This window comes from Leptospiraceae bacterium (assembly GCA_016708435.1).
Classification (GTDB): domain Bacteria; phylum Spirochaetota; class Leptospiria; order Leptospirales; family Leptospiraceae; genus UBA2033.
The window spans coordinates 346029-402852 of record JADJFV010000002.1 but is presented as its reverse complement, the minus strand read 5'-3'; the positions used below and the strand labels follow the sequence as shown (position 1 = coordinate 402852).

The window sequence follows — 56824 nt, the reverse complement described above, 5'->3', positions numbered from 1 at the left end:
GAAATGGAGAATGCGTCTTCCAAGCACATCGTCAAGTGCGAGTGTGAGTGAGGGCTCCAAAGGCAAAACAAAGAGTAAACGCAAGAAACCCGCATCGAAAGAAGGTGAAATCGTGAGTGCACTCGGTTTCATCTTGACTGAATGGGTGAAGATTCTCGAATCGCGCCGCAGTGGAAGCAGCAGCAGTAGTGCCGCAGCAGCTTCCTCCTCCTCTTCAAATTCCCCTTCTCCTGCCTACTTGAGTCGTCTTAGTGCAATCGCATCTGAGTTGTCATCGAATCCTCTCTGCGAGCCAATCTCAGCAGTTGGAGTGCACGACGCTGGCACTGCCATTCCGTCAGCTGACCTCGACTCCATCATCGCACGCATTCCCAACCCAGTGAAACCTGATTCCGCTGAGTTCACTCCTGGTGAAGAGGAGGATCACACGCTCACGCCACAGCAGAGACAGGAGGAGCAGAGCGCGATGGACACTATTCGACAGAAATACGAACAGGATGCGGCTAATGGAGTCGTGCATCAGAATTTTCTCACAGCTGATCTCCTTGCTGCTGCTCGATTACCATGATTCGTGCGCATGACTCAATTTAAATAACATTCTTTCGCTTCACGCGCCACATTCTCGTGTGATTCGCTTTCGTCGTTTGTCCTATTCTCATCTTTCTAGTAATCTGCATCCGACTTCTCCCATAATTCTATCTCCTTCTATCCCACAAAGTTAAAGCGTAAAGCAAAAGTGGATTGCGTCTCTTTCATCAAGAGATGTTATGAGCTTAACAGGGTAAAATTTTATGGCAATAGCTGAATTGCAACTCATTTCCAAAAACTACGGAATTAAAAAAACTGTGTAGGCAGTTATTTTCATCACAGCACCTTACAAGATAAACCAGAAGACTGGAATTCCCATCAAAGATGAACTTTCGATTTCTAACTTGAATCCCAAAAACATCAAGGGAGATGAATTAAATATTTACGGTCACGGTCTTGTATTTTTAAATCCAAATTATAAAAACACTGAAACTTCTACTCGCATTCGTGATTGGTTAGATTTAGTTTACGAATCCATGCATCATCCCGAAAAAACCAGCATCAATTCGAACAACGACGGAATCAAAAGAGCTTCTCAAATATTAGATTTTGAACATATATCTCCTTCCGAATGGGAACAAAGCAAAATCAGAGAAGGCAGAAAGATGGTGCAGCTAATGGCAAAAGAAGAAGGCGTTGAAGACTTTGGTGTATCGATAGAGTATTTGCCCAAGGGCTTGGATTAACGCACGCCCTTGGGCAAATATGAATAATCCCCCATTCAAAATTCCCAAATATATCCCATCACGGTCCGGAAATACACCGAACAAAATAGCCAGCGTCCTTAATGTTGTTGGTTACGTTACCACCGCCGAAAGACACGTACCACGCGCTGACACTAGAGAAGGCGGACGACGACCAATAATAGCTCACCTGAGTATTCGAAAAAAAAGTATTGATAGAAGGACTTGGAGAGCCTCCACAATTTCCCGCATCGACTGGCATTGTTGTTGTAGTGTTGCATTCGATTAACAATTTCAATTCATTTTTTATAGGAACACGCCAGTTTGTTTTGCCATACGTCCCTGCTCCTGCATTTAAAGCATTGCAAGCTGAATACGCCCCACTTGTCCCGGTCCCATTCAGGATACCAGTTCCTACATCATTGCACGATTGGTCAGTTACACTACAATATGGAACTTGTGTTGCCCCGTAAGCTGTTGCAGTGCCAGTTCCTGTACAATCATTCGTTGCTGATTTCCATGTTTGTCCATAACTGCATTTCATCCATATCAGAGTCTGTGCTGTGTAGGTTTGTCCGCCAAACGTTCCAGCAGTGACATCTAGTTTGACAGTTCCATCATTGCAATCTGTAAAAGTTCCCCAATTTCTTATAACCGTTGAACCAGCACAAGAACTTGCACAGGTAATACTTACATTCGTTACATTTGCAGTTGCCGTTCCTGTGCCACTTGCCACCGAACAGGTTAATCCTGTAGGATGTGTTTTTACCATCACAGCATAAGCTGCCCCACTTGCTATCTTCGTTGTGAATGTGAATATTGCCGCACCGCTTGCCGCTGTCAGATCATCTCCTGCATTGTTTTGCAAAACTAATCCAGATGCAGTAAGTCCTGTAATCGTTCCGCCAATTGTGTAAGTTGCTGCCGTTCCCGTTCCCGTTCCAGTTCCAGTTCCAGTTCCAGTTCCAGTTCCAATTCCAGTTCCAGTTCCAGTTCCAGTTCCAGTTCCAGTTCCAGTTCCAGTTCCAGTTCCAATTCCAGTTCCAATTCCAGTTCCAGTTCCAGTAGCCGACGAACTACCCATTAATCCCAACGCCCAGATGGGAGTTTCTTTTTTCTTTTTCTCACATCCAGCAAGAGCTAGAATTCCCATAAGAACAACAACAAGCAACGAATACGGACTGTTTGCCATTAGACACAACGAACTTTTCTTTCTAGTAATCTGCATCCAACTTCTCCCATAATTCTATCTCCTTCTATCCCACAAAGTTAAAAGCCCGACTATTGTGAAGATATACCTCTGGTATCCAAGAAAAACCTGGCTTTAAAAAATGTCAATAGGATTCAAAATTCAAAAGTAATAATTCGAGATTATTTATGGAGGACGAGCCTTTGGTCGAAAGTAACCGTTCAGATAGGTATGCGTTTCTTTTAATCCTTCCATTGTCTTTCTCGCGGAGTAAGAATAAACGACAGTTAGCTGCATTCGCTTTGCGCAATCTGGACAATGCTGCGGCTTTGCATCGAAACTATTTTCTATCGCTTGTGCCCAAGTTCGTTGTTCGATGAATTCAAGCTTTTCTTTGATGCGGTTTGCATAGATTCCATAATAACGAATCATTTTTCGGTTTGGTTCAGGTAGAAAAAATAACATCCGCGCCATGAATTCATAAACATCAATCGTTTGTTCCTGAAAACTTTTCTCTCGTGTATCTTTCTCTACCCAACTCTTGTATCGAAATGTAACAGTTGCTAGTCCGGTTGGTAGCCTAGGCGAGCTTGCCGAACCATCATCTACTTTTGAATCTGTGAATTGTGAAAACATCCTGATGCAATATACTCCGCTGTTCTAAAAAGTGGTTCTTTCTCTTCTCCTGCAATCGGCTGAAAATAAACATGAAAACCATTCTTGTATTTGTTTTGGATAACAAGAGATTCCGCTTTTGTGATAACTTTTTCTTTTTCGTAATGTTTACAGAATGCCTTCATCCATGAAAATGCAAATTTCTTGTAACGCAAAAAAGAAAGATTTAATACTTCCTTTGTCTCTTTGTGGATAATAGCTGTTGTTCCAACAAGGTGCACGTGTGGATTAAAATTTAAGCTATTGCCGCATTTGTGTAGGGTGGCAATACTTCCGGGTAACCAATCTTTGTCAGTGATTGTAAATTCTTCCTTCTTAAATTTCAGTTTTGCGAATTTGATTAATTCTTTCTTGTATACCTCAGCCGCGATAGAAATCATATCTTCGACTTCGCCTCTTCTCAGGAAAAGAATATTAGATACAGTCCCTGGAATGGTAAAGGTAATATGAATATGCCGCAAGTCTATGTTTAGTATATGAGAAAGATTAACCGACCAACCGAAAAGTTTCTTGCGATAACAGGACAAACAAAGTCTTGATTTACAACTAAATGGAACGATTAAGTTTACGTCGCATTCTTCACAAGAATATCTCTGGAACCCATTCTGAAAATTCCGCAACCTAAAAAGCTTTTCCACCTCTTCTATTTTCCCGTCCGAAAGTTCTCCATACTTCGACAAGAATCTTGTGTTATAAATTCTCCGAAACTCTTCCCAGTGATCCATCCAAATAGATTTGTATAGACTCCATCTTTCGAAGGCGGGAAGGTAAGCTGGTTTAATTTTTTCGGTTGAACAAATATACAAAGTAGTCTGACTCCTACTCTGTATAGGTAAGAAAACGAAAAAGATGTGCAAATTTACTAAAGCCCCAACGGGGCGCAATACTCGTCGCATGGGCGTCCGTTCAACCCATGCATATAATATATTCTAGCTTGCGTATTCAGTTTTGATCTTGAAAAAGTGATTTGTGAAAATGGGGATATATTTTTTTTATAATTATGCGCAATAGTAATCAAAATCGTATTTGTAAATCCTCTGTGCCTCCGTGCCTCTCTGGCAAAAGAATCTTCCTTTTAGCAATCCTAATCCTCTTTGGATTCTCTCTTTTTGGGCAGGAATTTTCTAGCGAAGAAGAATCTAAGCCCCTACTTCGAGTGTTTCCAATTTTTCGACCGGAAGAATGTGAATGGGCAATTCGCTTTGATGTGTGTTTACGATGTATGAAAAAAAGAGAGCGTTATGCGCAAAGAATTCTATTTATGAAAGAAGGCGGACCTTACCGCGAACACGGTTGCTACACGGACGAGAAAGGATTTTATGTGTTGAGGTGACTAGGATTAGCCACAGAGGCACGGAGACACAGAGGTTTTTCGGGAGAGTCCTTTGAAAAATATTGCTTGTTTTCGTAATTAAGGTTAATATAAATCAATTACAATGTGATATTTGTTCCAAACACGGAAACTCAGAACTCAATCTTCTCTGTGTCTCCGTGCCTCTGTGGCAATAATTTTTATTTTTTACAAGTTTGTAAAGCAGCGATGTTGGTTGCAGCTTTTAAGCAATCTAGATTGTATTTTCCAGAGGTGCATTCTTTTACAACGCCTGCTTTGAGAGTTCCTTCCATAGCTTTTACTTTTTCTGCTTCTTCAGGCTTTAACTCTTTTGCTAAATTGGTAAACATTTGGTTTACGATTGGCTCGCATTCAGCAGCGCTTACAGCTTCTTTGCCGCAATTAGAAAACACGATAGATGCTCCGAGTAACATAGCGATAACTAATATTTTTTTCATTCGATTTGATTCCTTCAATGGTTTTTTTACTCAAAATATCCTTGCTAGGCTCAATGAAAACCGTTTTTTTCTTTTTTTTAAACTTCTTCGGGGTTGTCGGCGGGATTTTTGGAAATTCGAACTCGTATTTCATTGCCTAAAAAGTTCCAATTGACCTGAAATAATTTTTTCATGATATGAATTCCTCGACCGGTTGGAACATGAATGCGATCCGGTCTAGCGGGATCAGGAATTAATTCTGGCTCAAAACCTTTGCCACTATCAATCACATAGACATCTAAAAATTTACTGGTTTCAAATACTTGCACAGTCACTTCATCATCAAAACGTCTACCCCCATGCTCGACTGCATTGTCTAAAGTTTCATCTATGATAATGCTAAACCAAAATTCGTTTAGGAACTTCTTCCAATTTTCTAGCTCGTAAATTTTCCAGAGTTCTTCTTTTAGAGATTGTGCACCTGCCAAATTGGATGGGGCAATCGATTGAATCACTAGCCTAGGTAATTCTCCGTATATAAAAATGGAAAGAAAGCCCGGATAAAAAGCGATAAATTTGAATTGAATAAGAGAGAGTAAAACCACAGAGAGAAATAGAATATCAATAAAGAGAACATTGACATTCGCCTTGAGGACATTGTAGTCAAGGGTCAAATAATAATTTAAAGTCAAAATGAAAACTATGAGGATTACAAGATAAGAAAGAGAGCGGTAAAGGAATTTCTTCAGTCGATTGCTCGCATGGGTCAACTTGTAAATTACGATCACTAAAAAAGAAAGAAGCGCAAACACAGAAAAGGCTCTTGTCAAGAAATAGTTAATTTTCTCATAGAATTGACTTTCAAGCGGGAAATGGGCATCGAAATAGGGAATCGAAAAAGTCTGAATGGTAATCAAGTAACCTACTCCACCAACGAAAGCAGTGTAAATGGTTATCAATACTTCTCGCCTTCGATAAAACGGGAAGTGCAATCCAAAAATTACTAACAAATAAACTGTTAAGTTAGAATAAACAATCTGTTGAAGATAAAAGGAAGCAAAGTCTATCACTTGCAATTTATGCAAAATTTCCATAAAATTCCAGAGACTTAAAGTAAGTCCAAACAGACCGAAAGATATCTTTGTAGAAGTAATAGGAACGCGAAATACAGAAACTAAAAACAGCATAAAGACGATTAAAATCGTGAGAATAGAAAATAATATTTCAACAATTAAGTTCATTTCAAAAAAATAATCTTTACTATATAGAATGCGAAAGTTAATTAACTTTCAGCTAGTAAATTATGACACATATTCTAATCTAATGCATTTTTCTAGCAATAACTAATTTAAACCAAATGAGAAAACTTTAAATTTATGAAATACATTCTAACTTTCCTGTTTTTGTTCCTACCAATCGCTTCTATTTTGAGTCAGCAAATCTCTGACTTTGATAAAGTTCGAAAAGGTGTTGTTCAGATTCGCACTTATTCACAGGGGCTCGATGCTTTTTCCCCTTGGCTCACAACGGGTGTGCGTGCAAGTGGTGGAACAGGTTTCATCATTGATAAAAATAAAATCATGACAAACGCTCATGTCATCTCAAATGCAAAATACATTCAAGTCCAACGATACAACCAAACAACTTGGTATGAAGTAGAAATTCTATTTGTTGCCCACGACTGCGATCTAGCTTTATTAAAAGCAAAAGACGAATCCTTCTATGAAGACTCCACTTCTTTTGAACTAGGCGCAATTCCTGATCTAAATTCTTCTATCACAGTAGTTGGCTACCCGATTGGCGGGGACAAAATCTCTGTTAGCCGCGGAATTGTTTCAAGAAAAGAGCAATCTACTTACGCCCACTCGGAAGTTGACAGCCATCTCGTGATTCAAGTCGATGCAGCGATTAATCCCGGTAATTCGGGCGGACCTGCTATACAGGATAACAAAGTTGTCGGAGTTGCCTTTCAAGTTGCGAGCCGAGGGGAAAATATCGGTTATCTGATACCTACTACTGTTATAAAATATTTTTTAAAAGACATTGAAGACGGAAAGTATGACGGCTACGTAGAGTTAGGCGTTCGAACTTTAAATTCGTTTAATAATACCCTGAGAGAATTTCGAAAAATTCCAAAAGATCTAAATGGAGTCTTTGTCACCAAAGTATTAAAAGGAGGAAGTGCAGAAGGATTTTTAAAGAAGAATGATTTGCTTCTTGAAATTGACGGACTCCCGATTGGACGAAATGGAACCATCGTTCTCGATAAAGATGCACGCATTGATTTTGTTGAGATTGTAGACAATAAGCATTCAAACGAACAAATTTCGTTTCGAGTTTTTAGAGACGGGCAGCAAATCACTGTTAACTTCCCTGCAAAACGAATGGATGAATTTACTTATATGCGACACAAATACGATGAGCCCTTCGACTACTTCGTATTAGGCGGACTTGTATTTCAACCAATTTCTAGAGACTTACTCCAAGAGTGGAATAAAAACAATGAAACGCAGGGCGGAAGTCAATTCCTTTACCGCTTCTTTTACTTTATAGATGATGATCTTTGCAAAGATGTGGAATCTGACGTTATTTTGTATCGCAAGCTCGCTCACCCAATCAATACAAACTCGGATTATTTTCTAAACATGGTAGTAGAGTCAGTGAATGATATAAGAATTCAAAACATCAAACACTTCAAAGAAATTGTAGCAAAAAAAGACTATTCCTTCGTGAAAATCAAATTTAGAGATGTAGATGTTCCTCTGATTCTCAAAAAAGAAGACATCGAAAAAGCAGACAAAGAAGTGCAAACTGTTTACAAGGTAGGAAATAAATGAAATCAAAACTGCTCATTACTTTCATCTTTTTTTTGAGCGCATACTCTTCTTTATTCTCTCTTGAGACGATTGAAGATAAATTCAAAAACACAGTAGTGCAGGTCAAAATCACAACGCAGTCGCCTAATTTTTTATTTCCCTGGCAGCCGAAAAAGCCTCAGACTAGCGGAGCCGTCGGAGTCGTTCTGGCAAACAAGCGGATACTTGTGTTTACCTCCTTGATTGATTATTATACTTCTATTGAAGTTAAAAAGTTTTCTTCTTATACCTCGGTGCCAGCAACTGTAATCAAGATGGACTATGAATCTAACCTAAGTGTTTTGGAAGTTTCCGATCCTGATTTTTTTAAAGACTTAGTCCCAATTCAATTCGAAACAAAAATAGAGCCGTTTAAACCTGTTTCGATTTTACAGTTAGATAATTCCGGTTCGATTCAGAATTCAAAGGGACGATTGACCGGGATTGACATGGAAAATTATCCAATGGGTTATACTGAATTACCCTACCTGCATGTAAACTCAAACGAGAAGTTAGATGGAAACGGCGAGTTGATTTTAGATAACGACAAAGCCGTTGGAGTATTATACAGATTTACCGCTTCTAAAAATTCCGGCAAGGCAATTCCTAGTTTTGTAATCAACACCTTTATCAAACAAAAATTTGAAAAAACAAAAGGAACAGTTTTTCCTTTTAAAGGATTTCGTTTTAGACCAATCCCCGATGAAACGACAAAGGAATACTTTGGACTCGACAAAAAAACAGACGGCGTCTTAGTTGCAGAAGTAATCCCCTACTCCTCTGCAGATAAATACTTGCAGTTAAATGACATTATCCTCGAATATGGTGGAATGAAAATTGATTCACAGGGATACTTCAAACATCCAGTCTACGGCAAACAATACATATCCTTTCTCGCTCACTCTGGAGAAGAATTTGGCTTTAAAATGGGAAGCAAAATTCCAGTTAAAATTCTGCGAAACAAAAAAGAAGAAACCATTTCCATTCCCCTAAAAGCATTTCCATACAAATCTGTAAAAATCCCATACATGAACAATGAAGGCAAAGAGCCTGAATACTTAATCAAGGGCGGATTTATCTTTGCAGAACTTTCTGAGTTTTTGATGAAAGAGTTTGGCACAAGTTGGCGCTCTAGAATTGACAAGAAATTGCTATATTTAAACGACTACTACCGTATGAACAAGAAAGGGGATACCGGTCGTTATGTGCTTCTAGTTCAAGTCTTGCCAGATGATTCAAACAATGGCTATCATTCTTTGAGCTTTGAGATAATCAAAACCATCAATGGAAAACCACTCAAATCCATTCGAGAATTAGACGCTGCTCTAAATGAAGGAAGTTCTTTTGAATCAGGCGAAGGAAAGTTTTTGAGTTTACAAACAGAGAATGGCTCTGAGATAGTTTTAGATAAATCGACTTTGAAAGAAATCGATGCAAAAATCCAGAAAAAATTTGGAATTGAAAGGTTAAAGAATTTCTAGGAAATCGCTGCATTTATGAATTACGCACAGACAATGATTGAAAAAGCCTGCGAGCAGTGGATACAAGAACTGACGGATTTATCGCGCCGTAACAATTTACTTTATTACCGCGATTTAAAAGTAGGAACTTTAGAACTTCTAAAATACAACGAACAAGTCTTAATAGATTTTTTTAATGGGGATAAGATTTCGATTAATGATTTGCTGTCTTTAAAAGACAATAACGCTGAAATTTATAGAAAAATAAAAATCATTCATAAACGATCCAAGCAGAATTTAGAAGAAAGAGGTATCGACACATTACTATTAGCCTACGGCTTCGTATCATGGCAAGAGGATGACGGCGGTATTCCGCCCAAGGCTCCCCTACTTTTAATTCCAATCGCAATTGACAATAAAAGCAAAATTTATCTTTCCCATAACGGTGAGTCTATCATTAATCCAGTCTTACTCGCTTACTTAGAGAAAGCGCATAATATCCGACTTGCCCCTGAGCAATTGCTGAACGAAGAAGGCGTAGAAAATTCCGAAGAGACTATTCCTGATATCGAAGCGATTTCTCAAAGACTAAAAACTTTAACAAAGAAAAAAGTTCCTACTCTTAAAGTAGAAAAGCAGCTAATACTCAGTAACTTCTCATTTCAGAAGATGTCAATGGTAGAGGATATTAAATTCCAAAAGGAAAATCCTAACAATAACAATGAGTTAGTTTTTGCGATGGCAGGTAACGAGCTTGCGATTCGAAAGTTAAAAGAAAATACAAGTGACGTTGACCCCAAAAAATTTGATTTAATTCCTCCAGAAGATGACTTCATTGTTTTTGATTGCGACTCCAGCCAGCAAAGTGTAATTCAAGCTGTATTAAGAGGTGAGAACTGCACCATTCAAGGTCCACCGGGCACCGGCAAAAGTCAAACGATTGCAAATCTAATTGTAACACTTGTGGCTAATGGCAAAAAAGTTTTGTTTGTCGCAGAAAAAAAAGCTGCACTAGAAGTTGTAAAGCGACGCTTAGATCAAAAGAAACTTGGTCATCTGCTATTAGATTTACACGGAACGGGAATTTCTCGCAAGATGGTATTAGATCAATTCAAAGAAAGCTTAGATTTGATTCGCAATCCAAGAAACGTAGATGTAGGCGACACGCATAAGCAATTCGCAAAAAAACGCAGAGAGTTAAATGCTCATGCAGAACAATTTCATAAGAAAAGAACTCCTTCAAATAAAAGTGTTTATGAAATCCAATCTTTACTTTTAAATTTTTCCAATGAAGAAAAAAGCCAAACCAAGTTTACAGGAACAGAATTAGAAAAACTAACGCCTGATATTGTAGATAGCCTAAAGGGAAACTTGAAGAGTTGCACAAACCTAGTTTAGCCGCTCTATTTTTGGATTCAAAAGCTTCTCCGTGGCAAACAACGAGTATCTCCACTGTGGAAGATGCGACAGTATTATTTAATTCTGTAAACAAAATATTTAAACAACTCCAATTGCTCGAACAAGAGTTTTCAAAACTTTCCGCTTATGGTCTCAATGAGTCTAAAAATTTCAAAGAAATTGAAGGTATGATTCATTTAATGGAAAGAGTCAACTCAATGTATGATCTATACACTGACAATCCTGAAATATTCAAAGTAGATTTAAAATATTTCTTACAAATCAAAGAGGCATTTAAAGAAGAAAACGATTTTAATTTAGGACTCGGCTATTTAAAACAATTGTATATTTCTAATGAAACAACGCCTATTCTTATAAACAAAAAAATCAATCTATTAACAGACATTAGCCGCACAGTAGATAAGTATTCAGAAAAAATATACGCAGAAGATTTACAAAAATATATTGAAATCTTAGAATCTGCTGAATCTAAAAAATGGTTTTCCAATTTCTTCGACAATGAGTTAAAGAACGCAATGGACTCTTTGAAAAAGTTGCGTATTTCCCATGACGTTTCTCGCGAAGAATTACTCAGTGAAATAAAAAAGATTCTACTTCAAGTAAAACAATGGCAAGAGCTTTTTCCAACGAATCCTTTTCCTGAGAAAAAAACCATTAAGCTTTTGCGGGACAATGAATTTTTTACAAAAATTGCAACGACTGAGTTTTGGAAAAATTATGAGTCCATTCGAAATTCTCGAAGTCCACTCCCCTCTTCTGATTTAGAATTTTTTCAAGAAATAGAAACAATCAGTGGACTGTTGCGAGAATGGAAAGCCCAGCATCGGGCTACTGTATATCCAGAACCAGTAAGAGATTGGCGAAGCATCAATACATATTTTTCTGAACTGCAAAAAGAAATTCAACTCACAAAATCAAAGATCAATCAAAATCAAATCGATAGACTTTCCCTCGATGAGATTTCGGGAATCTTTAGAGACCTCAACCAGGACTCACAGGCAATGTCTTTCGGCAGTGTAAAAGAAATCGAGAAAGAGTTTAACGCGCGTAATGCGATGTCTTTCCTAATAGAAATCAAACAGAGCAAATCCGATCCGAGTGTTTGGGTAAGGCAATTTGAGTATGCATGGCTTCATTCCTGCTTAGAAGATGCGTATAGAGAAGATGCTAAGTTAAAAATATTTCACGGAAAAACACAGAGCGAATTAGTAAGTGAATTCCAGGACTTAGATAAAAAGAGACTGGAGCTAACAAAGGATAGACTCCACTACCGTCATGCGAGATGGGTCATGCAGCAAATGAGCCAGCACGGTGATGAGGAAAATTTAGTCAGAGCAGAAACAAATAAAAAATCAGCAAGACTATCCCTTCGCAAATTACTACCCGAAACTCCAAATGTTTTAACAAGTCTTCGTCCTTGCTGGATGGCGAGTCCGTTATCCATTAGCCAGTTGATAGATGCTAAGAAGCAATACTTTGATGTTGTAATCTTTGACGAAGCAAGTCAGATTATACCTGCAGATTCTATTCCGGCAATTATGAGAAGCAAACAAATCGTTGTCGCAGGGGATACAAAGCAGTTGCCGCCAACTGATTTTTTTAAGGCAAATCTAGAAGAAGATGAAAGCGAAGAAGTGTCTCACACAAAAGGATTCGAAAGTCTACTGAATCGAACAGCTAGCTTTCTAAACGAAAGACAATTGCTATGGCACTATCGCAGTCGCTCGGAAGAGCTGATCGCATTTTCCAATGAAACCATTTATCTAAACAAGTTAATTACATTCCCAAGTCCGAAAAATACCCGTGTGATTTCACATGTATTGGTTCCTTTTACTTTAGGACAGACCTCGGACGAAAGCGAAGACATGGAAGTAGCAAGAGTCATTGAATTGGTATTAAACCACGCAACTACTCGCCCAAAAGAGACGTTAGGCGTAATTACAATGGGTATTTCCCACGCCCAAAAAATTGAGTCAGCGCTAGAGTCCGCACTCAAAGAAAAACCTGATTTAGAACCGTTCTTTAATGAAGAAATTACAGATCATTTTTTTATTAAGAATATTGAGCAAGTTCAGGGAGATGAAAGAGATGCTATCATTTTATCTATAGGCTATGTAAAAGAGGAAAATGGAAATTTGCCGCATAACTTTGGACCCTTAACTCATCAGGGCGGCGAACGACGATTGAACGTAGCTATCACACGCGCAAGACAACGTATGACGATAGTATCTTCTTTTAAAGATACGGATATTGATTTAGAGAGATCAAACTCTGAAGGCGTTCGCTTACTAAAACTCTATTTGAACTATGCGAATTACGGTGGTAAACCGCAAGCATCAAACGAAACAGATGCATTAAACCCATTGGAACAAGAAATATTCGATACGTTGGAGCGAAACGGAATTCCTTTGGTATCTAAATTTGGATTTTCTCAATATAGAATTGATATGGTCGCAAAGCATCCAACAAAAAGCGAATATGTATTGGCCATTGAATGCGATGGAGAATACTATGCATCAAGCCCAACTGCTAAAGAGCGAGACCGTTTGAGAGAACAGCAATTAGCCTCACTTGGTTGGAAGTTTTATAGAATTTGGCTTTTGGATTGGGTTAATAATAAAGAACAAGAAATAGAAAAAATTAAAAGAGCTTACGAAGAGGCAAGTCAATAAGCCTTTATACTTTGATAGCAACGTTGCCTTTTTTGTGCCCCTCTTCTACATAGGCATGCGCTTCGGCTATTTGCTCTAAGTTATAAGTTCTATCTAAGACTGATTTTATTTTTCCTTCTTCCATAAGTTGTTTAATAAAAATCATATCTTCCGTATTTTCACTAATCACTCCAGTGATTACTTTTCTGCTACTAGTCATCGATGTCCATGCGCCTTGTAGCATTTCGGAAATTCCAGCCGATGCTAAGATGAGAATTCCTTTTTCAGTTAGTGCTTTTAAATATTGCGAAAATGAAATTTTATTTACAGTATCAAAAATGACGTCATACGCCATACCATTTCGAGTAAAATCTTCTTTTGTATAATCGATGACTGTATCGGCTCCTAACGATTTCACCAAATCAATATTAGCACCACTACAAACTCCAGTTACGTGTGCACCAAAAACTTTCGCTAATTGAATAGCAGCAGTGCCAACTGCACCAGAGGCTCCGTAAATTAGAACTTTTTGTCCCTTTGTAATCTTTGCTTTTTTAATAAAAAACAGGGCAGTATTTCCTCCAAATGGAATCACTGCCGCCTCTTCATGAGAAAATGAATTTGGCTTAATTGCTATAGTAGCATTTTCAGGCAAACACTTGTATTCCGCGTAAGCACCAAAACTCATTCCAGTCGAGCCGAACACTTCATCTCCAAGTTTAAATCGCTTAACGTCTTTCCCAATGCTTTCTACTTCACCAGACAGAACTCCGCCTAAGATATTTTTAGGCTTCGTTAAACCAAAGAAGAATCTTACTGCAAATGGATCAGCCTTACGAATGCGATAGTCGCCAGAGTTTACGGCTGTGGCTTTAATCTTGATTAGAATTTCATTGTCTTTGGGAATTGGTTTTTCAACTTCTCTGAGTTGAAGCACTTCTGGTGAGCCGTATTTTGTGCATATGATAGCTTTCATTTTTTCCTTTCGCATAAAAAAACCCGATAGATTGAATCTATCGGGTTTTTAAAGATTAATTTTAGTTTGTCAAATCTTCTAGAATTTGGCTTGATCGTTTAAGGAAATTCCCCATGTCTGCTTCATTCATTACTTTAGAAGAAATTAAAGCGAGATCATATACATGCTGTGCTATGAGTTTCGCCTTATCAGGATTAACCCCTTCGTTGAATCGAAGCGCGTTCTTGACAAGTTTGGAATTTGCATTGATAAGAAGTGTATGCATCTTGAGCAGAGCACCTTTATCATGATTCATTCCAAGATTCATTTCGGAAATACGACGCATATGCTCAGGCAGAATGATAACGGCTGGCACATCACCTGATTTCAAAGATTCAACTTTAATTTCAAGCCCATCCCTTCCAATTGCAGATGCAAAGAATTCTTGAATTCGGTTTGCTTCGGTCTTGTTGTTCTCATCTACAATTTCAGTCTTTGTAGTTTTATCAATCACTTGATCTGTGATTTCTGCATCTACTCTCTGAAAACGAACCTCTGCATTTTTTCCTTCTAAGTATTGAATGAAATGGGAGTCAATTCTAGTATCAACTAAAACTGCTTCAAGCCCACTTGATTTGAATAGCTCCATTATAGAAGAAGATGCTTCTACTTCTGGCGCATAATAGACTTTATTCTCATTCTTTTCTTTGTTTCTTTCTAGGTATTCATCTAATGTGGTATAATTACCATTAGACGACTTAAATAAAACGCAAGACTTCGCAGCATCATAGAATTTTTCATCGCTGATGATTCCGTATTTTACAAATAGAGCGATTTCGTCCCAGTTGCCTTCGAAAGTAGTTCGATCCTTGCGGAAATCTTCTGTTAGCCTGTCAGCAATCTTCTTAATAATATGAGCAGAGATTTTTTTAACCAATGGATCTGTTTGTAAATAAGATCTTGATACGTTAAGCGGTAAATCTGGAATATCAATGGTTCCTTTTAAAACTGTTAGGAATTGAGGAACCAGATCATTTGCCTCATCACTTACGAAAACGTGATTGCAATAAAGCTTGATCCCATTTTTGGAAACATCTAGTTCATGTTTTAATTTTGGAAAGTATAAAATTCCCTGTAAGCGGAATGGAAAGTCAACATTGAGATGCACCCAGAAATGTGGCTCGCCCGAAAACGGAAATAGATAATTGTAGAATTCTACATAGTCTTCTTTCTTGAGAGAGGAAGGAGACTCAGACCACAGCGCCTTTCTTTTGTTAGCCTCTTCTGTTTCAACGGTAATTGGAACTTGAAGGAAATCGCAATACTTCTTGATTAATTCTTTTAGTTTCCATTTGTCTAAGTATTCACCAGAATCGGGATCTAAGTGGAGGGTAATCTTTGTTCCCCGCTCAGCTCTGTCAATCGTAGAAAGTTGGAAATCAGTTCCAGATTCACTTTCCCATTTAACTGCTTGTTCGCCGCTCTTGTAAGATTTGGATTCGATTACTACTTTTGTAGAAACCATAAACGAAGAATAAAATCCCAAACCAAAATGTCCAATGATGCCTGCTTTGTTATCCGCAGATTCATATTTCTTAGCAAATTCTTCTGCACCACTGAACGCAATCTGGTTGATGTATTTTTTAATTTCTTCGCCACTCATTCCCAGACCGTTGTCTTCAATGGACAATGTGCGAGCTTCTTTATCGAAGGTTACCGCAATTTTATAATCAGTGCCACCTTCAAACTCCTCTGTCAAAGCAATCTTTTTTAGCTTTGATATTGCGTCTGTCGCATTGGAAACTAGCTCTCTGAGGAAAATATCTTTCTCAGAATAAAGCCACTTCTTAATGATGGGAAAAATATTCTCCGTTTGAACTGATATTTTACCTGACTCACTCATATTAATTTATTCTCCTTTAATATCTCTTTTGTTAAATTTAAAATTAATTCTTTGTGCTGGGCATCTGACTTAGCGTAAATTTCAGCCAGCTTCAGATTGCCAGACTTCGATTTTAACCGGACAAGTTCTTCCACTTTTGTCCTATTAAGACCTTTTTCTTGCAAAAACACTTTTAGTAAAGCACCTTTTTTATTTCCGATTGCTTTATCAAGCTTCACAATTTCCGAATTCATTCCAGTTTTATCGAATGGAATTTTCAAAAGAAGTGTCTTCGAGTAAGCGAAAATTTCTGCTCGTAATAAATAAAAAATAAAACCTACAAATCCAGAAATGACAATGTAAAAAATCCAGAGTTTAAAATTTATACTCGATATAGATGGAATTGCTTTGGGAGAAAAAATCGGCGCATCTTTCACATTGATTTCCGGGAAGGAAGAAGAGCTTGTTTCATATTGTTCGGAGTTTGGATTAAAAAAGACAATTTCTAATTCGCCTAAATTTAATTTGCCTTTCTCTCTAGGAAAAAGACTGTATCTAAAAATTCCTTCCGATTCAAATCCGTATTCTCCATTCTTAAGCTTTGCAAACTTCTTAGTCTTTGCCTCATCTAAGAAAGTAATCTCCGCCTTACATGTATTATCCTTGCAAAAATTTTGAAGTGGGTCTTTAAATAAAACACCTGTCCCCTGCCCAGCGATTTGAACGGAAAAAGATATAGGAGTTCCCACTGATGTTTCTTTTGCATCCATAAGAATTTTTACTTTGTATTCGCCAACTTCTCCTGAAAAATTTTTGGGACGAGGAGAAGGTAAATCTAAAACCTCTACTGTTTTTTTGAAAGACTCCTTCACTAGTGGAGAAAAATACGAAAGCGGATTGCCTTCCACACTAAACTTAGCTGCGCCTAATGCGTATTTACCCTTCTTGAGTGGAGTCAATGCATAAATCTCTCGATTGTAGGGAGTAATATTGTATTCCGTTCCATCAAGTGTTGCCCGCGGAGGCAAAGAAATATTTACGTTGGGTAGGTGCTCAGTTGTAAAGAAAGGAAATTCAAGAGGCTCTTGTTCGTTGCGCTCAAAATTGGGACGTTCTAAATTTCGATAGTATAAAGTAAAACTTCCGACCATCGTTTCCCCTATATATATGCGCGGGCGGTTTGTATAAAATCCAATTTTAATATCATCATCACTTGGATTCACGTAGGCGCGTTCTTGAAATCCCGGAAAATTTCCTGTAAAGAATTGATCAAAGATCGGATCCATTGTGCGAGGCTTCGGGGAATACTTTTCAGGTTTAACTGTAAACGCCAGAGACTCAGCGGTAAATGGCTGTTGGTCGATAGATAAAATGATTTTTGGTGTGGTTAGATTTCCAGATTTGGAACTAACAACTCTGAATTTTACAATCTTCTTATGAGTTACTTTTGAATTAATGATTGTCGTATTATCTTCAAGTCCCACATACTCGGCAGTAACCCCGTTTTCAGAAAAAACATTTTTAGAGAGAGAGACTTCTGGATCAGAGCCACCAATTTCGATCCTGAGTTCGAGAGGCTCCCCTTTTAATATTGTATTCTTGTTTAAATAAACTTTTGGGTTAGCCAAAATGCTACCGGTTAAAAAAAGAAAGACTATTATACTACCAAAATACTTCATTTCTCTCCTGTGGTCGTTCATTCATTTTTTTTCTGTTGATTTTATTTTGTTTTGCTGATTCCAAAATTCGTTCCGCTTCTTCTTTTGTAATTGGCTTATTGGACTCTTTTATTTTGTCCTCTCCATTTTCCTGCTGCTCTTGCTTTTGACTGGACTGATTGTCTTTTTTATCTTTAGACGGAGAATTCTTTTTGTCAGGTTGATTTTCTTTTTTTTCTTCGTTCTCTGAATTATCGTCTTTATTATCCTGTTTCTGATTTTGCTTATCTTTGTTGTCTTTTCTTGTCAGCATTTCTAGATTTTTTCTAGCAGGCAAAAAATCAGGGTTAGCGCTTAACGCATCCATATACGATTTGATTGCGTTTTTTTTGTCGCCTAACTTTGCGTATGTATTTCCCTTATTGTATAGGGAACGGAGCTTTAAGTCTTTGTCCTCTGATGTCGCTGATTTTTCAAAGTATTTCAAGGCAAGTTTGTAATCATTTAACTTGTAATAGCTTGTGCCTTTGTTAAAATAAAGTCTATCTTCTTCTTTTCCTTGGGACTCAGCTTGATTAAAACTATCAAGTGAACCTTGATAATTTTGCGCCTTATATCGCTCTACCCCTTCCTTGACATTCTTACCAACAGGATCTACATCAAAGGCAAAAATTGCTGAAGAGAAAAAACAAAAAAATAAAATCTGAGATTTAAAGACTAGTCGGAATAATATTTTTGATTTCTTCATATTTTTATACAATAATCCAATGCTACAACGACGAGAAAAGCAGAAATCTACTTTCCTACCATTCAACATTTAGAATTCAAAATTCAAAATTATTCTCACTCTCCTGCATAAAAAGCTTCCTCGGCTGCAAGAATAAATCCAGTCTTGGGATCAATGATTCTACAGTTTAGACCATAGCCATTGTTAAAACTGGTAATCATTCCTGTAACAATTGCATGTAATCCTAAAAGTTCGCCAATTTTTTTCATCTCGGACAAATCACTTCCAGAGCTTAGAGTCAACTGATGCGCTTGGATTTGCTTGGCAAACAAAAGTCTATCTAGAACTACAACGCTTTCCCTGCGAACCAGGTCAGTAGTAAGCTTCTCTGCAAATAGGCTCCCTAGCTTATGCTCTTTGCCCTCTGTTGTAGTAAAGGTCAATACAATCAAGCGAGCATTTGGAGTTGTAATTTTCTTAGTAAGAGTCTCGGCAATTTTTTCGAGTGGAGTCTGTGTATTTGCTTCAAGTGTATTGCCTTGCGACGGCTTCTTTGTATTAGCCGTAAGCAGGGAACAGGAAATTCCAAGGTAAAGACTAAGGAAGGCTAAAAAAATTACTACTACTCTATTTTTCAATTTCATTTTTTAAATTCTTTCCTTTTGAATGTTTAATTCCATATACTCATGAGTCAAGCCGTTTCTTATTCCATTCACCATTAAAAACCTGCACTGAGCTTGCCGAACGTGTTTACAATTCATAATTATTCCTAAAGTATGGGCTTATAAATTTTAAATTTTCTTGATTCAGGATAATCATAAGTAACCGATCAAGTCCCATAGCGATACCGGAACAGGAAGGTAATCCACGCTTCAATGAATCAATAAAATCAGTATCTAATTCAAAGGCTTCTTTACCGAGTTCTAATCGCTTGACTTGTTCTTCTTTAAAACGATGAATCTGATCTTCTACAGCGGTTAATTCGAAGAAAGCGTTTCCAAGCTCTACTCCATTCCAATAGATTTCAAAGCGTTTTGCTCTTTCATTTTCTACTTTCGCAAGAGCTGCCAACTCTTGCGGATAATCATAAATAAACACAGGAAAGCCCTTCGGGAGATTGTTTTCAATGAAGTTTAGAAATACCAAAAAAAACAAATCTTCATAATACATAGATTCGTATTCGTAATTTGCGTCTGGAAATTTTTCTTGTAAAGTAGTTATTATATCTTCTAGTGAAAAGGATCGACCAGTTTTTTCGAAAAACAGATCCTCCATTCTAACTTTTAAACAACTTTCTTTTTTAAACCCGAAGTCTTTAAAATGAGTTTGCAAATATTCGAATAAAGAGATACAAACATCCATCAATTCCATCTCTGAAATTCCAGTTTGATAAAACTCTAACATTAAGAATTCTTTTGTGTGGAGAACTCCTTTTTCACCCGATCTGAAACAATGAGCAATTTCATAAATCTTTTCGAGTCCCAAGGAAAGAGTTTGCTTTAAAGAGTATTCAGGCGAGGTAATTAAGAAGCCTTCCGTTTCTTCGTGCGGGGAATGAACGGACATTGGATCTAAATAAGGCTCCATTCCCGGAAGTGGCTTTAGAGTGGGCGTATCAATTTCTAAAAAACCATTCGCCTGAAAAAAAGAACGGATTGCAAATAAGTAGTGGGATCGATATTTTAGTAATTGAGAGGAAAGGAGTTGATTCATTGAATAATCGCTTCAAGCATTTCTTTATAAAACAAAAATCCGATACGGCAGTGATTATACAATGCCTTTTTGAAACTATTGATGAATCTGTAGAAGAAGAAGCCGAGGCAATTTTTAATGTCTTATTTCTTAGCACTAGATTTGATGTGGTTTTGACTTTGGAAAACCCTGCCTATATTACGCCTAAGTTTATCACATTACTCTTGGTTTTCGCGCGCGAGTTAATTACACATGGGAGGCATATGACCATTGCAAATGCTCCCGAAAGTTTAACTCGCTATCTGAGAAGATTTGAATTTGATAGGATTATTAAAATTTCAAATGATTGAGATACCCGCCCCACTCAATTTGTGATTATCCCATTGAGTAACCTCCATATTTACCCCTAAATTCCCAATTAAAGTCAATGATCTAGAACTAAGCTGCAAAGATTTTTTTGATTCATCGGAATACTCAATTGAGCAATAGAGCGTTGCGATATGCTCTTCATTCAGTTCTTTAAACTCGGCGCGCACGGGAGCTATTTTTTTTAACAGTGCAACGATATGTGATTCGATATCATCATCGGGTGAGAGATTAGAGTTTAACTGCCAAATGGTCTTAGATGATCCATTCTCTTCCGTTGTATTGAAAAAATCAGGCTGAATTTTAAGAGTATTGCTGATTTCTGTAGAATTTAAATTTGAACTAGATAGAATTAAGAAGGCGGAGCTTTTTGGGTTCTTTAACATAAGTCGAATAGTTATACAGAAATATTCAAATTCAGCAAGCAATTTTTTGACTAGATGAAAAGTTTTTAATACTCCCCTAATTTCTTAAATATCGTGATGAAGTAGATAGAACACATCTAGTTTAGAAGCAAGTTCAAAGTCCAAAGGTCCAATCCCACCAATAGAATGAGTATGAACCTCAACAATGACTTTTCCCCAAGAAATTTGAATGACTGGATGATGATTGATTGCCTCTGAAACCAACCCTATTGCGTTTACAAATTCAATAGAATTCAAATAGGAATTAAAGCTAAATTCCCGACACAAATCCTTTCCGATAAAATTCCACTTTGGTATTTTATCTTCTATTTGCGATTGAATTTCTAATTCTGTTAAGCCATTCATGCATTTTATTCAAATACCAATTTACGGAAAACAGGTATTTGACGCAAATTAGTTATTCTTAGAACTTACAGTCACATAAACTGCAGTGCTGTCATATAGCATAGACTGAGATGGTCTATTGGAATCTAATTGAGATCCACCTCTTCCTGATTCTCTCACAATAGTAAGACCAAGAGATGCGCGAGAAGTTGACCAAGAGAATCCCAACGAATATCCAATTAAGTTCACATATTCATTTCGAACTGGAGTTCTAAGAGATGATAATTGGTAGTTTACTGTTCCATTTGGCGTTTGTGCAATCACTTCTGAATCGCTCACACTTCGATTCGCTGACTCCACTGCAGTCTTTAGCCAGTTGATATTTTTTGAGTTTGCATTATTAGTAAATACTCCACCGCGAAGAGAAAAATTGTCAGTTAAAAAGTATTCTAAACCAAGAGCAAAATTCCATGTCGTATAACGTTTAAGTTCCTGAACATCAGAATCTTTTATTATATATTGGTTTTTAGATCCACCGAATAAAAAAATATCATTTTGATTAGAGTTGCGACTAAATCCAGATGTATATATCGTGTCAAAAGCTGCCATAAATTTTTTCGTTGGGAAAACTGCAATACCAGTTCTAACTTCAGTTGTCTCCGGTATACGACCATTTAACGCTCCAGAAACAAATGGTGTTGTGCCAATACTTCCAGCATTTTTTCGATCCGTTCCCTCACTAAATATAATTCCTGTCGAATCAATGCCTGAAGATGTAACAAATCCATTTGTCAATCTATTTCCAGCAGTAACAAATTGATGTCTTAACGACAACCCGAGTGAAACTTTATTACTAGGCATATACATGATTCCAAGTATCGGCAAGATACCAGCAGTCTTTCTATTATCCACTCCTGTAATTGCATTGAAGCCTTTATCCACACCTTGCACTAAAGCGGTATTTGTTGCATTGGCTGTATCAAGCGTATAATAAAGCGTAGCCCCTAATGAAAGTTTTTCAGTAATTGATCTAGCTATACTTAATCCAGTTTGGATTTGATTGTATGATTCTATGTTATAAGATCGTAAGCTTCTTACGGACGGGTAATACAAGGGATTAACTACTTGATCGTTTCGATTAAAGGTTTCGTTTAACGTATTGACGATTGAAAAGGCAACTTTGTATTTACCAACCTCTTTGACTATACCAAAGAAATTAGGAATGTAATTTTGGGAATTTCTAGAATAACCTTGACCGGGACCAATTACGTTCTCGTAAGTTTTACTTGTTCGAGTAATATTACTAGCAGAAAGAGAAATCGAATTGTCATAAGCAAAAGTTAAACCAGCAGGATTATAGTAGGCACCGGAAGGATCATCGGATATTGCAGTGTATGCACCACCAAGCCCTGCTGCCTTCTCTCCAAAAAAGCCATTAATATTGTGATAAGAATCTGCACGTAATACGGAAGCTGAAACTAAAAATAGAATGATTGAAATTTTTCTTGTAAACAATGAATTAACCCTTATAGTATTTTTTTTCAAGTCTATGCTTTTGGAATATTTTGACGATAGCGCTTAGCATTTGTTTTTCCTGACTTTGGCAACTTTTGATCAGAAATAAATTTCTGCATTGAATTGATTCGATCATCTACAGGAGGATGTGTCTTTACAAAGACTTGATTATCCTGTGCTGATTTCATTTTTTTAAGATAATCGATATAAGCCCCAATATCATAACCTAACTGTGAAATTAAAATCGTAGCCGAAGAATCTGCTTGTGTTTCGAATTCTTTTTGTCTTCCGTTTTCGAGCATGCTCTCTTCTAATTCTTTCGATGCCGCTTCCATCATTGTCGACACCATATCTCCTCCTGGCGAAAGCATTGATGCGACAAGATCTATCCATATTTCTTCTTTCGCTTCATACTTTCCTGAATGAAATAAAGATACATGAGACACTTCATGCGCAAGAACACCAACTAGTTCTGCTTCATTCTCAATTAAACTAAGAGCACCTTTAGTAATAAATATATAACCACCCGGACAGGCAAATGCATTTACTTCTTGCGTATTTAAAATTCCAAACTTAAAATTTAACTCTTGTCTTGGAGAAAGCTCAGCAATTTTACCGCCGATGAAATTTAAATACTTAGTCTGACCAGCATCTTGGACAAGTCCGTATTTTTTTATAAACTTTGCAGCAAGTGCCCTGCCAATTTTTATTTCTTTATAAACTTGCTTAGGTGGTTCCGGCTTCTCTTCTGTTTTCTGATTCGACTTGCATGACAGATTCAAGAAAAAAGTGACTATTAATGTGAATGTAAAAACTTTATTCATAAAATGTTGCACCAAATTAAGATGCTACCTAAATTATTCTTCTTTATATTTATCAATATCTTCTTGCTTTACTTTAATTTTGTCTAACCAATCTAATGACTCAAAGTCATACTCATCAGCGTTACCACGAGTTCTTAATTTTTTAGATTCAGATAAGCCACGAGCAGAAGCTGTTTCTGTAAAAGTTGATGCTCTTGCTCTAGATTGAATGGCTCCTGATTTGTCCTGATTTCCTGAATTACTTACCTTTGCAGATGGAGGAATTTTGGAAACATATAGCTTCATAACCCAACCTGTATCGTTTCCAGATTTTACTTTTAGAAACATATCCTGCTCACCAATTTGCTGAAGTGCATCCCCTGCTTTTAAAGGTTTGCCAGCACTAGCAACGTTCGGCTCTGCTAATAGCTTAGCAATCGGACTCTGAACATAAACTGAATTGGCGAATAACAAATCAACAAAAAGAAAAGAAAAGAAAAGAAACATGAATTTGAAAGTTTTCATAGTGCCCCCCGAGAATAAACAAGCTGTAGTTCTATTTTATTTTTCAAAAATTTATTGCAAGCAATTAACTTATTTTTTAAATAGAATTCATGGAAGCACAGGAAAAATTAGCAACAGAATTCAAAATATTGAGTAAAGAATCAGAGAATATAAAAAAAAGAGCGAGGGAAAACTACTTGGAACAAGTCTCAGATATTTCAGAAAAGATTAAACACTTCGGCGATGAAGCTGGAGTTAAAGCAAAACAAGTTATTGATAACGTTGGTGAGTATATCACAAAAAATCCTCAAAAAGCAACGTTAATCGGAATAGGTATTGGTGTTGGTGTTGGTGTTCTCGTTGGGCTTTTAGCGCGCAGAAAAGAATAATTTGGCAAGAAAGAAAAAAGCGTCTCAAGCTCAAGTAGAAGAGCAAGAAGAAAAAAAAGATACACTCTTAAATCAAGTGCTCAGTTTAGTTGAGCACTTTGTATCTTACTTCGAATTATTATTTCTCTACATTCAAAAAACAATTCAGAAGAAAATCCAATTTGGTTTTATAATTACAATTGCGATTTTATATGTCCTTTTTTTGAAAATAGTTGGAAGCATTTTAATTGTAATGGCGAGTTATTTTGCATTATTAAAGTATTTTAACGGTGATCATATATCCACTGCCTTGAGTCTTGGTTCTGGTATAATGATATTATCCTTTATTCTACTAGCTGTCCTTATCAAGAAAATCGTCTAAAATGAAATCAAACATTCCCTTTAATCCATTTCATGGAAGCGAAGAATTTCTTTCCAAAGATCCAAAAGACATGAGTTTAGATGAAATAGAACTCTTGCTTCATGCAAAAAGATTAAATCTTCGTCTTGATATCGAAAGACTTCACAAGCATATAAACTACACCAAGTTTTTATTTGATATTGTTAAAGCCTCTGGTCTTGGCGAAATAGTAGAAGATTTGATTACACCGAAAGAAAAATAATTTTTAAAGGCTAATCATCATTAGTCGGAATAGAAAGGTAAAAACTGTATAGCGAACCATTTACCTCCTCCATAAAAACTGCATTTAATATATCTATTCTCTTTCGTATAGTAAGGTGCCCATTTCTTGTTTGATTGAGTAATGAGTTCCAGTTAGTATTGGCTAGCATGTGAAAAGATAAGAATTTCTGATTTGAGTTGATAGACCATTTAGAAACTCCAAAACCATACTTTAAATCATTGTTTACCAACTCGGTAATGACATTTATTAACAAGGGAACCTTTTCTTTTGGGATTGAATTATCACAAAAAAAAGGAGCAAAGGAAAGCTGAATTTTTCTATCTGCAAGAGAATACCTTCTAACTAAGAATAATTCAAGCCCTTCCGAAAAATTCTTTTCGATTTTTTGGATATCATCATAAACAAGTAGCCTATTGCGAAGTCCCTTTAACACTTCCGAGAGTGTCTTGTCAATTTTGGACTTGAATTGTAAGGGTATTTGCATTTCTGTTTCCAGATTATTTAATTGAAGTGACAAATCCAATAGCTTACCTCCAAGACTATCATGAATATCTGCAAATATTGCCTCCCTTTCCTTTATTCTTGAAAGCTCTTTTTCGATCGAAATTCTTTTCTCGTATTCTTCTTTTAAGCGAATATCTGCAAGTGTTCTCTCGTAACGAATTTTGAACCACCAGAAATTAAAAACAGATCCAAACAACCATGCTTCAAAGTGATACATCCAAACATTTATTATTACAGGATTAATTTCTCTATCGACTTTCAAAAATGAGCGTGAACAATAATACAGAATGAGTGTTAACCAATAAAGAGAATACTGCTTTGGAGTTCCCTGAAAATACAGTGCATGAATGAGAATGATCAGTATATCTACAAACCATGTAGAAGAATGAAAAAATGGAACATCTGTGGCTTGCATTTGGGTTTCCATTTCCAAGATTAATATCAAGTAAAGGCATAGATTACTAATATATTTCATCTTTGCAAATCCGAGTTTTTTTAAATAAACTAGAATAGGAAGTATGCAAAGGATAATTATAATTAAGCGAAGAATAAGCAAAAGATAAAAACCCTGCATATAGTCAAAAATGGCATAGGCTGAATAACTGACCACCCCCACCATAAAAAAGACTCTTAGTCCTCTCTGATACTGCTCAAGGAAAAAAGCACTTATATGTGAATCGTAGGAAAAATATTTTTTCAGAAACTTTAGAGTAAGATTTCTTATCCAATGAATATATTTTTCAATATTGGCTTTCATTCGCTTTCTTCAGAAGTTGAATCTGATTATTTACTTCTAACTTTTTATAAATGTTTCGAATGTGAGTTCTAATCGTGGTGAGACTAAGAGATAACCTTTCTGCGATTTCAGCAGGAGAGTATCCGCTAGCAATTTCTCGAAGAATTTCTTCTTCTCTTTCAGTAAGTGCCTTTTGATGTTCAAGTAGATTGCTTTCACTTTTAAAAAAATTGGCAACAATTACAGCAATAGTCGGCGATATATAGGCTCCACCAGAAAGTAAAATTTCTAAAATCTGTCCTAAAGAATAAATATCTTCTTTAAACATATATCCCGTGGCACCATGCTTTAAAGCATCAAATATCTTGGACTCTGCATTGTATCCAGTGAGAATGAGCTTTGGAATTTGTAAGCTCTTAACGCTTTCTTCTCCTAAAAAAGAGATTCCATCCATTCCCTTGCCAAGTCGATAGTCCACAATGAGAAATCCAGAAATTAATAATGATTCCGAATGTAAAGCTTCTTCCGCCGACGAGAACTCTATGATTCGACCCACATCAGGTCTTATTTTCAGTAATCCTGTAAGAGTATTTCTGAAGTTTTCATTATCTTCGACAATAGTAAAATTTTTCTTATTTCCCTTATTTTGAAAGTTCATATTGCTACTATCAATTCCTTTTCTTACAACACATAATTACTTTTTCTATTTTCAGAGATATCCTAACGTCATTCGAAAATTCTAACCCACCTTTTCAAGTAAAATCGCCTGCCTTTCATCAATATTGATGAGATTTTTAAGGAAAAAAGCCCGAAAAAACACTGAATCTCATCAATCTTGACGATTGACAAAGCGATTTTTGTGGTTATACACTGTGAGTATGAGTTTGGAACTACAATGCAACGGGTAATGAAGATTAGCCATTTGTCAATTCACCAAACTAAAGTAAGGTTTTTATATGAGAGAGATTTATAATTGGCTTCAGGAGAAGCGCAATTGGTGGAGAAGTTTACAGTTCAGGGGTTCGTTGAAAGACAGTTCGCTAATTATGTTAAAATTTCATCCAAAAATTTTGGTATTTTGGCTATTTATCCTTCCACTTTTTATCACAAATTGCTCCACTTCTCTTAAAAGCTATGCGAAAGATCGTGCTAGAGATGCAGCAGATGTTTTTTCTGTAAATTTAATTTACCCTGCGATAGGATTTAAAATGGATATAAGCGGATCTTCTTTTGGACTTCATTATACTTCTTATTATTCAGGAAACGAAGCTGGTTCTTTTGGATTAAGAGGAGGAGAATTTAATACCAATACTCGCACAACGGATTATACTATGGGAATTGGGACTGGCACATTCATAAATGGATTTCCCCGCAATAGAGAAGGTAAGATAGAACATTGGTTTGATCCTTCCGAAGAAGATCCTTCTTTTTATCGAAGAAAAAGATTTAAAACTGGGTGGGACTATCCTCCCTATCTTTATGGGAGAATTGGTTTTACAATTTCTTGTTTAATAGGAATCCAATTTCATTATAATTTCGGAGAAGACTTAGACTTAGTCTTGGGATGGCTTGGAATTGACATCTTTGATGATGATATGTATTCCAAACTCGAACGAGATGAAAAAAATGCTAGTGTAGAAGAAGCAAACAAAAGAAGCAATTCCTATACGAAAGTAGATTATGCAAGTGTTCTACGCTCGGCACAAGAAAATTTCGATTCAAAAAACTATCAAAAAGCATCTGAGTTAGCCGCTTATGTTGTGGTTAATAGCAATGATTCGCAACTAAAAGAACAAGCCAAAGTCGTTGCGAGAAAAGCAATTCTTAGACATAGCTATCAAAAAGCGGCAGAGGAAAATTCACTAGGAGAATAATTTTATGAAAAGAAATATCTTTATCTTTCTAACATTCTTAATTGTATTTAGCTTTTTACAAGCTGATACGATTACCAATCATATCTATAATGCTGTCAGGAAAATGAAAACAGGTTTGAGTTGTATTGATGGTTGCTGGGAAGATCGATCCTTTACCAGTCCAATGCAGATTTTAAATTGCGTTACGAAATGTCCGAGAGAGATTGAATGCAGAAATTCTAATGATCTCGAAGATAAAATCATGTGCAATACAGAAAAATCAGTGGATGCTATTTTTAAATGTCATAAAGCAAACATAAAGAATCAAAAGGCAGCAAGAAAATGTTCCAGTGATGTAGTGACTAAGTATCTAACCAAAAATGTAGATGAATTTGAAAAATCATTCTCAAATATAAGTGATGAAATCGATAGCATTATGGGCTATTCCAGTTTTGCGAATAACGCGAGTTATTCTTCCGAGGTAAGAGCGGCATCTAGGGTAATAGAAGAGGATAATTACCGTTCGACGATTCCTAACACTTGGAAGAATAAAACTGTTACTGAGATTAGAAATTATGAAGCTTCGCAAGAAAACAAGGTAGCAGGTATGAACAAAGCATACAATGACATTGTATCTTCTGAACAGGAAACTCGGAGACGTCAGGCGGAAAGACGAAGGAGTCAACCTCAACCAGCTTATAATTCAGATGGAGGCGGAAATCAATCATCCGGACCAAGTGAATGCGAAAATGCACGAACGACCTTATCTTTTTGTCAAGGAAGCGGAGTTGATTGCTCTATGCAACAAGCCTGGGTAGATAATACATGTGGTGGGAGTTCATCGGCTAATACAAATAATGCGCCGAGTTCACCTTCTCAACCATCAAGCCCACCTGTTGATAGATGTCATTGTATTCTATCTAGGAATGGAATAGTTCAAGACCTTGGGATGACAGCTCGTAGTGCCTGCTATTCGTCCGGTGGTGTGACAGCTACATGTAATTAGGATGAAAAAATGAATACATACATGATTAATCAACTGCTTTTATCAATTTCAATATTACTCTTATCCGCAAACTGCTTTCTTGGAGCAGGAGTAAGTAGCATAGACATGGAAGAAAAAAAAGATACAACGAACTGCACACTCATGTTCTTGCTGAATTCTTCTGATCCACTGATTCCACTTTTGGGAAACAATGACTTGTGTAAATACTCCGTGTTATCCTCATTTATAAAGCCACCTACACCCGCAGTTCCTCAATGTGCATCCGCTTCAACTGATACTAAATGCGAATATAAAAGCATTGAACCAAACGACTCAAAAGAAAATGCAAATGTGGTTCCCTACGATTCGAAGTATTCACTTTATGTTATAGATGGACAGACAAAAGATTATGACTATGATTATTATTCGTTTAAACCCGAAAAAACAGAAACGTTTTTTATAAAAATAATTAAATTTTCAATTGCTTCTACAGCTAAATGTTTTGTCGAAGGCATAGAATTGACTGAACAATTTAAAGCTTATACATTGAGTTCATCAACAAACTCGCTTTCTTGTTATACAAGTTCATATTCAACATACTCCTATTATATCGTAATATCAAAAATAAATTTGGATAGAAGAATATTTACAACTCAAACTCTTTACAATGGAAAGATGGGGGGAATTGCAGGTGCAGATGCTAAGTGCAATTCGGATACAAAACGACCGGATTCATCAAAAACATACAAAGCAATATTAAGAGATAGCTATGGAGTTTTTAAAGGCAATTATGACAGCTATGCAAGTTATATAAATTTGGCAGGAGGTCTTATCAATTCAGCTGTTGATGTAAGTCCATATCCGACTCAGTTCACCTTGAGTTCATCGATTGACTCCGCTTCGAATGGAGGTTACACATGGTTTGGCGATAAATTAAACTATGCTATGGAGTGCAATGCCTGGTCTAGCTCAAGTTCTGGAGTAAATGGGATAGCTGGATATTCTAGCTATACAGGAAGTGGATGGATGACATATTCAACGCAATCTTGCTCTACACTTAGTAGAATTTACTGCATTGAACAATAAATTCTGCCAGTTCGATTCTTTGTAAAGCAACCAACCTAATTTCCCTCAAACATGATTCAATCCAATGGCAAGAAGTGTAGGACTTTCTAGATTAGAATTTCGCACTTCCTCGATTGCTTTCGAGAGAATAGTCTTGAGTATCCGCTGACTGGGTCTGCCTAAGTTGCTTGCAGCAATAAAGGAGGTTTCGGGTGATTTGCCGGAGTCGAGGAGAAGTGTGACGATAGCTTCAATTTCCCCTAGTCCCATAAAAATGATATGAGCATCTGTATTAGGTAGACTTACTCGCGGAATTGTTTTATCCCAGTAACCACTATAGTAGGAAATGCTTCGTGTTAGATCACGGTGTGTAAGGGATTCGCCTAACGCTTCGGCTAAGAGCTGTGGACTTGAGATTCCCATCACAAGTTTTATTTGAATTCCATGTTTTTGTAGTATTTGAATTTCTTCTGAACTACGAGCAAAGAAACTAACATCTCCTCCTTTGAGTCGGACAACTCTTTTTTTTTCTAGAGCATATTTTAGTAAAAGTTCATTGATTTCACTTTGCTTTTTCTCATGAAATCCTCTTTTCTTTCCGACAGCTTCCCAAATTGCTTGAGGATAATACTCTTTTAACGAATCAAGCTTTGAATCATAAAGAATAATTTCTGCTTGGGAAAGAATTGCATCAGCCTCAAGGGTAAGATATTTAACATCGCCTGAGCCTGCCCCGATCAGATAAACTGTATTAGCCTCAAATGGTATAGTTACTTGCATTCAATTCTATTTGATTTTCTTTTGATAAACTAGCACATTATTAATTCTTAATTCAAAATTTAGAATTGATTTTCCTCTGCTCTCTTTCTCTTGCCATATCCCCTACTTTTAGATTCAAATTTAGCAAATCTATCTTAGCCTCTAACTCCTGTCGAATCAATTTGGCTCCACCGGGTGCACGACCATACGTTGATATAAAAATACTGAAATTATCCTGTATCAAAGTCGATGCAGAAATAAAAAGAGAGTCTTCCACCTTGTCGATAAAATTAATTAGAACATTTCTCTCTTTAGCTTCTTTTAAAATTTCTAGTTCTACATCTCTATCGTTTACTCCTGAGTAGACCACATCAAATCCTTTTAGGTCTCCGTATTGATACTTGCGGTAAACAAAATCAATCCAATCTAAGGAATGAAACTCCTCAATGAAATCGGGAGAAATGGCTGTTATCCGTTTCCCGAGTTGAGAAAGGGTTCTCAATTTTTCTGCACTTGCCTTCCCGCCGCCTAGCAACAAAATATTTTTATTTGTTACATCGAGCATCATCGGAAGGTATTTTCGACTCAGATTAAATCTCCTTCTATGATCATACAAGCACCTGATGTTTGATTTGTGCCTTCATCAATTAAGATGCAAGCACCTGTCCCTCGGTTGGTAGCATATTCATCATAGAAAATTGGCTTTGCTGTTTTAATTACAACTTTTGCGATGTCATTTAATTCAAGAGCATCTACGCCTTCCATTTTTCCAAGAGTGCTAATGTTTATTTTGTATTTAATTTCTTTGACAACACATTTAACGGAATTGGTTGTGTGCCGCAATTGGTATTTGCCGCCAGTTTGCATTTTTTTTGTATCCATCCAACAAATATATGCTTCAAACTCTTGCGTCTCGACTGGCATTTTTTCTTTTACTAGCATATCGCCTCGGCTTATATCTACTTCATCTTCTAAGCGAATTGCAACGGACATTGGAGGATACGCTTCTGTTACCTCTCCTTCCAGGGTATCAATTGCTTTAATTTTTGATTTCGTGCCAGAGGGTAGAACTGTAATCGTATCTCCTTTTCTGAAGACTCCAGCATTTACCATACCCGCATAGGCACGATAGTCATGGTATTCATTTGCGATTGGTCTAATCACCCATTGAACTGGGAATCGAGGCAAATCATAATTATGCGATTTATCAATGTCTATATTTTCTAAGTATTGAATGAGGGATGAGCCTTTATACCAAGGCATGTGGTTTGATGGCTCAACGACATTATCCCCGTTGAGTGCAGAAATTGGAATAAAATTAATCTCTTTGATTCCCATTTTTTCGATCAATGGCTTTGCGAATTTTAGATAATCCGTTTTGATTTTTTCAAAGACTTCTTCAGAATAATTGACAAGATCTAGTTTATTAACGCAAACAGTAATATAAGGAATGTCTAATAGAGCCACTAGAAAGGTGTGCCTGAATGTTTGTTCAATCACTCCTTTTCTAGCGTCGATTAATATGATAGCAAGATTTGCTGTTGATGCACCAGTCACCATATTGCGGGTATACTGTATATGCCCCGGAGCATCTGCAATGATAAACTTTCGCTTTGGAGTTGCGAAATATTTATAGGCAATGTCTATTGTGATGCCTTGCTCGCGCTCTGCTTTTAGTCCATCTGTAAGTAAGGCTAAGTTAGTGTAACCGTCACCTCGTCTTTCACTTGATTTTTCAATCGCATCCATTTGATCGTCAAATATTTGCTTGCTATCAAAAAGAAGTCTGCCTATTAAAGTGCTCTTCCCATCATCTACGCTTCCTGCTGTGATGAAGCGAAGCATATCCATATTCATATAAGTTTCTGTGTTCATTTGTTTGCCTTTTTAGTCCGGTGAAATGATGCTTATTTTTTTGTTACGATGTATTCGATAGACTTGAAAGTCGCTATCGGTCGTAAGTATGATTCCACCTTTTAACAATTCTAAGAGCCTCACAAGAGATGCGTCGGCTAGGGAAACTTTATTGGATTTATACTTTGCCAAAATTTGCCCAACTTCTTTAGTGTGATCGCTTAAGCTAAATGGAATTTGAATAAAACCATCCTCTATCATTTTTAAAATTGCCTCATCGCCGCCACTTCCTTGTAGGAGATAACAAGATTCTGCCACTACTGCCTCACAAGTTAGTAATGGCGGTGCAACCATATCCAATTCTTTGCATGCCCATTCATGCAAATTATCTCTACGGTTGAGATAGGCAACCAATACGCCTGTGTCTAAAACGTATTTCATTTTCCAAATCCTGCTAAGTGTTGTTTGTTTGTTGATAAGTCAGGGGCAAGGGATACTAGTCCACGATATTTTTTAGTTTTTTCTGCAAAGGATACTTTGCTTTGATTATGAATCCTTGTCATATAGTCGACAATTGCATCTCTAACAAATGAAGATTGGGTAATATCTAAGTCTTTTGTTAAGGTTTGGATATCTTCAAGCATATCCTCACTTACCTTCATGGTGATTGTTTTTAAGTTCATTCGGTTCATAATTTAACATCTCCCAGTATTACTTTATACAAAAAAAGTAATACTGAATTTTGTCAAGTTTCAAAAAAAAAAAAATTTAAAAGTATCCTTCTCTTTTTCTATCTTCCATAGCAGCTTCAGAACGTTTGTCGTCTGCGCGACCGCCACGCTCTGTCACTCGAGCAGAGGCTACTTCTTGTATTATCTCGGCAATATTAGATGCATTGGAAATAACAGCTCCAGTGCAAGTCATATCCCCCACTGTTCTATAACGAACTTGCATTTCTTTTACTTCATCATTTGCATCTGGCCGCACCACATCCGAAACGCTCAAAAGCATATTTTCATGCATGAATAAATTTCTCTTATGAGTAAAATAAATACTAGGAATAGCTAGATTTTCTTTTAAAATATATTGCCACACGTCCATCTCAGTCCAATTGCTGATGGGGAAAACGCGTATATTCTCCCCTTTTTGAATCTTACCATTGTATAAATTCCAAAGCTCTGGTCTTTGTTTTTTGGGCTCCCATTGACCAAACTCATCGCGAAAAGAAAAAATTCTTTCTTTCGCTCGCGCCTTCTCTTCATCTCTTCTTGCTCCACCGAATGCGGCATCAAATTTGAATTCTTCTAATGCATCTAGAAGAGTAATTGTTTGTAATTTATTTCGACTTGGAATTTTTCCAGTTTCTTCTACTGCTTTTCCTTGGTTGATAGAATCTTGCACATAACGAACAATTAACCGCTCGTCAATTCGCCTTACCATTTCATCACGAAAAGTAATTGTTTCTGGGAAGTTATGACCTGTGTCAATATGAAGGAGCGGAAAAGGAAACTTAGCCGGTCGAAATGCCTTTTCAGCAAGTCGAACAAGTGTGATCGAATCTTTTCCACCTGAAAACAAAAGCACCGGCTTCTCAAATTGAGCTGCAACTTCCCTCATAATATAAATAGACTCGGCTTCTAGTTCTTGTAAATGATTCATATGATATTGACTCATAATTTATTCTTCCTTACTATAACTTTAGTTTGTTTCATTTAGAATTTTTTTCTTAGACAAACATTGATTTGTCGCTCTTCTGTTTATTTGGAACTAATTTTCCATCTTTCCAATGAAGTCCACATTCCTTCGTCGCTGGGTCTTCCCACCACCATCTTCCAGCTCGAGAATCTTCTCCTTCTTCAATTGCTCTTGTGCAAGGAGCACAGCCAATGCTAGGATACCCTTTATCATGGAGTTCATTGTAAGGAACATTGTTTTCTTTAATATAGTCCCAAACCTGTTTTTCTGTCCAATTCAAAAGGGGATTTATTTTAAGCACAGAATATTTTTCATCCCACTCTGCGAATTTCATATCAGAGCGTGTAACAGACTGTTCTTTCCTAAGACCAGTAATCCACAAGGACTTATCTTTCATCGCACGTGCGAGCGGTTCTAACTTTCGAACAGAACAACATTCTTTTCGATTTTCAACGCTTTCGTAAAAGAGGTTAATTCCATTACTCCGCACCATTGCTTCTACAGAAATATAATTTGGAAATTGAACTTGAATTTTTATTTGATACTTTTTTTCAGTGTCTTCAATTGTTTTATAAGTTTCATACGGCAAACGACCAGTATCCAATGTAACAATCTGAACTGATTTATCTACTGAAAGAATTAAATCAGTTAAAACTTGGTCTTCTGCCCCAAGGCTAGAGGAAAACAAAACTCCACCCTTGTATTTCGCAAGGGTGAGTTGTAAGACTTCTTTTGTATTCGAAATTTGAAACTTTTGATTGAATTCATCTATATTCTGCATGGCGTTTTGAGTAAAGTCAACTAGTCTCCTTTTGAGATTTCGATTCCTAACAAATCAGCAACTTGTTCTTTTTCATAGTCTTTATAAAAATCGCGAAAGGATTGACCATCCACTTTTTTTGCATAATAGTGATTAGCCAGCTTTTCAACAATTGGACCGCACGTATCTGCTTTCACTTTCAAGACACTGTGAGTAAAAGATGGATTATTCCCTATAGAGCCGCCTAGATGAAGCATATAAGCCTCTTCCATTTCATCATTTTCCCCTTTCGTTTTTCCACCGATGAATCCAATGTCAGCAATAGAATATTGAGAGCAACTATTTGTGCAACCGGAGAAATGGATGTTTATATTTTCAACGTTTACATTTTTCTCGCTAAGATAGTCAATGAGTTTGGAAGTTCTATTCTTAGTTTCAACAATTGCTAGGTTGCAAAATTCTGAACCTGTGCAAGAAACTATTCTATTGTTTGTCTGTGTTGGATTGTAAATTCCAGTTTTTTCTAATGCTTGTATTGCATCGGAAAGTTTTTCATCGGGAACACCTAAAATGATAATGTTTTGTTTATTCGTATTTCGAAGTAATCCACTGCCGTATTTTTCTGCGATATCACATAGAGTAATCAATTGATCACCATTGAGTCTACCTACTTTAATTGGAACTCCAATGAAATTCAATCCAGGTTGTTTCATTTTATGCGGACCGAATGGATCTGCATTTCGTTCCACCACTTGTGGATTTGGATAGTCAGTCAACTTGTAGCCGAGTTTTTTTTCTAACTCTTCTCTCATTTTTTCAGGTCCCCAAGCTTCCATCAAAAATTTCATTCTTGATTTACGACGATTTTCCCGATTGCCATAGTCTCGGTAAAGCTCTGTTAGCCCCGCACATACTGCCAATACTTCATTGTCATCCTTCAAAAAAACATTTAACCACTTAGAAAAATATGGATTAGTAGAAAGACCACCACCGACTCGTATGGTATATCCATACTTTGTTTCACCGTTTACTTCCAATTTCGCGCCAACAATTCCAATGCAATTGATTTCAGGTTGAGCCAAATTATGCGGTGCACCTGAAATCGAAACTTTGAATTTGCGGGGTAAGTCACCAAGGTCCGATCTCTCTGCAATCTCTTTTACATAACGATTGATTAAATTGGTTGCACTTAGGTATTCTTCTGGATCTATTCCGGCAAGCGGATTTCCAGTAACGTTACGTGTAATATCACCACAGGCACCTAATACACCTAAACCAATTTCTTCTAGCTTATCAATAATGGGAGGTATGTCGGCTATCGTTAACCAATGCACTTGAAAACATTGACGTGTAGTAACATCTATTAGCCCACGAGCGCGTTCATTTGTAAATTTTGCAATTTCTCTTCCCTGGCTAGAAGTATATTGACCAGCAGGAATTCTCATTCGCATCATGAAATAACCATCTGTCTTTGGCTTTTGAAGATAGCAACCAAACCATTTAAATCGAATGTGGTCATCTTCTGGAATTGCATGAAAGCCTTCCTTTGCCCATTTGTCAATTTCTGGACGCAATTTTAGAGGATGCTTTTCCTTTTTTATTCTTTCTTCATTTGTTACTTTGGATTCTTCTTTCGCCACGTCTGCTACCTCAATTCTTAGTGTATCTTTACCATGTAGAAAACAATACGTGTATTGTCAATATATTAGAATTTCCGTCTAGTATAATGGAATAGTGGATTATGAAAATTCTAGAGTTTTGCTTTAGATTGAGAATTTTCCATGACAAAAAGAAAAACTTTAATGGATTGTAATCTAGAATCAGATTATTGGTTATTCATGGGAAACCTCAAAAATGAACTATACAATCGGCTCTCAGAGAAGCCGGAACCAATTTTTATTTTTCAAAATAGTTTAATCCCAGCCGCAACCATTTGGATTGGAGTAAGAGCTTGGGTTAAATTTTTCCGAGAATCAAATCTAATTCAAGGAGATCGGATAATATTAAGTTACCCCGAAAGTCCTGCGTTCATTCACATCTTATTTGCTTCCATATGGGAAAAACTAACACTCATTATTCTAAAGCCAAATCAAGCTGACGAAGATATTTTGGATTTACTGGATGCAAAGTTTATAGTCACAGACTCTGATTTACCTTTTTCAATTAAACCAGATGGAATGGGTATGCCACCGGAAACTAAAAAATTTAGATCCTCAGTTTCTCAAACATATGCAGAAGTTCGCTTTATTCTGCAGTCATCTGGTTCAACGGGAAAACCAAAATTTATTTGCATATCCGAAGAGGCAGTTTTTAACGTAATTCAAACTCATGCAAAAATATTTGATTCAACTAAGAATACCGCCTTATCAGTATTACCCTGGAGTCATTGCTTTGGACTAGTTCTAGACTTACTCTTATCTACTTTCCATTGTGAAATAGTCATTAGAGATCAGGACAGTGGAAAAAATTTAGATTCATTAATTGGTTATTTTACGAAATACGATATAACTCACTTCTCTTCTGTTCCATTACTTATCGAAAGACTTTTGCAGAGAGGTAATTGTAATGGTTTTCTTGAAAAATTATCCTCTGGCATCATTGGGGGAGCACCTATTTCCAAGACCATTGCATCTAGCTTAAAGAACTCAAATTTATCCATTGGTTACGGGCAAACAGAGGCTTCACCAGGAATTTGCCTTGGCGAAAAAGGTAAGATGTTTGCAAATTACATTGGTAATCCGCTAGGCTGTGAAGTTAAGCAAGGAGTAAATGGTGAATTTTTTTTTCGAGGTAAAAACGCCCTAATTGGTTATTGGAATGAAGGACAAATAGAGAGTATCCACAAAGATACATGGATACCTACCGGTGATATTGTAGAAGAGAATGAAGAGGGATATTTTTTCGTAGGACGTTTAGATTTCTCATTTAAGCTTTCAAATGGAATAATGATACAACCGGAGACCATTGAAAAAGACTTAAAGGAAAAACACAAATTTATTTCAAATTGCTTATTACTTTACAAAGAAGAGATCAAATTTTTCTTTTCCTCTGACTCCGATACAAACGCTGAAAGTCAAATAGCCATTATTCACCGTTCCATTCCATCCATTCTCAAAAATACCAATTTAAAAATTGAACCTTTGACAATGACAGAATGGATTTATTCTCCAAAGGGAGAAATTAATAGAAAAGCAATGATGGAAAAATTAAAATAGTCTAGACATGATTCAAAAGGGAAAATTATATATTCAAGCTTTCGTAATACCGAATTATTTCAGCTAGACTCTTCATATTTAATTTTTCTTTGATATTATTTTTATGAAACTCAATCGTTCTAACAGATAGATTGAATTTTTCAGCTATTTCTATATTCGAATGCCCTTTCGCAATGAAAGCAAGAACTTCCTTTTCTCTTGGGGTTAATGAATCGTAACCAACATTCTCGGTAGAATGAGCAATTAGATACTTCTGCATTTTTGGGGAAGCAGCAAAACCGCCATCCATAATAGAACTCAACAGAGGAGAAAGCATTTCAAACGGCTCTGATTTGAGAATATAACCATTAATACTTGCTTCGACAGATTTTAAGAAGAATGATTTTTCTTCATGAAAAGTAAAAACAACTTTTTTTAACTTTGGAAATTTTTCTTTCAGTCGCTTTAAAACTTCAATCGTATTTGAACCAGGCATATCTAAATCTGTTAATATAATATCAGGGCAATCATTGGATACCATCTGAAAAAGTTCCTCGGCATTCGAGGCCGTTCCAACTAAGGAAAAAATATTTGAATCCTTTAAATATGCTTTGATGCCTTCTTGAATTACTGGATGATCGTCAGCTAACATTAATTTATACATAGAGAAAATTGAAATATGCCACATGTTTTTTACAAGCATATTTTTTACTTTGAGTCTATTAATCCTTTAGAATCGTAATTCCATAAAGATCTACTCCACTTTCTCCTTGAAAAAAGAACAGGTTTTTATCCTTTTTATAGGTATAAGTGCCTGCATTAATCAATACTTTAAACCCCGCGGCATAGTGAACATCCGGTATGAAGATAACGCAGGAACCCTTATCGTAACCCCCACGTCGAAAGGAATACTTAAACAATCCTTTCTTTATATCGAAATAAAGTGAAACCGGGTTTCCTTCCGTTAGAATCGGATAAGGACGCGAAAACGCTTTCGTCCCTCTACCTCCATTTTCGCAAACTTCTCTTGGGGTGTCTTTGGAGTAAATGGATAAATCCTCTTCATTCCATTTGTCGCCTAGTTTATGAGTATTATCTGGAGTATAATTCCATATAGTCACGTTGACAATATTTTTTTCAATTGCTCTAAAGATTGCATCCATCGCCGATTCCTGCTTACTATAATCTAGCGTTTTATATGCATTAGCTCCTTCCATATCCATAGGAATCCCTGTTTCACCAATGAGTGTTGGACAAGAATTCATTTCCGTTGTTGACATATTCTTAATAGCTGCAATCGAATCGTTATACATAGCTCGGACCGCTTCTTTTCCGAAGACGGGTTTCATCTTAAAACCGTGAACTCCGAACCAATCAAAGCTTTTTTTTGTAAAGAGTAAAACTCCATCATACCAATGACTAGCATTGACTACTGACGAGTAACCCTTCTTTTCTTTTTCATCCCATTTTAATTCAAGTTTAGTTGGATCACTTTCAATGAATATAAAAAATTGTTTGTTTACTTTTTGAATTGATGTTTTAAAATTTTTTATAAATGGCTTCATAAAATCAGAATAGAAATCTATGCTTCTTCCATTTACCTTTGAAAAATAATCTGCTTTCAAAAGCATTGGTGCACCATTTGGGTCGTAGTTCCATACACCATGCCGGCGCCAAACACAAATATGCCCCTTATTCCAAATGGAAATTCCATTCGGATTCATTGCATGCTTTCCAATTGTAATTCCAAAGGGTCCTAAGAGAAATTTTATATCAATACTGCAAGAAACTCCTTCCGAGGCATACATCTCTTGAAAAGGTGTAGAGGTATGAAGAATCCCATTTCCAAATCCTCCAAATTCAGACAAATTCTTTCGAGCGATAAAGCCGGGAGATGGCTCATTTAAAGATCCAAATCCTACTACATTTTTAAATTTTGAAATTTTTCGAGCAAGCCGAAGAATTGATTTTATATAATGAGATTGCAGATAATCCTGAATATTCACACCATCTATTTTTAGATTAGGCGCAAAAACCTTGCCTCCAAAAAAAAGAGAAAAGAGAGTTGCCGTTGGATACTTTTGATAATTCTGAGGCCAGATCATTTTTTTATAGTCTTTTCCTTGCGCATAATGAATGTAAGCCATTTCAGCGTCTTTTAATTTCATTATATCAATGCCGATAGATTCAAGTGTCCAGCCAGGTGCTCCATCGCCACCGGTAAAGCGAGACCATACATCTTGGTGTGGATCTATAAAAAGATAAAATCCTTTTTTCTCGGCAAGTTTTACCATGCGAACAATATATTCAATGTATTCATCATCATAAATGCCGGGACCACCATGCTCGATTGCTTCCCATGTAATCAAAAAACGTAAGAAATTAAAACCCCATTTTTTTAATCGATCAAAATGCTCATTTGCTTCTTCTTCTAAAAAAGGACGACCAATAAAAGAAACATTACGATGATTTTTAAAACTTTCAGTTTGATCGAGTAAGGTTGTCCCATCAGGAATGGTAGGTAGTTTGGAACTACCTGCAAGATTAACTCCGCGTAATAGTATTATGCCCCCGCTTTTATCAGAGAAGAAACCATTTTTAGAGTAGAGTCGGTTCATTAAGATAAAGCACCTAATTGTTCTTTGGCGTCATTGTATCCCATTTCGATAAGCGAATCAGCTTGCAAATGACTAAAATTTAAAATACTTCTAAGACCCAGAAAATTTTTAGGGCTAACAGCTCTTATCCGAATATTTTTATTTTGAATTAAGTAATCGAAAAAAGAAAGAATTGATTTTGAATCTTTTTGAAGCTCTGTGTATTCGATGCTAGAGCGAATTGCTTGGTAGGAAGAAATGAGCGTCATTTCAAAGACTCTTTCGAGAGCTTCCTTTCTTGAGGTAGGTAATTCCATTTGCACTTTACCAACAGGAGAAAGCAAAACCACAATAATGTCTTTAGCGTCTTCATCAATTGCGGGTGCGATAGGAGTATTTGCCATTAGCCCACCGTCCCAATACGGCTGGCCATCGACATACTGCCAAGGAAACACAACAGGTATTGCAGACGACGCCATAAGATGTTGAATTCCAATTTCCTCGTTCGAAAAATAAACCAGTTCCGAATTACTGATATTAACCGCTGAAATGAAAACTTTTGTTTTAGCACTGCGCAATTTTTCAAAATCCAATTCGCGTGCAAGAAGACGTTTCATCGGAGTAGTATCTACCATAGGAGAAAACCTTCTGAAGATAATATCTTTAATATTCTGCCATATAGAATAATGCATTACGTTTCCAGTTTGAATGCTTCGCCAAAGTTCAATTAACTTTTCAGGAGTGAAACCACAACCGAGTGCGGTTGCATTGAGTGCGCCAACGGAAGTTCCACAAATTACATCGGGAATAAATTTTTGTTCCGAGAGATATTTGTAAACTCCTGCTTGATATGCGCCACGCGCTCCGCCACCTGATAGAATTAAAGCTTTTTTCATAAATCCATTTTAGGGAATCGACCGCCTATCTCAAGAATAAAAAAAACTTTTAGTATATATCCCTTGTGAAAAGATAGGAAACTATGGAAGAAAATATTTCAAAGATAAAAAACATTTTAGAAGCACTCCCGTATATCACAGAATTCGCAAATAAAATTATCGTAATCAAATATGGCGGAGCCGCAATGATTAAAGACGATTTGAAGGAATCCTTTGCGCGAGACGTAGTGCTTTTAAAATACTTAGGAATTCACCCAATCATCGTGCATGGTGGTGGACCGGAAATCAACCAGATTCTAGATGTATTAAAACTACCTGTAAAGTTTGTGAGAGGTCATAGAGTTACAGATGCCAAAACCATGGAAGTTGTAGAAATGGTTTTATCCGGAAAATTAAACAAACAAATCGTAAGTTTAATTAATTCAAAATCAGGAAACGCTTTGGGAATTTCCGGTCGCGATGGAAAATTAGCAACGGCTGAAATTCAAAAGATTGAAGTCCAAGACGAGAACGGCAAAATGGAATTAGTCGATGTTGGGTTTGTCGGGAAAATCACGAAAATCAACAAAGTTCTACTCCAATCCCTTCTTGATGCAAAAACAATTCCAGTCATTTCGCCCGTTGCTGAGGATAACAACGGTCAGGCGCTCAACATCAACGCAGATACAATGGCGGGAGCAATCGCTGGAGCACTTAACGCAGAAAAACTCATTTTACTTACAGATACTCCAGGCATTCTCATCAAGGAAAAATTGGCTGAGTATTTGAATGAAGCTCAAGTCAGAGAACTCATTCAATCAGGAGATATTTCAGGCGGCATGATCCCAAAAGTAGAATGTTGTTTAGACGCAATTCAAAATGGAGTTAAGAAAACTCATATCATAGATGGTAGGATAATGCATTCATTGCTATTAGAACTTTTTACAAATAGTGGAATTGGAACTTTGATTGCCTAAAGGAACCAATCATGACTCTGAGAATTATCCAAAATGAAATCAAACTCCAAATCACAATTGATTTTATAAACAGAGCAAAATGACGATATAGCGCAAATTACAGTTGAGCGGATTTTATGACTTCTAATAGCCTCTCAGTCTCTGCAATCATATAGAGGGGAATAGAGAGTAACCCCTCGTAGTAAGATAAAGGGAGCTTCGAATAACGAATTGAGATTTGATTCTGCATTTCTCCTTTGTATAATTTTAAACTTTTTAGGCTCCCAGTTTTCCCTGCTTTTACTTCGACAGGATAAACTTCTGATTTATATATTAGCAGATAATCTATCTCCGCACTACTCCCTCGTTTAAATCGTTCCCAATAGAAAAATTTTGCTCTTTCTTCTGGACTTGCATAAGCAATTAGTTCTTGCCCGACAAATTGTTCTGCCAGTCCGCCTTCATAGACTCCAAGTATATTAGGAGAAGTTAATATAGTTTCTTCTAATCCACTTGCTTTTAAAGAAAGACCTGTATCTAGAAATATTAGTTTATAAAAATTTTCTTTCGCGTGATAAGAAAGAGGAAGCTCTGTGTTATTAGTTCCAATAACTTTGTTCACAACTCCTGCCGACTCTAAAAGTTCTACTACTTGTTTTAATTCTCTCGAAGGAGTTTCTCTATCAATTTCAGAGTAGCGAATTTTTTTTCCAAGCATCGTGTGGATACCATAGAATACCTTTTCTAAATACTTTTGTTTGACCTTACCCGCATACTTAGAAAAATCATCTCGGTAAGTTAGCAAAAGAGAAAGTTGAATCTGTTTTACAAGAGAAAAGTTTTTCGTTTCCGTATATACTTTTACAGCTTCCGGCATTCCGCCTACAATTAAATAATCTTGGTATAAGTTTAATAATTTTTCGTGAACAACAGAACTAAATTCATCAGAGAGATTTACTTTGTGTAAAAATTCTAATACTATTGTTTCGCCTATCGCTTCTAAGAATTCCTGAAAGCTGAGCGGATAAATGTAAAGAAATTGAATTCGTCCAACCGGAGAACGATATTCCTCAGAATTTAAAGCAAACTCCAAAAGGGAGCCCGCAGCAATCACTGCAAGTGTCGGCATCTGTTCATGAAAATAACGAAGAGAAAGAATCGCCTCTGGACATTCTTGAATTTCATCTAGAAAAAGAATCGTATTTTCCAATTCTATTTTTCGATTTAAATATAATTCCAAATTTTTTAATATGCGTTCTGGCTTTTTATCTTTAAAAGAATTTTTCAACTCCGGTTGCAATTCAAAATTAATTTCAATGTAGTCCGAAAACTCATTTTTACCAAATTCTCGCACAAGAAACGACTTTCCCACCTGCCTTGCCCCTCGCAAAATCAGCGGCTTTCGATAGGGAGAATTTCGCCATTCTAGCAATTTTGGATACAATTTTCGCTGCATAGGTCTACTTTATGCATATAATGTATAATAGTCAAGGTTATTTTATACATTATATGCATTAAAGCTAAGATTATTTAATGTAGAAGCTGGTTTAGCTTTCGGTAAATGATTTTTTTGACAGGATTCAGAAGATTTCCAGGATGTATATCTATGAAGACAATCCTTCCATTTCTATTTCTGCTTTCATTTCTGAACTGTATTACGCATGATTCGGTGTTATTAAATTCATCAAAGTATAAAAGTTCTACAAACCTAAATAAAGAAACTATCGCTATCAGGAGTATTGAAATCATCGACTATCCTGATAATCAGAAAGCTTTTTTCGAGTCCATGTTAAAGGCAAATCTATATAATGCGCTAATTGAAACGAAAACTTTTGAGGAAGTCAATTATTATAAAGATTCCAACACTAATTCTAAAATAAAAATTATTGATTTAAAGTTTAAGAAATATTTTAACCAACTAGAAGTTCATCCTCTATACTTTCCATTAGCCACTCTCACTTTGACTTTATATATTTGGTTTGGCGGACCGATAGTAAGATATGAAGCAGACTATACTCTGGAAGTAAATTCTTATGACAGTAAAGGGAATAAATTAAACAGTTCAACGCAAAATTTTAAAGATTCTACAAACGAAAATATATATTTTCCACTTAAAGCAAGAAGAGAAATTCCAATTAGTCGATTTAATTTTATCCTAGATTCAATTAGGAGCGTATTATGAAATACAGTCTCCTTTTTATTTTGAGTCTAATTCTGTTTAACTGCCTAAGCACAGATTACAAAACACAATCTACAACTAAATTAAATTATCCTCATATAAACAAAGATGTAAATCTTATGATTAGCTATAACTATTTAAGTGATGACAAAATCCTTGATGTCCCTTTGAGTCTAGTGTCATATATTCCATCATTGACAGCACTGGATGAATTAATTTTTATCAGAGAATCATTTACAAGAAACGGTAATTTCAAATCCGTAGAACTAAATAGTAATAAACAGAATCTTGACTTAAATGTTAAAGTTACATTTAAAAATAGCACGAATATACTCGCAATCTTTGTAACTGCACTAACCATCTACATCATTCCACATTACTACGATGTAGATTTAGAATTGGAAGCAATTATAAAAGACGAAGCCAAAAGAAAAGAAACAAAATTTTATTCTCAGAAATCAAAAAGCAAATTATGGTTTGGCTGGTTTCCTGCTATAATCGGAGTCTTTAATTCTCCCGCGGCAGAGAGAAAAGAAATGATTAACTCAATGGTAATTAATTTACTGAATGAATTGAGTAAAGACGAAGTGGTAAAGTAAAATCTTAAATTGTATAATAACTACCCTTCCCATTTCCAAACTTTTGAATGTAACCTTTTGTTGCAAGAACTTTCAGATTTGCTTTTACCGTATTTCGATTTGCATTTGTAAGACTTACAATTTCACCAATGGCCAGTTTGCCATGATCTTTTATGAGGCTAATAATCATTTGACTCAAACTAGAAATATCGGATTTGACAAGATTTAATTCGGCATTGATTTTTTTACGCAAAGCATTTTTCTGTTTTACGAGACAATCTAGAAAAAATACAATCCAGATATTTATTTTTTTGAAATCGCGTAAGTTTTTTTGCGCTTTATTAAGCGACAAATAGTAGTTATCCTTATTTTCTTCTATAATCTTTTCCAGCGAAGAATATGGAACATAAGTGTATCCTGCCTTCAGAAGTAAAAGAGTAGTTAAAATTCTAGAAAGTCTTCCATTCCCATCTTGAAACGGATGGATTGCAAGGAAATTTAGTGTAAAAAGACTAATTACTATTAGCGGATGAACCTTTTTATCCGCTATTTCCATACTAGTCCAGTCAATTAAAGATTTCATTCGTATCGGCGTTTCGAAGGGAGAGACAGTTTTTAAAACTACACCTAAACTTTTTCCTTTCGAATCAAATGCCTCTAGGTGGTTGTCTATTTTTTTGTAATTGCCTTTATGACTTCTATCCTTAGAGCTGTATTTCAAAAGAATTTTATGAAATTGCTTAATGTAATTTTCTGTTAGCGGAATATCATGGTAAGAATTAAAAACTTGATTCATCGCATCCGAATAACCAGCAACTTCTTCCTCGTCACGCGAACGAAACGAGGATAAGTCGAGTCCTTTTAGTAGACTTTCAATTTCGCCATCGGTAAGCTTTGAGCCTTCAATTCGCGTGGATGAACCAATAGATTCAATGCTCGCAACTTTTTTCAAAGTAACTAGTTTGTCTTTCGACAAACCAGTTAAATACCTCCACTCCCCTTTAAATTCGTCTAATTCAGCGATGGAAGCTAAAATCTCAGGAGTAATCTCGATTTTTGGAATATCCATATCTATATCCATAAATACCCATATTCAGATTCTCTTGTCAAGCGTGTTTTTAAGTATTGAATTGAAATCAAGAACAGTAAAGATAGAAAGGCATCGCTTCAGATTCCAAATTAAGAAATGACCATAAGCCTACTTACCAAAAACTTTCTCTTCAAAGTCTGCTAGAAATTTTTCAGGGAAAATTTGGCGTTTGCGAATTTGTTCGGGGGTAAATAGAATTATGCTCCCGATTGCTTTTGCTGCAAGAATTTTTTCATGATTAAAAACGGAAGCCTCTACAATTACTTCCCGCTTCGATTTGGTTTCAATAATTTTTCCGATGGAATGGATTTCTTTTCCTACAAAAAGCGGTTGCAAGAATTCAACGCTTAGTGCTTTTGTAAGCATGTAACTTTGGCGTAAGTAAATCACTGTCCAGGCGATTGTCTCGTCGAGGATAGTCGTCGTTACCCCACCATGAACTACATTGCTCCAGCCACATAAATGAGCAGGAACTTGTAAACTAGAAAATACAGATTCCTCGTCTGTATAAAACTTCATCTTTAAACCCTTTTCATTTACAGGACTACAAGCAAAACAGGCTCCATCCGTTTGATTTGGAACTTTTTTATAAGAAGTCAAATTTGTAAAATCAATCATAAGCTAAAACACCTGACATATATGAATTCATTCTCGCCACTTTCCATTTACAAGTTTTATTATCAAGCGTATAATAGAAGATACGAAAGTCATAGCCGGTGTCTGTCGCATTACTTCCTTTAACAGGTGTATAAAAATACTTAATATGACAGATACCTATTTTATCTTGAACAATCCGAACGGGCTGCATTGTATAAATACCATTCCATTCACCAAGAGTATCATAGAATATTTTTGCTTCTGTCCCAAGAGATTCACATTGAAAGATTGGTAAAGGCTTACAGTTATTAGTCTCGATTGAGGCTATTAGAATTGAAATAGAGAAAAGGTAACTAGTAAGAAAAAATAATTTTAAATTCATAAAACCCTCTGCGACTCAGTGCCTCTGTGGCAAATTTCAGTTACCTCAACAAATACTGACTCAATCGTTTCAAAACTTTATCAGGAATTTCATGACCGCCGTTGAATGAAACAAACTCGCCCGACATACCGTTTTCACGAAGAAGTGTTTCTAAATTTTTTCCATTTTGATAAATTAAAACAGGATCTTCTGTTCCATGACTCTGAAAAAACTGAATTCTAGATTTTTTTTGTGCAAGCACCGACCATTCACTTTGACAAATCAAAGTTCCGGATAATATGATTAAGCCGTTTGTATTTTCTGTCAGACGCAAAGTGACGTCAGTCGCAAGCATTGAGCCCTGACTAAATCCACCAAGAGTAATTTTTTCAAGGGGCGTTTTTAAATCTTCAAGCATTTTCATAATTTCTTCATTAGCTTTATCAAGTCCGGGCGGATGTAAATTTGCAAAATTCATTCCATATTTTGCGACATGATCGATTGCCGATGCCATAAGAGGAAACCAGGCTCTACCTTTATAACCGCCTCCCATGTCCATTTCCATTGGCGCATCCGGAAAATACCAATTAGTCCCTACTGGTGCTTTGATGTATTGATGAAGTGGAAGTAAATCCTGTGCATTAGCACCAAATCCATGCATCAATACAATGACAGGACCGCCCTCTTTTCCTTTTACTTCATAACAGTTTAAATTTCCAATTTTTCTTTGCGCGATTCCAGTTTGCATGAATCTACTTATTTTGATTTACATCTATTCGTCAAGTTAAGAATTATTTAACCTCAGAGGAACAGGCGCAGGCATTTGTCGCGAATACTTAGAGCGAAGGGAAGACAAGACACCGATAAGAAATTTATGGAAAGAAAAATCGTTATGATCTGTATGTTCATCGGCACTGCTATTGGAGGATATATCCCGACTTTCTTTGGTGCGGATATTTTTTCGATTAGTTCAATTCTTGGAACTGTAATTGGCGGCTTCCTCGGAATTTGGATTGCTAATAGACTGGTAAATTAAGAAATGTGGGATATTCCCACTTGACATATATTCCCACTTGTAGTAAAATTGTGACATGGATACAAGTAAAATACTGCACGCAGATAATAAAGGAAGAATTCTTCTGGGGCGAGAATACGCAGGAGCATTTATAGGAGTAAGTGTAAGCTCAAACGGCTTGTTCTTACAGAGAATGCAGGTTATTCCTATGGAGGCAAATAAAAAGAAAAAAACCTCCGCCAATATTTTAGGATACGCGGGCGCATGGGAGAAAATGTCCGACTCTGATTTGACCAGTTTTTTGAAAGAAGTTAGAACAAGACGTAAGGCTACTTCTAAGAGAAATAAAATTTGAACAAAGGATTCGTTCTAGATACAGATACAGTTTCTTTTTATTTAAGAAAAAAAGAAAGTGTAGTTGAACAGTTTAAAAAAGCTATTCAAGGGGAATTGTTGGTTGGGATTACACTTATTACCCACTACGAGATACTTTCTGGTTTAAAATTCAAACACTCAGAGAAATACTTAAAATCTTACCTTAATTTTTCCAAAGAACTAAATATCTATCCACTGACAGAAAAATCCGTGGAGCTATCCTCTGAGATATATGCTAGTTTGCGCAAAAAAGGAAATCCGTTAAACGATATAGATATACTAATAGCAGGCATTGCTATGGAAAATAAAAATATACTGGTTACAGGAAACGCATCTCACTTCGGTAGAATCAAAGGATTAAATATAGAAGACTGGATTACAATCTAGATTTATAAGATTATCTAAAACTTCTTTAATGCGGTCTGGCGTGGAATAAACCAGTCTAGTCCATTAAAGCCATACTTTTTTAAGAGACAACTCGCTCATTCTCAAAATATTATTGCAATCAATCAAGTCACTACTAATAGTTAGAATTTTAGGGAGTGAAAATGAAACCATTCTTATTTAAATTGGCAAGTGTATTCGGAATCCAATCCATTCAAAATTCAGGACTTCAGATTAAGCGTTACTTACTTTTAATTCTATTCTCCTTTCCCATTTATGCTAACGGCAAATTGACTGTAGCCGTCATCGGACCCCAGCCTGATCTCAGAGCAGAAATCGAATCGACCATGAGTAAGACCGATTTTTTACAACCAGTCGAGCGGACACGGATTGATTCTTTACTAACGGAAATGAAATTAGGTCAACAGGGAATTCTAAAAGAAGGCAGTTATGCGAAGGCGGGCAATACGTTAGGCGCTTCCTACTTAGTGCTTGTAGAAAAAGGCTCAACTAGTTTTAGAATAGTTCATACTCAATCTTCTCGAATTATTGGTAGTTGGACTGGTTTGAATGATACATCTTCCCAAGAATTCTTAGCCGTTCTTGAAAGAGAAAAGTCATTACAGGAATTAGCAAATCTAAAATCTCCGGGCAAACGAGACTATAAAATTGAAATTACTAATGCACTTGGCTCTAAGGATAACGGTGGAGCAGTCATAGGAGATGAGTTGCGGGTAGAATTCATTATCCGCTCGAAGCAAGAAAAATATGCATACGTTACAATACTAGTCTATGGACAGGATGGATCTATTACACAATTATTTCCCAACAAATACCAATCCAACAACAAAGTAGAGACTAACAAAGAGTTTGCTTTTCCACCTCCTGACGCTCCAAAGAAATACAAGCTCATAGCCTCCACTCCAATCGGCGAAGATACGATGGTAGTCATTGCCTCTGATTCCTCTGTTGCGCTCGAAAATGGAGTTTCACAGGGAATTTATACCGGTAGCACAAAAAGCTTGTTAGGCACAAAAGGTATCACTCTACAATTAGATAAAACTGGAAAAACAAAATACGATGTCAATCGAATTGTTTTTGAAACAAGGGAGAAATAAACATGAAAACAAACCTAATTAAATCAATATTCTTAGCCTTCTTGATTGCTACGGCTAATTCCATTTTTCCGTTAGAGTCAGTAAATTTTGAAGAGGCCCTTTGGTCACAAGTGCAATCTCTCAGTTTAGCAGATTACAAAAAGCATGCAAAGGCCTTAGGCGGCGACATCAAAGAGCATAAAAATTGGCGCCATACGATAGACGCAACTTTTCATAAACTGAAAAGTAATTCAGGCAATGCTAATTTTGAATCACAATACTCGATCATTAAAGACGATGCATTTAACGCATTTGCATTCCCTGGAGGACAATTTATCATTCTTACCGGTCTACTCGATGAAATGGACAATCAGATTCAAAAGGATACTGGAAGTAAGCCTAACACTCGAGAATTTGAGAGATATCGAGAAATATATTTAGCTCCAATGCTTGCACACGAATTAGGACATTTTTATAATCGTCATAGTTTCAAATCATACCTTGCTAAGATTGAAAAGAAAAATTCCAAGGATGAAAATGAGGAAAGTAGAGAATTCGAATTAGACGCTGACATGAGCGGAATTCTATTACTGCAAAGGTCTGGCTATGATGTAAAGTATTTCACAAAAATGCTTAAACATCTAAATGACATCAGGCAAAAAGATTTGAATGCTGGGGCAAAATCCAATACCTATTTTCAAACTCACCCTTCTCCTAATGAAAGACTTTCAAAAATAAATTCCGAGCATAAGGATCTTTACGCTTGGGCGGCTAAGATGGAGTATGTGTTTGCAGATATTCAAACTTCTCGTAATCTAGAAAAGGCTTTAAAAGAATTAGACGAAGCATTGAATACGTATCCCGATAATCTGGATTTTCAGAAAGCGCGCACAGTAGCATTGCATAAAATCTGGATAGAATCCGCATTAGTGGAAGATTTAAAATTAAAAAGCATTATAGACCTACCCTCTTTTCGTGACAATATGGTCTTCGATAAAAAAGCCCAAAAGAGTGTTACAAAAAAAATCCCGGGTGATCGAGTAAAGTTTAACAAGGCATTAACCGCTTACAGAACCTTAATTCAAGAAAATCAAGACCCTTGGTTTGTTTCCAACTTCTCTGTTCTATTGGTTTATTCTCCAGAAAAACAAGATGAGGCTAACGCACTGAAACTTGCACGCTCTTCTTTTCATGCAGAACCAACGGTTCAAACTCTAAACAACCTTGCTTTCTGTCATACGCTTGCAGTAATAGAAGGCAATTCGAAATTATCCCGAGAAATATTTAAAGAGATGGCTCGTGTTCTTGTTCCAGAGATAGAAGAATTCTACAAAGGACAAGGTAGAAATAACGAAGCCCTTCAACTAGTAAAAGATTTACAAAAATCAATAAAAAACAAAGAAGCAGAGGAAGAGGATATAAGCGCTGTTATCCTGAACTTGGCAATACTTGATATGAATTCAGCAAAAGGAACTGTAAAATTCTATTTTTTAAATTTTGACTCTTCATCCAAATGGGCTGAATTTCTCAGTAAATCTGCCGCTGTTTCAATCCCGCCAAAAGACGAAGGTAAAGCTTCATTAGTCGATGGAATTCAAATCGGAACAACAATCAAAGAACTTCTCTCTTTATGGAAAGAGCCAGATAGAAAACCGAAAGTAGAAGATGGAATGGAGATTTGGTATTATGATACAAAGTCTTCCAAAGTATATATGCGAGACGGAATCGTGCATCAAATCCATTTGCTCGGAGAAGACAGTCCTTCCTATGGAGAAATTAAAATTGGCTCAGATAAATCTCTTGTGGAAAAAGAGCTTGGAAAAAAATATAAGAAGCAAAACAAATTTATTATTTTTGAAAAAAAAGATAAGATAGGCCTTTCATTCGATGAAAACAAAGTAGAAAGGCTACTTATCTTTGATTGAGGATAATACTTGTTTACCCATTATACACAAAGCAATAAAGTCAATAGCCCGCGGCAGCGAACCCACCGTTAGGTGTAGCCCCAAATCCAGCGCTGGGCACGCTGGTCACTCACCTTGCGTAAGGTGAGTTATTTATCCTCTTCTACTTTTCTTTTGGGCTTTTGCTTTTTATTCTTCTTTCTATTTACATCTCCCCCGCGAACGCCGGCGGTGTCAGTTTTCCCATCTGGTTTAAAATTTTTTATTCCAGAAGACTTGATAACATCAGAAAGAAGAATTGTTGTATTCTTCTCAACGCGGTAAACAGTATCTTTGTATTTGAATTCTAAAAAACCCATTCCATCAGACTGGACTTTAGCAGTTAAAGGATATTCTTCATCGACTTTTGGAACTTTTGACTCACCATTGACGATGACCTGCACATTCTTTCTTAGAAGAGTTATCGTTACCATTTCCGTTTCTTGCGAAAATAAAATTTGAAACGATAGGAGAAATAGAGTTATAAAAAAAATCTTGATTATTTTCATAAATTTATTTTGAAAATATATTAGAAACAATCAACCCATTTTCTTTTTATTGGAAAATTATCTTTTGGAAAGAAATGGTAAATGTTTAAAAATTATTGCCAAGACTGAGACAATATGATATTATCAAATATCAAGATTTCTAAGAGAGGAAACGAAATGAAGAGTTCATTTGATGGATTGAAGATAAGAGATGTAATGACAAAAAATGTTTTTACTGTCAGTCTAAAGCATACTTGGCAAGACGCAGCTCGGAAAATGAGTTCGAAAAATATTCACCACCTTGTCATCGTTGATGAGTTACATCATCCAGTTTCAGTCATGTCTGTCACAGATTTCCTAAAGTTTGCCTTGAATAACGATAAAGCTATTCTTTTGAAAACCATTGAGGAAGTCCAACCACATCATAGATTGATTGCTCTTAATGCAAATGCAAACGCATATGATGCAGTAAACGAAATGAATAATCATCTTATAGAATCAGTGGTTGTATTAGATGACGAAGGAAGACTGGAAGGTATTGTTACATCGAAAGACTTAATGAATGTAATTTTCTTTGACGAAAAGTTTGAGGAATAAAAACATAGAAACAAAGGCATTCCAATTATGAAAAATCTACTCGTTACCGTTACCTTCGAAGAAAAAGAAACCTCAGTCCTACTCGACAAAGCAATGTCCATTGCTGAAAAATTTGGCTCCAAGATTTGGCTTGTGCATATTGCTGCGCCTGATCCAGATTTTGTGGGTTACGAAGTTGGTCCACAATACATTCGCGATCATCGCGCCGATGAATTGAAAAAAGAGCACAAGCTTGTTAAAAGATATGCTGATGAACTCCGCGAAAAGAAATTTGATGCAGAGGGACTTTTAGTTCAAGGGGCTACTGTTGATATGATTCTAAGAGAATCTGTTAAGTTGAATATTGACTTAGTTATCATTGGACATCACAAACACAATCTACTCTATAAGATTTTTGTGCAAGACATTGACGAAACCATTGTCCATGAATCAAAAGTTCCAGTGCTCATGATTCCATTCGGCTAATGAATATTCGCCTCTTCCGAATGAAATAAAAATGCATACGCCTTTTCTTCTATGACTTCTAGTAAATGTTTCAATATATAGAAAGACATCATAGAGGGAATGGCTATCATGAGTCCAGCAATTGTTGTAAGTAAAGCAACGCCGATTCCATCCGCAAATACTTCCGCTGAAGCCGAACCACTTACTTTCATGTTTTGAAAAGAAATATAAATTCCAATCACAGTTCCGAGCAGACCGGATAACGTTGATAAGCCGGCAAGGTTACTCAACCAATAAATACGCCTCTCGTAGAGCACCAGCTGATCCTCAAACACCATCCAGAATTTTCTTTTTCCAGAATGCTTGGAAGCTTTAAACAATAATTTCATTATAGAGCTAGACGGAGTTTTTTTTTGAATGGAGTTAACATCTTTTACTAATCTCAAAAGAGTAGTGAAGAGGTGCAAGATAAGTGAAGTATTGATGATTGTAATAATTGCAAGCGGATACATTAAGAATCCGCCAGATTGAAAAAGGGAAAATAAATTCAAAAAGGAAAACTCACTGGAATTCCATTTTCTTTGCGGATAGCTCGTTGATTTTCTGAAAGAGTAAATCGTTTGTATTCGCCAAACGCGCCGCCATAATATTTACCATCTTAGCGGCAAACAACGGATTATCCGATAGAAATTTTTCTAATTGTGCACGACTCTCTATGACTGCTAAACGAACGTCAGTGATTACCCTCGCGCAGGCACTTCTCGGTTTATCACGAAACAATGCCATCTCTCCGAAAAAGTCACCTTGGTTCATAGTAGCAAGATGTGTCTCTTGTCGGTTTAAAATTACATAAATTTCTACCGTGCCTTCAAGGACGATGTACATGGACTTTCCAAAATCCCCTTCTTTGAAGATAGTTTTGCCCGCTTTTAAACTAACAATGGATGCCATTTAAGTTCCTCGATTCGGAAAAACGATTTAGTTTGTATAAAAAATTCTTGAACATATTCGATTATAACAATAGGGTTTACAAATCCCAATATTTAACAACTTCCTATACAAGCATGATACAAACAACTAATTTATATATCGAACTTTTTGGAATGATTCTTTTCATCTTACTCGCAGTAAGTTTTTCGTCATTCAAAAATTTATTTACTCTTTCCACAGCAACACCGACCAAGAAAGGAGAAAGAAGCCAAGTTGTGGACTTCGTTAGAGGTATTGCAATGTGCTCCATTGTAATTATTCATATAGATTCCTATTTTGCGTTCTTTCATCCGAAAGATACTCAGTTAATTTCATCCAAATGGCTGGCAAATCTCTCCCGATTTTGTGTTCCAGCTTTTATTTTTTCTTCTGGATTCTTTCTTTCCTGGAAAGGAAACTCCGCCTTCTGGGTTTCTAAACTTAAAAATTTGCTGGTGCCATACGTAATCATTGCCTGCATTGGATACTTCACAAAATATCCACCTGCTGATTTTCTATCAGACATAATTCCAAAGCTTCTTCTCGGACAAGTCTTCCAACCTTATTATTATGTCCCTCTTCTCTTTGGATTTTATTTTCTATTTGCATTTGTATTTCGAAATATTCAAACTTGGAGTTCAGGAATTTTTCATTCCGTGCTTGTATTTTCTTTTTTACTCAACTTTGCTTCGAACCATTTCTATCCAAGTTCATTGCCTATCCTCGGTAATCTGGAAGCAATTAGTTTTTCAAATTACCTCTTCTTCTTTGTCGCAGGGTTCAGTGCTAAAAGAATTTTAACAAACAAAGAAATTTTCTTAGAGCAACTACAGGCAAATAGATATTATTTCCCAACACTCCTTTTTGCAATGTTTCTATATCTAGCCGTAGTCACCTACTTCACAGTCAGCATAAACCTAGAAATTTCAAATCATTTCTTATTCTATCCAATCGCTTGTTTCGTTGTTCTCACCTTTCTTGGGATTAAAATGGAATCAACGCAATCTGTTCAATGGAAACGAGTTTACTCTGGATTAGCCTACATTGGCGAAAATAGTCTTGCCCTATTTCTACTTCATCCAATGACCATTCACTTAATGCATATGATAGATCCTTATTACTTCGGTGGATTTTATCTGGGCTGGATTATCACCTTTGTGATTAACATTGCTATTCCGCTCATTGTATGGAAACTGGCGTATGGAATTATAGGCAGGATAACTGGAACAGAAAAGAAAGCGTAAACTTTATGAAATGTCCACGATACAATCAAACCTTAGAAAAAGTGAAAACTGAGTATGGAATGGTTGCCATGTGTCAATCTTGCTTTGGACATTTTCTTTTGGAGAAAAATATTTTACAATACATCCCTGCGGATAAATGGAATAAAGCAATTTTGATATCATTGATGCAATTGAAATTATTACCGATGGCTTGGATTTATTAGACTAATGCCAATTAGATTTTTATATCTCTATCGGTGTCTTCGGTGTGCATCGGTGGTATTATTCTATTGTCTTTTCATACTGGATTGCCAAAACACAAAACCACAGCATCCCACCAGAAACGAATTATTGCTATTAGCCGTAGCGTATAACTATCAGAAATCTCAGAATCCAAACGATTGTAAAACCCAATACAAAAGTATGAATTCACTTTATACAAAGTATGCAACAACGGAATTTGCAAATTATTCAACTTCTTGCGAAACAATAATTATC

The 56824-nt window shown here is 36.3% G+C and carries 65 protein-coding genes (2 of these 65 only partly in view); 28 read left to right on the top strand and 37 right to left on the bottom strand.

Annotated features, from left to right (window positions below):
* Both IPH52_07350 and IPH52_07345 read left to right on the top strand, forming a co-directional pair.
* Nucleotides 1-568, top strand: the 3' portion of a protein-coding gene (locus IPH52_07350) for a hypothetical protein (GenBank protein ID MBK7054861.1). It extends 137 nt beyond the left edge of the window; 568 of the gene's 705 nt are visible here — the last part of the coding sequence; its start codon lies beyond the left edge, outside the window; the stop codon is at nucleotides 566-568.
* A gap of 364 nt (nucleotides 569-932) precedes the next feature.
* Nucleotides 933-1274, top strand: a complete 342-nt coding sequence (locus tag IPH52_07345; GenBank protein MBK7054860.1) for a hypothetical protein — start codon at nucleotides 933-935, stop codon at nucleotides 1272-1274.
* Between the two features lie 58 nt (nucleotides 1275-1332).
* Here the strand turns inward: IPH52_07345 and IPH52_07340 are convergent, their stop codons facing one another.
* From IPH52_07340 to IPH52_07330, 3 genes are all read right to left on the bottom strand, one after another.
* A complete protein-coding gene (locus IPH52_07340; protein MBK7054859.1) occupies nucleotides 1333-2463 on the bottom strand; it encodes a DUF1566 domain-containing protein in 1131 nt (376 codons plus the stop codon).
* 183 nt (nucleotides 2464-2646) lie between these two features.
* Nucleotides 2647-3096 carry a transposase gene (locus IPH52_07335; GenBank protein MBK7054858.1) on the bottom strand — a complete coding sequence of 150 codons (450 nt, stop codon included), beginning with the start codon at nucleotides 3094-3096 and terminating at the stop codon, nucleotides 2647-2649.
* Nucleotides 3066-3941, bottom strand: coding sequence for a transposase zinc-binding domain-containing protein (locus IPH52_07330; protein ID MBK7054857.1), 876 nt, complete (start codon nucleotides 3939-3941; stop codon nucleotides 3066-3068). Before IPH52_07330 ends, IPH52_07335 begins: the two co-directional genes overlap by 31 nt.
* Nucleotides 3942-4135: 194 nt before the next feature.
* Here IPH52_07330 and IPH52_07325 point away from each other — a divergent pair, with 194 nt between their 5' ends.
* Nucleotides 4136-4468: a hypothetical protein gene (locus tag IPH52_07325; GenBank protein MBK7054856.1), complete on the top strand. Its 333-nt coding sequence runs from the start codon at nucleotides 4136-4138 to the stop codon at nucleotides 4466-4468.
* A gap of 179 nt (nucleotides 4469-4647) precedes the next feature.
* Here IPH52_07325 and IPH52_07320 read toward each other — a convergent pair whose 3' ends face one another.
* The gene (locus IPH52_07320; protein MBK7054855.1) at nucleotides 4648-4926 is read right to left on the bottom strand and encodes a TIGR04454 family lipoprotein; all 279 of its coding nucleotides are present in this window, start codon (nucleotides 4924-4926) and stop codon (nucleotides 4648-4650) included.
* A 77-nt stretch (nucleotides 4927-5003) separates the two neighbouring features.
* Entirely contained in the window at nucleotides 5004-6146 is a 1143-nt protein-coding gene (locus IPH52_07315; protein MBK7054854.1) for an ATP-binding protein, read from the bottom strand.
* A 135-nt stretch (nucleotides 6147-6281) separates the two neighbouring features.
* Here IPH52_07315 and IPH52_07310 point away from each other — a divergent pair, with 135 nt between their 5' ends.
* The 4 genes from IPH52_07310 to IPH52_07295 are packed head-to-tail and all read left to right on the top strand — an operon-like array spanning nucleotide 6282 to nucleotide 13311.
* Complete coding sequence (locus IPH52_07310) at nucleotides 6282-7742, top strand: trypsin-like peptidase domain-containing protein (protein MBK7054853.1); 1461 nt, start codon at nucleotides 6282-6284, stop codon at nucleotides 7740-7742.
* On the top strand, nucleotides 7739-9241 hold the full coding sequence (locus IPH52_07305; GenBank protein MBK7054852.1) for a serine protease: 1503 nt from the start codon (nucleotides 7739-7741) through the stop codon (nucleotides 9239-9241). Before IPH52_07310 ends, IPH52_07305 begins: the two co-directional genes overlap by 4 nt.
* Nucleotides 9242-9256: 15 nt before the next feature.
* Nucleotides 9257-10618: a DUF4011 domain-containing protein gene (locus IPH52_07300; protein ID MBK7054851.1), complete on the top strand. Its 1362-nt coding sequence runs from the start codon at nucleotides 9257-9259 to the stop codon at nucleotides 10616-10618.
* The gene (locus tag IPH52_07295; GenBank protein MBK7054850.1) at nucleotides 10600-13311 is read left to right on the top strand and encodes a hypothetical protein; all 2712 of its coding nucleotides are present in this window, start codon (nucleotides 10600-10602) and stop codon (nucleotides 13309-13311) included. The genes IPH52_07300 and IPH52_07295 overlap by 19 nt, the downstream gene beginning before the upstream one ends.
* A gap of 4 nt (nucleotides 13312-13315) precedes the next feature.
* Here IPH52_07295 and IPH52_07290 read toward each other — a convergent pair whose 3' ends face one another.
* The 6 genes from IPH52_07290 to IPH52_07265 all read right to left on the bottom strand — a co-directional run bounded on the left by IPH52_07290 (nucleotide 13316) and on the right by IPH52_07265 (nucleotide 20225).
* Nucleotides 13316-14266, bottom strand: a complete 951-nt coding sequence (locus IPH52_07290; protein MBK7054849.1) for an NAD(P)-dependent alcohol dehydrogenase — start codon at nucleotides 14264-14266, stop codon at nucleotides 13316-13318.
* Nucleotides 14267-14327: 61 nt separating this feature from the next.
* Entirely contained in the window at nucleotides 14328-16148 is a 1821-nt protein-coding gene (htpG, locus tag IPH52_07285) for a molecular chaperone HtpG (GenBank protein ID MBK7054848.1), read from the bottom strand.
* Complete coding sequence (locus IPH52_07280) at nucleotides 16145-17806, bottom strand: BatD family protein (GenBank protein ID MBK7054847.1); 1662 nt, start codon at nucleotides 17804-17806, stop codon at nucleotides 16145-16147. The genes htpG and IPH52_07280 overlap by 4 nt, the downstream gene beginning before the upstream one ends.
* Nucleotides 17790-18533, bottom strand: coding sequence for a tetratricopeptide repeat protein (locus IPH52_07275; GenBank protein MBK7054846.1), 744 nt, complete (start codon nucleotides 18531-18533; stop codon nucleotides 17790-17792). The genes IPH52_07280 and IPH52_07275 overlap by 17 nt, the downstream gene beginning before the upstream one ends.
* 95 nt (nucleotides 18534-18628) lie before the next feature.
* Nucleotides 18629-19156: a curli production assembly/transport component CsgG domain protein gene (locus IPH52_07270; GenBank protein ID MBK7054845.1), complete on the bottom strand. Its 528-nt coding sequence runs from the start codon at nucleotides 19154-19156 to the stop codon at nucleotides 18629-18631.
* 106 nt (nucleotides 19157-19262) lie between these two features.
* Nucleotides 19263-20225, bottom strand: coding sequence for an elongation factor P--(R)-beta-lysine ligase (locus IPH52_07265; protein MBK7054844.1), 963 nt, complete (start codon nucleotides 20223-20225; stop codon nucleotides 19263-19265).
* Here IPH52_07265 and IPH52_07260 point away from each other — a divergent pair.
* A complete protein-coding gene (locus IPH52_07260) occupies nucleotides 20225-20554 on the top strand; it encodes a hypothetical protein (GenBank protein MBK7054843.1) in 330 nt (109 codons plus the stop codon). The two genes, IPH52_07265 and IPH52_07260, sit on opposite strands and share 1 nt — an antisense overlap.
* Here IPH52_07260 and IPH52_07255 read toward each other — a convergent pair.
* The 5 genes from IPH52_07255 to IPH52_07235 form a co-directional block, all read right to left on the bottom strand.
* On the bottom strand, nucleotides 20543-20956 hold the full coding sequence (locus IPH52_07255) for a DUF4279 domain-containing protein (GenBank protein ID MBK7054842.1): 414 nt from the start codon (nucleotides 20954-20956) through the stop codon (nucleotides 20543-20545). The genes IPH52_07260 and IPH52_07255 overlap by 12 nt on opposite strands.
* Nucleotides 20957-21040: 84 nt before the next feature.
* On the bottom strand, nucleotides 21041-21340 hold the full coding sequence (locus tag IPH52_07250) for a 4a-hydroxytetrahydrobiopterin dehydratase (protein MBK7054841.1): 300 nt from the start codon (nucleotides 21338-21340) through the stop codon (nucleotides 21041-21043).
* A gap of 48 nt (nucleotides 21341-21388) precedes the next feature.
* The gene (locus IPH52_07245) at nucleotides 21389-22834 is read right to left on the bottom strand and encodes an outer membrane protein transport protein (GenBank protein MBK7054840.1); all 1446 of its coding nucleotides are present in this window, start codon (nucleotides 22832-22834) and stop codon (nucleotides 21389-21391) included.
* A gap of 32 nt (nucleotides 22835-22866) precedes the next feature.
* A complete protein-coding gene (locus IPH52_07240; GenBank protein MBK7054839.1) occupies nucleotides 22867-23658 on the bottom strand; it encodes a M48 family metalloprotease in 792 nt (263 codons plus the stop codon).
* A 33-nt stretch (nucleotides 23659-23691) separates the two neighbouring features.
* Nucleotides 23692-24162 carry a hypothetical protein gene (locus IPH52_07235; protein MBK7054838.1) on the bottom strand — a complete coding sequence of 157 codons (471 nt, stop codon included), beginning with the start codon at nucleotides 24160-24162 and terminating at the stop codon, nucleotides 23692-23694.
* An 89-nt stretch (nucleotides 24163-24251) separates the two neighbouring features.
* Between IPH52_07235 and IPH52_07230 the strand changes: the two genes are divergently transcribed.
* Genes IPH52_07230 through IPH52_07220 form a run of 3 tightly spaced genes read left to right on the top strand, consistent with a single transcriptional unit; the run spans nucleotide 24252 to nucleotide 25132 of the window.
* Nucleotides 24252-24530, top strand: coding sequence for a DUF883 family protein (locus IPH52_07230; protein ID MBK7054837.1), 279 nt, complete (start codon nucleotides 24252-24254; stop codon nucleotides 24528-24530).
* Nucleotide 24531: 1 nt separating this feature from the next.
* Nucleotides 24532-24891, top strand: a complete 360-nt coding sequence (locus tag IPH52_07225) for a hypothetical protein (GenBank protein MBK7054836.1) — start codon at nucleotides 24532-24534, stop codon at nucleotides 24889-24891.
* A 1-nt stretch (nucleotide 24892) separates the two neighbouring features.
* On the top strand, nucleotides 24893-25132 hold the full coding sequence (locus tag IPH52_07220; GenBank protein MBK7054835.1) for a hypothetical protein: 240 nt from the start codon (nucleotides 24893-24895) through the stop codon (nucleotides 25130-25132).
* A gap of 10 nt (nucleotides 25133-25142) precedes the next feature.
* On the opposite strand, the gene IPH52_07215 is transcribed toward IPH52_07220, so the two are convergent.
* Nucleotides 25143-26414: a hypothetical protein gene (locus IPH52_07215; protein ID MBK7054834.1), complete on the bottom strand. Its 1272-nt coding sequence runs from the start codon at nucleotides 26412-26414 to the stop codon at nucleotides 25143-25145.
* Nucleotides 26398-27051: a response regulator transcription factor gene (locus IPH52_07210; GenBank protein ID MBK7054833.1), complete on the bottom strand. Its 654-nt coding sequence runs from the start codon at nucleotides 27049-27051 to the stop codon at nucleotides 26398-26400. Before IPH52_07210 ends, IPH52_07215 begins: the two co-directional genes overlap by 17 nt.
* Before the next feature lie 388 nt (nucleotides 27052-27439).
* Here IPH52_07210 and IPH52_07205 point away from each other — a divergent pair, with 388 nt between their 5' ends.
* The 3 genes from IPH52_07205 to IPH52_07195 are packed head-to-tail and all read left to right on the top strand — an operon-like array spanning nucleotide 27440 to nucleotide 30317.
* A complete protein-coding gene (locus IPH52_07205; protein MBK7054832.1) occupies nucleotides 27440-28267 on the top strand; it encodes a hypothetical protein in 828 nt (275 codons plus the stop codon).
* A 4-nt stretch (nucleotides 28268-28271) separates the two neighbouring features.
* Nucleotides 28272-29252, top strand: a complete 981-nt coding sequence (locus IPH52_07200) for a hypothetical protein (GenBank protein ID MBK7054831.1) — start codon at nucleotides 28272-28274, stop codon at nucleotides 29250-29252.
* Nucleotides 29253-29261: 9 nt separating this feature from the next.
* Nucleotides 29262-30317 (top strand): DUF1554 domain-containing protein, encoded by a 1056-nt coding sequence (locus IPH52_07195; protein ID MBK7054830.1) that lies wholly within the window; start codon nucleotides 29262-29264, stop codon nucleotides 30315-30317.
* Nucleotides 30318-30362: 45 nt separating this feature from the next.
* On the opposite strand, the gene IPH52_07190 is transcribed toward IPH52_07195, so the two are convergent.
* The 8 genes from IPH52_07190 to IPH52_07155 form a co-directional block, all read right to left on the bottom strand.
* The gene (locus IPH52_07190; protein MBK7054829.1) at nucleotides 30363-31076 is read right to left on the bottom strand and encodes a hypothetical protein; all 714 of its coding nucleotides are present in this window, start codon (nucleotides 31074-31076) and stop codon (nucleotides 30363-30365) included.
* A gap of 52 nt (nucleotides 31077-31128) precedes the next feature.
* Complete coding sequence (locus tag IPH52_07185) at nucleotides 31129-31623, bottom strand: hypothetical protein (GenBank protein MBK7054828.1); 495 nt, start codon at nucleotides 31621-31623, stop codon at nucleotides 31129-31131.
* Between the two features lie 17 nt (nucleotides 31624-31640).
* On the bottom strand, nucleotides 31641-32906 hold the full coding sequence (locus IPH52_07180) for a sulfate adenylyltransferase (GenBank protein MBK7054827.1): 1266 nt from the start codon (nucleotides 32904-32906) through the stop codon (nucleotides 31641-31643).
* A 36-nt stretch (nucleotides 32907-32942) separates the two neighbouring features.
* Entirely contained in the window at nucleotides 32943-33350 is a 408-nt protein-coding gene (locus IPH52_07175; protein MBK7054826.1) for a PIN domain-containing protein, read from the bottom strand.
* Complete coding sequence (locus IPH52_07170; protein ID MBK7054825.1) at nucleotides 33347-33601, bottom strand: hypothetical protein; 255 nt, start codon at nucleotides 33599-33601, stop codon at nucleotides 33347-33349. The genes IPH52_07175 and IPH52_07170 overlap by 4 nt, the downstream gene beginning before the upstream one ends.
* Before the next feature lie 76 nt (nucleotides 33602-33677).
* The gene (gene cysD / locus IPH52_07165) at nucleotides 33678-34583 is read right to left on the bottom strand and encodes a sulfate adenylyltransferase subunit CysD (protein MBK7054824.1); all 906 of its coding nucleotides are present in this window, start codon (nucleotides 34581-34583) and stop codon (nucleotides 33678-33680) included.
* 52 nt (nucleotides 34584-34635) lie between these two features.
* Nucleotides 34636-35385 carry a phosphoadenylyl-sulfate reductase gene (locus IPH52_07160; protein ID MBK7054823.1) on the bottom strand — a complete coding sequence of 250 codons (750 nt, stop codon included), beginning with the start codon at nucleotides 35383-35385 and terminating at the stop codon, nucleotides 34636-34638.
* 20 nt (nucleotides 35386-35405) lie between these two features.
* Nucleotides 35406-37004 (bottom strand): nitrite/sulfite reductase, encoded by a 1599-nt coding sequence (locus IPH52_07155; protein ID MBK7054822.1) that lies wholly within the window; start codon nucleotides 37002-37004, stop codon nucleotides 35406-35408.
* Between the two features lie 141 nt (nucleotides 37005-37145).
* On the opposite strand from IPH52_07155, the gene IPH52_07150 reads away from it, so the two are divergent.
* Nucleotides 37146-38579 carry an acyl--CoA ligase gene (locus IPH52_07150; GenBank protein MBK7054821.1) on the top strand — a complete coding sequence of 478 codons (1434 nt, stop codon included), beginning with the start codon at nucleotides 37146-37148 and terminating at the stop codon, nucleotides 38577-38579.
* A gap of 25 nt (nucleotides 38580-38604) precedes the next feature.
* Here IPH52_07150 and IPH52_07145 read toward each other — a convergent pair whose 3' ends face one another.
* From IPH52_07145 to IPH52_07135, 3 genes are read right to left on the bottom strand one after another with little or no spacing between them, the layout of a single operon-like run.
* The gene (locus IPH52_07145; protein MBK7054820.1) at nucleotides 38605-39222 is read right to left on the bottom strand and encodes a response regulator transcription factor; all 618 of its coding nucleotides are present in this window, start codon (nucleotides 39220-39222) and stop codon (nucleotides 38605-38607) included.
* A gap of 58 nt (nucleotides 39223-39280) precedes the next feature.
* Entirely contained in the window at nucleotides 39281-41176 is a 1896-nt protein-coding gene (locus tag IPH52_07140; GenBank protein MBK7054819.1) for a cellulase family glycosylhydrolase, read from the bottom strand.
* Entirely contained in the window at nucleotides 41176-42051 is an 876-nt protein-coding gene (locus tag IPH52_07135; GenBank protein ID MBK7054818.1) for a patatin-like phospholipase family protein, read from the bottom strand. Before IPH52_07135 ends, IPH52_07140 begins: the two co-directional genes overlap by 1 nt.
* Nucleotides 42052-42134: 83 nt before the next feature.
* On the opposite strand from IPH52_07135, the gene argB reads away from it, so the two are divergent.
* Nucleotides 42135-43007, top strand: coding sequence for an acetylglutamate kinase (gene argB, locus IPH52_07130; GenBank protein MBK7054817.1), 873 nt, complete (start codon nucleotides 42135-42137; stop codon nucleotides 43005-43007).
* A 97-nt stretch (nucleotides 43008-43104) separates the two neighbouring features.
* Here argB and IPH52_07125 read toward each other — a convergent pair whose 3' ends face one another.
* Complete coding sequence (locus IPH52_07125) at nucleotides 43105-44442, bottom strand: ATP-binding protein (GenBank protein ID MBK7054816.1); 1338 nt, start codon at nucleotides 44440-44442, stop codon at nucleotides 43105-43107.
* 150 nt (nucleotides 44443-44592) lie between these two features.
* On the opposite strand from IPH52_07125, the gene IPH52_07120 reads away from it, so the two are divergent.
* Both IPH52_07120 and IPH52_07115 read left to right on the top strand, forming a co-directional pair.
* A complete protein-coding gene (locus IPH52_07120; GenBank protein MBK7054815.1) occupies nucleotides 44593-45168 on the top strand; it encodes a hypothetical protein in 576 nt (191 codons plus the stop codon).
* A complete protein-coding gene (locus IPH52_07115) occupies nucleotides 45165-45764 on the top strand; it encodes a hypothetical protein (protein ID MBK7054814.1) in 600 nt (199 codons plus the stop codon). The genes IPH52_07120 and IPH52_07115 overlap by 4 nt, the downstream gene beginning before the upstream one ends.
* Nucleotides 45765-45768: 4 nt before the next feature.
* Here the strand turns inward: IPH52_07115 and IPH52_07110 are convergent, their stop codons facing one another.
* The 4 genes from IPH52_07110 to IPH52_07095 form a co-directional block, all read right to left on the bottom strand.
* Nucleotides 45769-46812 (bottom strand): Fic family protein, encoded by a 1044-nt coding sequence (locus tag IPH52_07110; protein MBK7054813.1) that lies wholly within the window; start codon nucleotides 46810-46812, stop codon nucleotides 45769-45771.
* A gap of 129 nt (nucleotides 46813-46941) precedes the next feature.
* Nucleotides 46942-47451 carry a PaaI family thioesterase gene (locus IPH52_07105; GenBank protein ID MBK7054812.1) on the bottom strand — a complete coding sequence of 170 codons (510 nt, stop codon included), beginning with the start codon at nucleotides 47449-47451 and terminating at the stop codon, nucleotides 46942-46944.
* Nucleotides 47444-47812 (bottom strand): hypothetical protein, encoded by a 369-nt coding sequence (locus tag IPH52_07100; protein MBK7054811.1) that lies wholly within the window; start codon nucleotides 47810-47812, stop codon nucleotides 47444-47446. The genes IPH52_07105 and IPH52_07100 overlap by 8 nt, the downstream gene beginning before the upstream one ends.
* A 40-nt stretch (nucleotides 47813-47852) precedes the next feature.
* Nucleotides 47853-48539, bottom strand: a complete 687-nt coding sequence (locus IPH52_07095; GenBank protein ID MBK7054810.1) for an esterase — start codon at nucleotides 48537-48539, stop codon at nucleotides 47853-47855.
* 75 nt (nucleotides 48540-48614) lie between these two features.
* Between IPH52_07095 and IPH52_07090 the strand changes: the two genes are divergently transcribed.
* From IPH52_07090 to IPH52_07070, 5 genes are all read left to right on the top strand, one after another.
* Complete coding sequence (locus IPH52_07090) at nucleotides 48615-48827, top strand: hypothetical protein (protein ID MBK7054809.1); 213 nt, start codon at nucleotides 48615-48617, stop codon at nucleotides 48825-48827.
* A gap of 55 nt (nucleotides 48828-48882) precedes the next feature.
* The gene (locus tag IPH52_07085) at nucleotides 48883-49161 is read left to right on the top strand and encodes a hypothetical protein (protein MBK7054808.1); all 279 of its coding nucleotides are present in this window, start codon (nucleotides 48883-48885) and stop codon (nucleotides 49159-49161) included.
* Nucleotides 49158-49568, top strand: coding sequence for a type II toxin-antitoxin system VapC family toxin (locus IPH52_07080; GenBank protein MBK7054807.1), 411 nt, complete (start codon nucleotides 49158-49160; stop codon nucleotides 49566-49568). The genes IPH52_07085 and IPH52_07080 overlap by 4 nt, the downstream gene beginning before the upstream one ends.
* Before the next feature lie 161 nt (nucleotides 49569-49729).
* Nucleotides 49730-50683, top strand: coding sequence for a DUF4384 domain-containing protein (locus IPH52_07075; GenBank protein MBK7054806.1), 954 nt, complete (start codon nucleotides 49730-49732; stop codon nucleotides 50681-50683).
* A gap of 2 nt (nucleotides 50684-50685) precedes the next feature.
* Complete coding sequence (locus tag IPH52_07070) at nucleotides 50686-52587, top strand: M48 family metalloprotease (protein ID MBK7054805.1); 1902 nt, start codon at nucleotides 50686-50688, stop codon at nucleotides 52585-52587.
* 128 nt (nucleotides 52588-52715) lie between these two features.
* On the opposite strand, the gene IPH52_07065 is transcribed toward IPH52_07070, so the two are convergent.
* The gene (locus IPH52_07065) at nucleotides 52716-53114 is read right to left on the bottom strand and encodes a hypothetical protein (protein MBK7054804.1); all 399 of its coding nucleotides are present in this window, start codon (nucleotides 53112-53114) and stop codon (nucleotides 52716-52718) included.
* A gap of 156 nt (nucleotides 53115-53270) precedes the next feature.
* Between IPH52_07065 and IPH52_07060 the strand changes: the two genes are divergently transcribed.
* Together IPH52_07060 and IPH52_07055 are read left to right on the top strand one after the other, a co-directional pair.
* The gene (locus IPH52_07060) at nucleotides 53271-53690 is read left to right on the top strand and encodes a CBS domain-containing protein (protein ID MBK7054803.1); all 420 of its coding nucleotides are present in this window, start codon (nucleotides 53271-53273) and stop codon (nucleotides 53688-53690) included.
* Between the two features lie 27 nt (nucleotides 53691-53717).
* Entirely contained in the window at nucleotides 53718-54155 is a 438-nt protein-coding gene (locus IPH52_07055; GenBank protein ID MBK7054802.1) for a universal stress protein, read from the top strand.
* Here the strand turns inward: IPH52_07055 and IPH52_07050 are convergent.
* Together IPH52_07050 and IPH52_07045 are read right to left on the bottom strand one after the other, a co-directional pair.
* Nucleotides 54152-54685, bottom strand: a complete 534-nt coding sequence (locus IPH52_07050) for a MotA/TolQ/ExbB proton channel family protein (protein ID MBK7054801.1) — start codon at nucleotides 54683-54685, stop codon at nucleotides 54152-54154. The genes IPH52_07055 and IPH52_07050 overlap by 4 nt on opposite strands.
* A 10-nt stretch (nucleotides 54686-54695) precedes the next feature.
* Nucleotides 54696-55085 carry a cyclic nucleotide-binding domain-containing protein gene (locus tag IPH52_07045; protein ID MBK7054800.1) on the bottom strand — a complete coding sequence of 130 codons (390 nt, stop codon included), beginning with the start codon at nucleotides 55083-55085 and terminating at the stop codon, nucleotides 54696-54698.
* Between the two features lie 113 nt (nucleotides 55086-55198).
* On the opposite strand from IPH52_07045, the gene IPH52_07040 reads away from it, so the two are divergent.
* The 3 genes from IPH52_07040 to IPH52_07030 all read left to right on the top strand — a co-directional run.
* A complete protein-coding gene (locus IPH52_07040) occupies nucleotides 55199-56347 on the top strand; it encodes an acyltransferase (protein MBK7054799.1) in 1149 nt (382 codons plus the stop codon).
* Nucleotides 56348-56352: 5 nt separating this feature from the next.
* The gene (locus tag IPH52_07035) at nucleotides 56353-56550 is read left to right on the top strand and encodes a hypothetical protein (GenBank protein MBK7054798.1); all 198 of its coding nucleotides are present in this window, start codon (nucleotides 56353-56355) and stop codon (nucleotides 56548-56550) included.
* Between the two features lie 199 nt (nucleotides 56551-56749).
* A protein-coding gene (locus IPH52_07030) for an SGNH/GDSL hydrolase family protein (protein MBK7054797.1) crosses the window boundary here: on the top strand, nucleotides 56750-56824 show its 5' portion. 489 nt of this gene lie beyond the right edge of the window; the window shows 75 of its 564 coding nt (coding positions 1-75); it begins with the start codon at nucleotides 56750-56752; the stop codon falls past the right edge of the window.

Coding starts and splice junctions, on each gene's coding strand:
- IPH52_07340 (MBK7054859.1), bottom strand. CDS start 2,463: ATGGCAAACAGTCCGTATTCGTTGCTTGTTGTTGTTCTTATGGGAATT.
- IPH52_07335 (MBK7054858.1), bottom strand. CDS start 3,096: ATGTTTTCACAATTCACAGATTCAAAAGTAGATGATGGTTCGGCAAGC.
- IPH52_07325 (MBK7054856.1), top strand. CDS start 4,136: ATGCGCAATAGTAATCAAAATCGTATTTGTAAATCCTCTGTGCCTCCG.
- IPH52_07320 (MBK7054855.1), bottom strand. CDS start 4,926: ATGAAAAAAATATTAGTTATCGCTATGTTACTCGGAGCATCTATCGTG.
- IPH52_07315 (MBK7054854.1), bottom strand. CDS start 6,146: ATGAACTTAATTGTTGAAATATTATTTTCTATTCTCACGATTTTAATC.
- IPH52_07310 (MBK7054853.1), top strand. CDS start 6,282: ATGAAATACATTCTAACTTTCCTGTTTTTGTTCCTACCAATCGCTTCT.
- IPH52_07305 (MBK7054852.1), top strand. CDS start 7,739: ATGAAATCAAAACTGCTCATTACTTTCATCTTTTTTTTGAGCGCATAC.
- IPH52_07300 (MBK7054851.1), top strand. CDS start 9,257: ATGAATTACGCACAGACAATGATTGAAAAAGCCTGCGAGCAGTGGATA.
- IPH52_07290 (MBK7054849.1), bottom strand. CDS start 14,266: ATGAAAGCTATCATATGCACAAAATACGGCTCACCAGAAGTGCTTCAA.
- htpG (MBK7054848.1), bottom strand. CDS start 16,148: ATGAGTGAGTCAGGTAAAATATCAGTTCAAACGGAGAATATTTTTCCC.
- IPH52_07280 (MBK7054847.1), bottom strand. CDS start 17,806: ATGAAGTATTTTGGTAGTATAATAGTCTTTCTTTTTTTAACCGGTAGC.
- IPH52_07275 (MBK7054846.1), bottom strand. CDS start 18,533: ATGAAGAAATCAAAAATATTATTCCGACTAGTCTTTAAATCTCAGATT.
- IPH52_07270 (MBK7054845.1), bottom strand. CDS start 19,156: ATGAAATTGAAAAATAGAGTAGTAGTAATTTTTTTAGCCTTCCTTAGT.
- IPH52_07265 (MBK7054844.1), bottom strand. CDS start 20,225: ATGAATCAACTCCTTTCCTCTCAATTACTAAAATATCGATCCCACTAC.
- IPH52_07255 (MBK7054842.1), bottom strand. CDS start 20,956: ATGTTAAAGAACCCAAAAAGCTCCGCCTTCTTAATTCTATCTAGTTCA.
- IPH52_07250 (MBK7054841.1), bottom strand. CDS start 21,340: ATGAATGGCTTAACAGAATTAGAAATTCAATCGCAAATAGAAGATAAA.
- IPH52_07240 (MBK7054839.1), bottom strand. CDS start 23,658: ATGAATAAAGTTTTTACATTCACATTAATAGTCACTTTTTTCTTGAAT.
- IPH52_07235 (MBK7054838.1), bottom strand. CDS start 24,162: ATGAAAACTTTCAAATTCATGTTTCTTTTCTTTTCTTTTCTTTTTGTT.
- IPH52_07230 (MBK7054837.1), top strand. CDS start 24,252: ATGGAAGCACAGGAAAAATTAGCAACAGAATTCAAAATATTGAGTAAA.
- IPH52_07220 (MBK7054835.1), top strand. CDS start 24,893: ATGAAATCAAACATTCCCTTTAATCCATTTCATGGAAGCGAAGAATTT.
- IPH52_07215 (MBK7054834.1), bottom strand. CDS start 26,414: ATGAAAGCCAATATTGAAAAATATATTCATTGGATAAGAAATCTTACT.
- IPH52_07210 (MBK7054833.1), bottom strand. CDS start 27,051: ATGAACTTTCAAAATAAGGGAAATAAGAAAAATTTTACTATTGTCGAA.
- IPH52_07205 (MBK7054832.1), top strand. CDS start 27,440: ATGTTAAAATTTCATCCAAAAATTTTGGTATTTTGGCTATTTATCCTT.
- IPH52_07200 (MBK7054831.1), top strand. CDS start 28,272: ATGAAAAGAAATATCTTTATCTTTCTAACATTCTTAATTGTATTTAGC.
- IPH52_07195 (MBK7054830.1), top strand. CDS start 29,262: ATGAATACATACATGATTAATCAACTGCTTTTATCAATTTCAATATTA.
- IPH52_07190 (MBK7054829.1), bottom strand. CDS start 31,076: ATGCAAGTAACTATACCATTTGAGGCTAATACAGTTTATCTGATCGGG.
- IPH52_07185 (MBK7054828.1), bottom strand. CDS start 31,623: ATGATGCTCGATGTAACAAATAAAAATATTTTGTTGCTAGGCGGCGGG.
- IPH52_07180 (MBK7054827.1), bottom strand. CDS start 32,906: ATGGATATGCTTCGCTTCATCACAGCAGGAAGCGTAGATGATGGGAAG.
- IPH52_07175 (MBK7054826.1), bottom strand. CDS start 33,350: ATGAAATACGTTTTAGACACAGGCGTATTGGTTGCCTATCTCAACCGT.
- IPH52_07170 (MBK7054825.1), bottom strand. CDS start 33,601: ATGAACCGAATGAACTTAAAAACAATCACCATGAAGGTAAGTGAGGAT.
- cysD (MBK7054824.1), bottom strand. CDS start 34,583: ATGAGTCAATATCATATGAATCATTTACAAGAACTAGAAGCCGAGTCT.
- IPH52_07160 (MBK7054823.1), bottom strand. CDS start 35,385: ATGCAGAATATAGATGAATTCAATCAAAAGTTTCAAATTTCGAATACA.
- IPH52_07150 (MBK7054821.1), top strand. CDS start 37,146: ATGACAAAAAGAAAAACTTTAATGGATTGTAATCTAGAATCAGATTAT.
- IPH52_07145 (MBK7054820.1), bottom strand. CDS start 39,222: ATGTATAAATTAATGTTAGCTGACGATCATCCAGTAATTCAAGAAGGC.
- IPH52_07140 (MBK7054819.1), bottom strand. CDS start 41,176: ATGAACCGACTCTACTCTAAAAATGGTTTCTTCTCTGATAAAAGCGGG.
- IPH52_07135 (MBK7054818.1), bottom strand. CDS start 42,051: ATGAAAAAAGCTTTAATTCTATCAGGTGGCGGAGCGCGTGGCGCATAT.
- argB (MBK7054817.1), top strand. CDS start 42,135: ATGGAAGAAAATATTTCAAAGATAAAAAACATTTTAGAAGCACTCCCG.
- IPH52_07125 (MBK7054816.1), bottom strand. CDS start 44,442: ATGCAGCGAAAATTGTATCCAAAATTGCTAGAATGGCGAAATTCTCCC.
- IPH52_07120 (MBK7054815.1), top strand. CDS start 44,593: ATGAAGACAATCCTTCCATTTCTATTTCTGCTTTCATTTCTGAACTGT.
- IPH52_07115 (MBK7054814.1), top strand. CDS start 45,165: ATGAAATACAGTCTCCTTTTTATTTTGAGTCTAATTCTGTTTAACTGC.
- IPH52_07110 (MBK7054813.1), bottom strand. CDS start 46,812: ATGGATATTCCAAAAATCGAGATTACTCCTGAGATTTTAGCTTCCATC.
- IPH52_07105 (MBK7054812.1), bottom strand. CDS start 47,451: ATGATTGATTTTACAAATTTGACTTCTTATAAAAAAGTTCCAAATCAA.
- IPH52_07100 (MBK7054811.1), bottom strand. CDS start 47,812: ATGAATTTAAAATTATTTTTTCTTACTAGTTACCTTTTCTCTATTTCA.
- IPH52_07095 (MBK7054810.1), bottom strand. CDS start 48,539: ATGCAAACTGGAATCGCGCAAAGAAAAATTGGAAATTTAAACTGTTAT.
- IPH52_07085 (MBK7054808.1), top strand. CDS start 48,883: ATGGATACAAGTAAAATACTGCACGCAGATAATAAAGGAAGAATTCTT.
- IPH52_07075 (MBK7054806.1), top strand. CDS start 49,730: ATGAAACCATTCTTATTTAAATTGGCAAGTGTATTCGGAATCCAATCC.
- IPH52_07070 (MBK7054805.1), top strand. CDS start 50,686: ATGAAAACAAACCTAATTAAATCAATATTCTTAGCCTTCTTGATTGCT.
- IPH52_07065 (MBK7054804.1), bottom strand. CDS start 53,114: ATGAAAATAATCAAGATTTTTTTTATAACTCTATTTCTCCTATCGTTT.
- IPH52_07060 (MBK7054803.1), top strand. CDS start 53,271: ATGAAGAGTTCATTTGATGGATTGAAGATAAGAGATGTAATGACAAAA.
- IPH52_07055 (MBK7054802.1), top strand. CDS start 53,718: ATGAAAAATCTACTCGTTACCGTTACCTTCGAAGAAAAAGAAACCTCA.
- IPH52_07045 (MBK7054800.1), bottom strand. CDS start 55,085: ATGGCATCCATTGTTAGTTTAAAAGCGGGCAAAACTATCTTCAAAGAA.
- IPH52_07040 (MBK7054799.1), top strand. CDS start 55,199: ATGATACAAACAACTAATTTATATATCGAACTTTTTGGAATGATTCTT.
- IPH52_07035 (MBK7054798.1), top strand. CDS start 56,353: ATGAAATGTCCACGATACAATCAAACCTTAGAAAAAGTGAAAACTGAG.